Source organism: Glutamicibacter sp. (assembly GCF_032154645.1).
In the GTDB taxonomy this organism is placed as follows: domain Bacteria; phylum Actinomycetota; class Actinomycetes; order Actinomycetales; family Micrococcaceae; genus Glutamicibacter.
On record NZ_JALDXV010000023.1, the window covers coordinates 1 to 54,497 of the forward strand.

Consider the following 54,497-nt stretch of genomic DNA (forward strand, 5'->3'; position numbering starts at 1 on the left):
CCCTGACCTTCTGCATGCCATGCAGACGCGCTACCAACTGCGCCATACCCCCAAAAGGATTGCTACCTGATCAGGCAACTCATTAATCATAAATGAATCACTGATCAGGATGCAAATCCACAGCTGCTAGTCGTTCTTCTTGACTTCGGCCGCAAGTTCAATAACCGGGCAGTCGGACCAGAGGCGCTCCAGAGCGTAGAATACGCGGTCTTCCTGGTGCTGTACGTGAACTACGACATCACCGTAGTCCAGCAATACCCAACGGCCAAGGCCGAAGCCCTCACGACGTACTGGGCGCAGGTCAAATTCCTCCAAGACCTTAGCCTGGATCTCATCGACAATTGCGTTAACCTGCGGTTCGGAGCCGCCTGAAACGATCAAGAATGCATCGGTGATGCCGAGACGTTCGGCAACATCCAAAGCCACCATGTCTTCGGCCAGCTTTTCCGATGCTGCTAGGGCCGCGGTGTTTACCAAGGCAATAGAGTCTGCGTGTGCGCCCATGAAGTTGGGTGTCTCCTTTAGAGGTATAAATTGAGAACTTAATTGTCCTACGAAAACTAGTTGCTAAACAACATGATCAATCCCGCAATCAACGCAGCCCCGCCAATACCCAGGGCAACAATCATTGCGATCAGCATGTTGTTCGCGCGGCGCACGCCATGTGTCTGCACATCTAGAGGCTGCAGCCCTTGGGCATTCACTGCTTCAATGCGCGGCATGTCAATTGGATCGACGTCTTTTGCTTCCGAAGCTGTCTGAACTGGTACGACTGCCGGCTTGGGCGCCGGCTTTGACGGTGACTTGACTGCGGCAGGCTGGACCGCTGGCTTAGGAGCCGGCTTTTCTGTTGCCTTCGGCACTGGCTTGGCTGCAGGTTTAGCGCTAGCTGGCTTAGGCGATGGCTTCGCTGCCTTATTTTCAGGTGTCTTGAACGACAGCGCGACGCTCTCGGTTTTAGGTCCCGAGACGCCTGTCTTGGCAATCCGGTCTTCGACATCCCTGATGTTGCCCAAGGCTCCAGTAAACGGATCCGGTGCGGCGTCGTCTTTGCCCTGCTTGGCGTTCTCAACTCGCAGTCGCTCGCGTTCTGCCGCCCTGCGTGAAATGATCGCCGCTCGTGCGGCCATTTCACGCTGATGAGCCAAGACTTCGAGGTCGATCTCGGAGTCATCTTCTCCGATGAGATTGGGATCAACCGGTGCTGGCGGGGTGTGAGCCCGTCGAGCCGCGAGGGCGTCCTCGACGCTCATGACGGTAGTTTCCGGGTTCTGCTCTGAATCAACAGGCTTTTCAGTTTTGGCAGAAGGTTTCGTGCTCTGTGCCGACTTGGCTGGCGCTTCACCCTTGCCCTGATCCGCCAGGGCCTGCAGGCGCAACTGGCGGCGCGTCAGGGGTTTGGGATCATCTGCCGGTTCAACGGTAGGAATGTGGCTAGTCAGGGCACCAACTTCTTCTTCAAGTCGACGACGTTCACGCAGTGCTTCGCGATCTCGTGCTCGACGAAGAGAGGCACGTTCCCCACTGGCGTCGGCTGCCGCTGGCTTTTCGGCGGCGGGAGCTTCGGATTTTTGATCGGCAGGCTTAGCCGGTGTTGGTTTCACCTGAGTAGGCTTGGCCGCCTCGGGCTTGGCCGGCGCTGGCTTCTTAGCTGTTGCTGGAGCCGGTTTTGCGGGAGCTTTGGATTCCGGCTTCTTAGCAGCGGCCGGCTCCTTCGCCTTAGGAGGAACCGGAGCAGGTTGTTGCTTGGCCGCAGGTTTTGCGGGCGCCGATGACGCTGCGGGTTTTTCCGGCGCAGGCTTGGCCTGTTGACTTGGCGCAGGCTTCTTGTCAGCTGCTGGTTTTTCCTGCGCTGAAGCTTGCTCCTTCGCCGCCTGCTCGGCCTGGCTATTGGCCAGCAGCGCCTCCATTTCGGCGCGCCGCTTCTCGCGCAGAGCTCGCCTGCTGGAAACTGGCTGCGAGTTATCGCTCATCTGGTACTACTCCCCGACCGCATAGACAAATACCGTCACCATAACCGATTATGCCGTGCTTCACGGCCGAATGTGAGGTTACGACTCGGTATAGAGTCCATATTTTGCAATGTACTGCACCACACCGTCCGGTACCAGGTACCAAACAGGTTTGCCTTCCGCCACTCGATCACGGCAATCCGTTGACGAAATCGCCAGCGCTGGGATCTCCAATTGGGAGACATTCTCACGGCCAAGATCCGCAATGACATAGCCGGGGCGCGTGACGCCCACGAAATGCGCAAGGTCCCACACCTGGTCAATGTCCCGCCAACTCATAATCTGGCTCATCGCATCCGCACCGGTGATGAAGTACAGCTCCGCTTCGGGACGCAGTGCCCGCAAATCAAGCAGGGTGTCACGGGTATAGGTTGCGCCGCCGCGGTCGATGTCCACACGGCTCACGGTGAAGCGTGGATTAGATGCGGTGGCAACCACGGTCATTAGGTAGCGGTGTTCCGCGTCGGTGACGTGGCGGTCGGCTTTCTGCCACGGCTGACCGGTGGGTACGAAAACTACCTCGTCCAGATCGTATTCCGCGGCAACCTCACTGGCTGCTACCAGGTGGCCATTGTGGATGGGATCAAAAGTACCGCCCATCACACCGAGGCGTAATGGGCGGTTCTTAGGCTGTGAATCCACCAAGACTAGTGCTGCTCGTGGTGTTCTGGGTGGGTCTTGAACTGACGGTGGGTGTCAAGCTCTTCGGGCTTCACGGTGTGACGGTTGCCAACGTTGGTGTAGGACACGGTGATCAGCAGCAGCACCATGAAGGCTGCGAAGATCACACCACCGATAAGGAAGGACCAGCCTTCTGCAGTCAAAGCGGAATTGGTGGCTTCGGCAGCCAGAGTCAGCGCGTTCAAGGTTCTCTCCAGTTGTTATCCGCGAGACCGCCGGCAGTCCCAACACAGGTCGGAATGCCGCGGCTCGAAAACTAACGGTACGTTCTTCTACATCGTACCGAAATTGCTTCTCAGAAACTATTTACGAACGTGCCCGTCGCCCTCGACGATCCATTTGGTCGTCGTCAGCTCGGCCAGACCCATGGGGCCTCGGGCGTGCATCTTCTGCGTGGAGATGCCCACCTCGGCGCCGAGCCCCAACTGGCCGCCATCGGTAAAGCGGGTTGAGGCGTTGACGATCACCGCGGCGGATTCAATCTGGGCGATGAATTTCTGCGAATTCGCCAGATCGGAGGTGATGATCGCTTCGGTGTGACCGGTGGAGTAGGCGCGGATATGTTCCAGCGCCTCATCGATGTCGTCGACGAGCTTCACCGCGATATCCAGATTCAAATACTCGTTGGACCAGTCGGACTCCCCCGCGGCAACGGTTTCGATTTCTGGAACCAGGCTTGCGGCACGCTCGTCGGTATGCAGGGTGACCCCGGCTGCGTGCAGGGCCTGCAGCACCGTTGCACCGGCCGCGGCATCCTTGTGAATCAACAGCGTTTCAACCGTGTTGCAGACGCTGGGGCGCTGGGTTTTCGCGTTGAGCAGGATGTCGACCGCCATCTGTTCCTTGGCTGACTCATCCAGGAAGATGTGGACGTTGCCCTCGCCGGTTTCAATGACGGGAACCTTCGCGGTGGTGACCACACGCTGGATCAGTTCGCGGCCGCCGCGGGGAATGAGCACGTCGATTTTGCCGCGGGCTCCCATCATGGCGTCTGCGCCTTCACGTCCGTATTCATCCACCGAGATCACCAGATCGCGCGGAAGCGAGACGGATTCCAGTGCGTCGCGGATGAAACCAACCAGCGCCACGTTGGAGTTCAGGGCGGCCGATCCGCCGCGCAGCAGCACGGCATTGCCGCTCTTGAGCGACAGGCCAGCGATGTCAACGGTGACGTTGGGCCGAGCCTCATAGATGGTGCCGATCACGCCCATCGGAACGTTGACCTGACGCATGCGCAACCCGTTGGGCAGGGTTTCGCCGCGCACCACCCGGCCGATGGGATCTGGAAGCCCCGCCAGCTCCTGCAGTGCCGAAATCAGACCGTTGATGCGCGCATCGTCGAGCTTCAAACGGTCGAGCATGGCGGCGGAGGTGCCGTTGGCGCGTCCTGCTTCCAGGTCCTTGGCGTTGGCCTGCTTGATGGCTACACGGTTGGTGTCGATCGCGGTGGCGATGGCCTGCAGTGCACGGTCTTTCCAGTCGCGGTTGGCGCGGGCCAGCACGCGGGATGCGCGGCGGGCCCGATCGGCCAACTGGTTCACTGCTTCGACGGTCGCTGAATCGGTGAGGGTCATGCTCCCATTGTAGGATCCGGCCTAGATCAGCGCTAAGTCGTCGACATGTACGACCGGTTTTTCGTAACCTTCGCCCAGGTACTCATGCAGCGCCGTGGTGGAGCGTCCAAACATGGCGGGAAGTTCCAGGGCCGAGTAGTTCACCAGGCCGCGGGCCACCACGGTGCCCTGCGCGTCGCAGATCTCCACCGCGTCCCCGGCCTCGAAGTCTCCTGTGGCACCGGTGATGCCGGCGGCCAGCAGCGACTTTTCGCCGCTGCTGATGGCGCGGATGGCTCCCGGATCCAGCATCAGGCGCCCATGGGCCACCGCGAGGTGGGCCAGCCAGACGTCGCGGGCCGAGCGGCGGGTATTGCGCGCGGCGAACCAGGTGCCCACGTCTTCTCCTGCCAGCGCCTTGGCGGCGTTGGCGGTGGAGGTGACCAGGGCGGGGATGCCGGCCGAGGCGCTGAGCGTCGCCGCCTGCACCTTGGTGATCATTCCCCCGGTGCCGACATTGGATCCGGCGCTGCCTAGGTCGATGGCCTGGATTTCGTCAGGGTGTCCAACGTGGGCGATGCGCGAGCCGCCGGCTGCGGGGTGCGCGTCGTAGACGGAGTCCACGTCGGAGAACAGCAGCAGCGCGTCGGCCTTGACCAGGTGTGCCACCAGGGAGGCCAGGCGGTCGTTGTCTCCGAAGCGGATCTCATGGGTGGCCACCGTGTCGTTTTCGTTCACGATCGGCAGTACGCCCAGGTTCAGCAGGCGCACCAGTGCACGCAGCGCGTTGGTGTAGGTGGTGCGGCGCATCAGGTCATCTGCCGTGAGCAGCACCTGCGCCACGGTCAGCCCGTGGGCGGCGAATTCCTGAGTGTACTGCGCGAGCAGCAGACCCTGCCCCACCGAGGCTGCCGCCTGCTGGGTGGCAAGGTCTTTGGGTCGCTTGGCCAGCGCCAACGGGGCCAGGCCTGCGGCGATGGCGCCCGAGGAGACCAGCACCACCTCGGTGCCTGCGGCCACGGTGCGCGCCAGCGTGTCCACCAGGAACTTCAGGCGCTCGTGGGAAATTCCACCCTCAACGGTGGTCAGCGAGCTGGAGCCCACCTTGATGACCAGCCGCTTGGCGCGCGGAAGCTCGCTGCGGCTGGTGACCTCGGAGAGGGTCTTGGAGGGTGTTGCAGGGGTGTTGCTCACTGCTGATCTTCCTGAGCTTCCTGCGCACGCTGCTTGGCTGCGCGTTCTGCGGCCTTGGCGTGCACCGACTCGGTCCAGATGCCTGCCCGGCGCTCGGCTTCCAGCTCGTCGCGGGCCGCTGCCTTGGCTGCCTTGCGGTCGTCGTGCTCGGCGCGCTTTTCTTCGCGGGTCTTGCGGGTGCCGCGGTCTTCCAGGCGGATGTCTTCGCCGCGGCGGCTGCCCAGCAGCTCGGCGCCGGCGGCCATGGTCGGCTCCCAGTCGAAGACCACCGAGTTCTCTTCAGAGCCGATGACCACGGCGTCGCCCGGCTTGGCTCCGGCCTTGAACAGCTGGGTTTCAACGCCGAGCTTGGCCAGGCGGTCGGCCAGGTAGCCTACCGCTTCGTCATTGCGGAAGTCGGTCTGCATGATCCAGCGCTCGGGCTTCTCACCGATGACGCGCCACAGCGGCTCAAGATTCTGCTCTTCGCGGCGGATCACGAACTCCACCTGCTTCACCGAGCGTGGACGGATGATCGGAACCTCTACCACCGGCGCTTCGACCACGCGTTCGGCACGAGCCTGCTCGACAAGCTTAGCCATGGCGAAGGAGAGTTCGCGCAGGCCCTCGTGGGCCAGGGCGGAGATTTCAAAGACCTGGTAGCCGCGCTTTTCCAGTTCCGGGCGCACGAACTCGGCCATGTCAAGGCCGTCGGCCATGTCCACCTTGTTCAATGCCACGAGCTTCGGGCGCTCTACCAGTGGAACTATGGTGCCGTCGGTGCCGGCGAAGGTGGAGTCGGCCTCGTAGTTGGCAAGCTCTGCCTCGATGATTTCAAGGTCGCTGATCGGGTCGCGGTCGGACTCCAGGGTGCCGCAGTCAAGCACGTGCACGATGGCCGCGCAGCGCTCGACGTGGCGCAGGAACTCGTGTCCCAGGCCCTTGCCCTCGGAGGCGCCGGGAATCAGGCCCGGGACGTCGGCGACGGTAAAGCGCACTTCGCCTGCCTGCACGACGCCGAGGTTCGGCACCAGGGTGGTGAATGGGTAGTCGGCGATCTTCGGGCGCGCGGCGGACATGGCGGCGATCAATGAGGATTTTCCGGCCGATGGGTAGCCCACCAGGGCGATGTCGGCCACGGACTTCAGTTCCAGGACCACGTCCTGTTCCTGGCCCGGGATGCCCAGCAGTGCGAAGCCCGGCGCCTTGCGCTTGTCGGAGGAAATTGCCGCGTTGCCCAGGCCGCCCTGACCGCCGCCGGCCGCCAGGTATTCGTCGCCCACGTTGACCAGGTCCGCGAGGATGTCTCCGTCGCGAGTCTTGATGACGGTGCCCGCAGGTACGCCGAGGATCAGGTCCTCCCCCTGCTTACCCGGACGCAGTCCGCCCTTGCCCGGTTCGCCGTTGCCTGCCTTGCGGTGCGGCAGGTGGTGGAAGTCGAGCAGGGTGGTCACCTGCGGGTCGACGCGCAGGATGATGTCGCCACCGTCGCCGCCGTTGCCGCCGTCGGGGCCGCCCAGTGGCTTGAACTTTTCACGTTTGATGGACACACAACCGTGACCACCATTTCCTGCGGTGGCGTGAAGGGTTACGCGATCAACGAATGCAGCCACGGGGCCATCTTCTCCTAGAACGAAGGTGCGAGCTGATACTCGCTTAAAAGTCTATCTACGCACACAAGGGGCGGACCGAAACGGCCCACCCCTTGGGTACTAAAAATGTTGTCTGTTGCCTAAATTAGGCAGCAGCCACAATGTTCACCACGCGGCGACCACGACGGGTGCCGAACTCAACTGCACCGGCAGCCAGAGCGAACAGGGTGTCATCCTTGCCGCGGCCTACGCCTGCACCTGGGTGGAAGTGGGTGCCACGCTGGCGAACGATGATTTCGCCTGCCTTGACTTCCTGACCACCGAAGCGCTTTACGCCCAGGTACTGTGCGTTGGAATCGCGACCGTTGCGAGTGGAACTCGCACCTTTCTTATGTGCCATGCTTTTTAGCCTCTTTCGCTACAAAAATGGATATTACGAGCGCCCAAATTAGGCGATCGAGGTGACCTTGACCTTGGTCAGAGCGGAACGGAAGCCCTGGCGCTTCTTGTAACCGGTCTTGTTCTTGTACTTCTGGATAACGATCTTTTCGCCACGGAGGTTCTCAACGACCTCGGCGGTGACCTTGACCTTTGCCAGATCGGCAGCTGCGGAAGTTACCTTCTCGCCATCTACCAGCAGCAATGCAGGAAGCTCGATGGAGCTACCTGGGGCAGCCTGAAGACGGTCAACGGTGATGAGGTCTCCAACGGAAACCTTCTCCTGGTGGCCGCCTGCGCGGACAATTGCGTACACCACGTGGGTACTCACTTCTACTCGACGTTTATTGTCTTACTGGCGCAGATATCAACCCGAAAACCTTGAACAGGTCAACATGGGGATCTCATGCGCTTGTGCCTTGAACGCCGAGCGGACGAAAAGTCCGTGATCTTGGCGTTTAGCACCGATCAACTAGATTACGCTAATCCACGCCACTGGGGCAAATACAAACTGCCCCAGTGGGTGAACCGTGATCAAGTTCATCTATTTCAGTTCGCGAACTGGAACTCCTACACCGAACATGACCGGGGCGCCGGACTGCTCAGCTGGCTTTTCAGTTGTTGAACTGGCGGCATCCATCTGAACCACCGAACCGGTAGCAGCGGATACCTCGGCCACAACCACCTGCGCGGTCGCATCGCCTTGGACCGAAGTGGCCCGACGGCTGCGTCGCTTAGGTTTAGTGGAACTCTGTGGGGCCACCGCGGCAGCCGGTGCTGCTGCGGCAACTGGTGCCGGCTCGGAAGCTGGGGCTTGTGTGGCAGGCAGTGCCAGACCGGTGAGTACCGGCTGCTGGGTTTCCGGAGCACTGGCTGGGCGCGATGCCCGGCGTGAGCGGTTGCGTGCAGGCTTGGTGGCCTTGGCTTCGCCCTGCTCCGATTCCTGAGTCTTCGGCGCTTCGTCGGCGACCGGCTGTTCGGCGGCGCGTGATGCATCCGTGTTCTCACCCTGGCCGCGGTTGCGGCCGCGGGAACGTGAACGGCGGCGCGGTTTGCGGCCAGCCTCCTGGTCGGCACCTTCACCGGCAGGCAAGGCGGCTTCCAGGGACTCCAGGGTCACTTCGGCGCTGTTTGAATCAGCGGTCGCGGAGTGCGAGGCTGCAGCGGCTTCTTCGCCCTCGACTTTGACTGCCGGTTCGGCACCGTGGTCCAGGTGAGAAGCTGCGGCGATGTTTGCCAGCGCATGGCGGGTTGCCTCGGTCTTTTCCTCTACTACCTCGGTAGCAGCTGAATCGACGTTCTTTGCCTCGTCCTTCTCGCCGCGGCGGCGGTTGCGATTGCGCGCAGGCTTCTCGGTGAACTTCTTCGGGTGGCTTTCACCGTGCGAGTTGTACGACTTGCGCGACTCGACAGGCTCTTCATGGGTGATGACACCCGAACCTGCACAGTGCTCGCACTGCTCGCCGAAGACTTCCAGCAGGCCGGTGCCCATGCGCTTGCGGGTCATCTGCACCAGTCCAAGGCTGGTGACCTCAGCCACCTGATGCTTGGTGCGGTCGCGGCCCAGGCACTCTACCAGTCGGCGCAGCACCAAATCGCGGTTCGATTCAAGGACCATGTCGATGAAGTCGATGACGATGATGCCGCCAATGTCGCGCAGGCGCAGCTGGCGGACGACTTCCTCGGCTGCTTCCAGGTTGTTCTTGGTGACGGTCTCTTCCAGGTTGCCGCCCGAACCGGTGAATTTGCCGGTGTTGACGTCGATCACCGTCATTGCTTCGGTGCGATCGATCACCAGCGAACCGCCCGAAGGCAGGAAGACCTTGCGGTCAAGCGCCTTGGCGATCTGCTCGTCAACGCGGTACTTGGAGAAGATATCCTCTTCCTGTTCCCACTTTTCCAGGCGGCCCATCAGATCCGGGGCAACGTACATCACGTAGGCCTCGATGGTGTCCCAGGCCTGCTCGCCGGAGACGATCAGCTTGGTGAAGTCTTCATTGAAGACGTCGCGGACTACCTTGATGGTCAGGTCCGGCTCCGAGTACAACAGTTCCGGTGCCAAGGTCTTGGTAGAGGTCGACTGCTCCTCGATGCCTTCCCACTGCGCGCGCAGCCGGTTGATATCGTTGGTCAGCTCTTCCTCGGAAGCACCTTCGGCGGCGGTGCGGACAATTACGCCGGCATTCTCCGGCAGGTGGTCCTTCAAGATCTTCTTCAGGCGCTGGCGCTCAACATCTGGCAGCTTGCGGGAGATTCCGGTCATGGAACCGCCCGGTACGTAAACCAAATAGCGTCCTGGCAGCGAGACCTGACTGGTCAGGCGTGCACCCTTATGGCCCACAGGATCCTTGGTGACCTGAACAAGTACCGAGTCTCCGGCCTTCAGCGCATTTTCAATGCGGCGCGGCTGGCCCTCAAGGGCGGCCACATCCCAGTTGACTTCACCGGCGTAGAGCACTGCGTTGCGGCCGCGTCCAATGTCGACGAAGGCTGCTTCCATGGATGGCAGAACGTTCTGGACCTTGCCCAGGTAGACGTTGCCGATGAGCGAGTCCTGCTGGGTCTTGGAAACAAAGTGCTCTGCGAGCACACCATCTTCCAACACTCCGATCTGAATGCGGTCCTCACGCTGGCGCACGATCATCTTGCGTTCCACGGATTCGCGGCGGGCCAAGAACTCGGCCTCGGTGATCACCTGGCGGCGTCGGCCGGTCTCACGTGATTCGCGGCGGCGCTGTCGCTTGGCCTCAAGACGGGTAGAGCCGCGGACGGAGGCAACCTTGTTGTTGACGCTGGTGTGGCTCTCCACGCTGGCGCGCGGTGCACGAACCCGGGTCACGGTGTTCGGTGGATCATCCTGCGAGCCACCTTCAAGTTCCAGATCGACGTCCCCGCGACGGCGGCGACGGCGCCGGCGTGAGGTGACATCGTCAGCGTCCTCGCCCTCTGCGCGGTCGTCGGCCTTGGCTGCCGGGCGTGCGGTCTTCTTGGCGACTGCCTGCGCCAATACGGAGTGTGCCGATTCAGGAATCGCAAAAGGATTCATGATCATTGAACTGCCGTGCTCTGCCAGCAGAGCACCGGTCTGATCCTCAGGCTCCGCTACAGGTGCTTCAGCCGCTGCTTCGACGTTCTCCTGCACCTCGGGCTGCTCAGAAGCTTCAAGCTTCGCGGCCTCTTCGGTGATTGCCTCTTCGCTGGCGGCGTTGCGTGCAGCCTGTGCACGTCGTTCAGCCTGTCGGCTGGCGCGCTTTGCAGAATCTGGGGTGGATACCTGGGTGCGTCGGGTTGCACGCCAACGGTATGGGCTCTCTTCAACCCCGGCAGCAGCGTTAAGTTCTGCAAGGGTCATGGCACGTCGCAGTGGACGGGCTGGGGTAGTGGACACACTGGTGCGGCGGGCGCGTGTTGAACGATTGCCTCGCTTATTTCCCTGCGCGCCACCCTTTCGCTGATTCGATGCGCTCATTTAATTTCGCGTACTCCTACTTATGTCCCGCTTTGGCATCCTCCACAGACGGCGCCTTGGCTGAAACTACAATTCATCACGTGTCGCGCGGCCGACTTCTTGTGAGTCAACCGGCCACGAAAGCTCTATATTTTCCGCAGATCACTTCAATCATGGTTCGGCGCACCGAACCTGACGCAGTAACTGCGGTTCAACGCGTCCCCTTCAAACCAGCTGCTTTCCTTTGCAGCCCTTCGATCCGCGGTATTCCCTCGGGAGGCGCACATATTGGGCACTCAACCGAAGCGATGCATCGCCTGTCGATCTGTCGTTTCAAAAGTCTATCGTCGGGTTGAAAGCAGACTGTGGATCCGCGAGCAACCATCACCATTCTCTCACATATAGTTCACACCGCGTTCATTCGAACATATGCCGCGCACAGAAAAGATTTTTAGGATGTAAACGCACACAGCGGAATCGTCCGCTTTCCTATGAACATATGGAATAGTCAAAGCATGGTTTCATCAATTGAAAATCAACAGGCGCCGGGCGTGTTGCCCTGGTGGGCTAAGGATCGCGGATTCGGCCTGTTCACCGTCGTTGCAGGTTTCATCGCGTGGTTGGCGGCGGGGATTCTTGTACTAGAGCGCATTGAGCTCTACAAGAATCCCAACTACATCACCAGCTGCGACGTCAATCCGTGGATCTCCTGCGGCACCGTGATGAAGTCCGCACAGGCGGGTATCTTCGGATTCCCCAACCCGTTCTTTGGCATCGTTTGCTTCGCCGTGGTTGTCACTATCGGCGTGATGCTTCTTGCAGGAGCCGCGAATCTCAAGCGATGGTTCTGGCTCTGCTACCAGCTGGGAATCACCGCCGCGTTGGGTCTTGTGATTTGGTTCTGGTCGCAGGCGCTGTATGAAATCAACGCCCTGTGCCCCTACTGCATGGTTGTCTGGGCCATGGTAATTCCGCTCTTCGTCTTCACCACGGCACGCAACGTAGTCACTGGCGTGATTCCTGCCGGCGCCGGGGTCAAAAAATTCTTCACCGAGTGGAGCTGGATCATGACCGCGATTCTCTGGCTGCTGGTCGCCGCATCCGTGGTTCTTCGCTTCCCGAATGCGTTCTTCGGATAATCCGTGACCATTGTCTCCCGAAGACGATTCCTCATGGGGATCATCGCCCTGGCGATGATCCCCATTGGTTTAGCCGCGCGATATTTGGGACAGGGACTGGCGGCAGATCTTTCCGGCGGAGTGCTATACGCAGTGTTGTTTTACGCATTGTTCTCCCTCATCTTTGCTCGCGCCTCGGCCTCTGCAATTACCTTAACAACGTTGTTATGGTGTGTAGCCGTCGAGCTCTTTCAACTCACCGATGTTCCACATCGCCTCGCCACCTGCTTCCCTCCCGTACACCTAATCTTCGGCTCCAATTTCGCGTGGCTGGACCTTGCCGCATACGCGGTGGGCGTCCTCGCCGCTTGGTTTTGCGACCGGCTGCTGATTTCCCGTTGGCGCAGCTATGGGAATTAGCAACCGGCGTCGCACGGCGTGTCTTGGTTGAAGTCTCCTCCGGAAGAAAGACACTTGGCCCATGTCAAACCATTTTTTTACGAGCAATTCCACGTATTTGAAATCTGTGTGCGCTGCACCATAGCCGCACGAGCAAGGGGTAGGTTAAAGACATGGCCAGCAACATGTGGAACACCGAAAATGCCCAAGATTATGGAATCAGCCTGCTGATTTCCGAACATATCAGGCTGCGCGAATTGCAGGAAGAAGACCTGCCGATCCTGACACAGTGGTGGAACAGCCCCGAGTTCATGGCACTGCAAGGAAGCCTCGTACTGCCCCACCCCGGAGCCGAAGCAGCGGAGCTGTTCAAGGGCCGCAGCCTGAACCGCGGCACCACCGACGGCGTGGGTCTTTGCATCACGCTGCCCGACGACACCCTGATCGGCCACACTGCCTTGTACAACTATCACGCACCTGCACGTTCGGCAGAACTGATGATCATGATCGGCGGATCCAACGTGGGCCAGGGATACGGCACCATGGCCACGAAAATGATTGTCGATTTCGGTTTCCGAGAGATGGGACTGAATCGCATCGGCCTGAACATCTGGGCCTATAACGAACGAGCTCTACGTACGTTCAACCGTGCAGGCTTCCGCGAGGAAGGCCGAGAACGGCAGGCTGGGTTCCACGACGGAAAATTCCACGACCGAATCATCATGGGATTGCTGGCCAGCGAGTACTTCGGCGCAGCCTCCTAATTTGCTGTTGCTCCCTGTGAGGCTGGAAGTTCAGTGACCAAGGAAAAGTTGCGCGGACAGTGTTGTGCCCACAACTGTTCAATTCATTAGCCTATTCTTGGAGCTATCACACCCGGCCATGAGGAGCGAGTATGGGGTTGTTTCGAAGGGGTAAATCCTCGAGTAAAACGGGTTCAGGAGCGGCAGGCGCCAATACTTCTGCACTTTTAGGGCATAGCGAAGCGCCACCGGAATTCACTGTCAGTGGGCTTTGGACCGATCTTTTGGGCCGCATGGGCATGCGCAGTGCGCAAATTCTGATCGTTGGCGCACTGATAACGTTTGTCATCATCGGCATGCTGAAGCTGACAACCATCGTCATTCCAACTCTGTTGGCAGTCATCATCTCCTGCGCCTTATGGCCGCTGGTGCTGCAATTGCGCAAGGTCTTCAGCGCATTGATTTCGGCATGGATCGTCTTCCTCGGCTCTTTGCTGATCCTTGGTGGCATCGGCTACGGGCTGGTCATGTCCGTAGTCAAGGAATGGCCGACACTTGTCGACCAGGCAGTACAGGGTTTCAACCAGCTCAATGACATCGTTCAAGAGCTGATGGTGGACTTCCCCATCGCCATTGATCAACAACAGATCGACAAGGCGGTCAACGCCGTCACCGGGTTCTTGACCAGTTCGCAGTTCGGCAGCGGCGCATTGAACACCATCAGTGCCGCGGGCTCCCTGGTGACCGGTCTGGTATTGCTGCTGGTGATCCTGTTCTTCTTCTTGAAGGACGGCGACCGCATCTGGGCCTTCGCCATTTCCTGGACCCCGAAGCACTACCGTGACAAGTGGATCCTTTCGGGCGACCGCGCACTGCATACCTTCGGCGGGTACATCCGCGGAACCTCCATCGTTGCAATGGTCGACTCCATTGGCATTACCGCTACCCTGCTGATCCTGCAGGTTCCGCTGGCAATTCCGCTGGGCATCATCGTCTTCCTGGGGTCGTTCATTCCCATGGTCGGTGCCACGGTGGCCGGCATCTTGGCCACGTTGGTCGCCTTGGTGACAAATGGCCCCATCGTCGCCCTGATCGTTTTGGCCGCGGTCATCGTTGTCAACCAGCTTGAGGGCAACTTCCTTCAGCCGGTGGTGATGGCCAACGCGTTGAGCCTGCACGCACTGGTGGTGTTGATGGCGTTGACCGCAGGCACCGTCCTTGCAGGCATCATTGGCGCCGTCCTAGCCGTTCCTCTGACCGCTGCAGCCTGGGCGGTCATCAAGGTATGGACCAACCGCGAAAAGGTCGATCCTGCCTTGCAGGCGCAACAAGACATCGAAGCCGAGGTGGCCTTCGAAGAAGAGCAGAAGGCCATCGACTCCCTTGAGCACAAGGAGGCGGCGGCCAAGGAGGCCAAGGAACTGTCGGCCGAGCATGCTTCGTCCAAGAAGACCGAGCACGGACACGAATCCGACACTTCAAAAAACTAGCCGCAGGATTCACCCAAAGGCCCGATCAACCGATCGGGCCTTTGGTCTCTGCGAAACCTTTGCATAGGAAGCACCACCATGAACTACGTCAGTGAAACGCCCCTGCCCACAGGCCAGCGCCTGCGGCTCAGGAAATTCGCCATCAACGACTTTGCCGCGGTGCACGAATACGCCACGGATCCCCAGGTCTACCGCTATGCCGAGTGGGGACCCAACACCGAAGATGAAACACGTGCGTTCATCGACGATGCCATGCAGCGCAAGGAGGATTTCCTCAGTTACGCGGTGGTGTTGGATGACCAGCTCATTGGAGCCGCCGCGGTGTGGGTCACCGAGCCCGGTGTCCCCTCCGGTGAACTTGGTTATGGGCTCAACAGCCGGTTCTGGGGACACGGATATGCCACGATCATCGCAGGCATGCTGGTGGAGCTTGGATTCAAGCGCTTGGGGATCCATCGACTGACAGCCACCTGTGCACCACTCAACCTTGCCTCACGCAGGGTGTTGGAGAAAAACGGATTTGTCTTGGAGGGTCAACTGCGTGAGAACAAGATGGTCCGTGGCGAGTTTCGCGACTCGCTGTTGTTTTCTCGGCTCAGCACCGACGGCTGACGGCGGCTGCACCACTGCCGTTAAGCACGCGACTCCCCAAGGGCCTGCAGGCCCTTGGGGAGTCGCGGTGTTAATGCCTAGTTGGCGAACCAGATGGCGATTTCGCGCGCCGCCGACTCTTCCGAGTCGGAGCCGTGCACCAGGTTCTGCTGAACCTTCAGGCCCCAGTCGCGGCCCAGATCTCCGCGGATGGTGCCCGGAGCAGCGGTGGTCGGGTCGGTGGTGCCTGCCAGCGAACGGAAGCCGGTAATGACCGACTGGCCCTCGGCAACGAGTGCCACGACCGGACCGGAGAGCATGAACTCCACCAGCGGTTCGTAGAATGGCTTGCCCTCGTGTTCTGCGTAGTGGGCGGCAAGCATCTCGCGGGTGGCATTCAGCTGCTTGAGCTCAGCAATGGTGTAGCCCTTGGCTTCGATGCGGGCGATGATCTGGCCAGTCAGGCCGCGCTTGACGCCGTCCGGCTTGACCAGGATCAGGGTACGTTCAGTCATGTGACTACCTCTTCGTATCGATAATTAACTTTTTGTGGGTCAGACTCTGTCTTAGGCCTGCTCGGGATGGGCTTCATCCCACTTGGCCTGGGCGATGGCCCGCTGCTTATTTTCCTGATCGATGACTTCACCCTTGGAGACCGCATACCACCAGCACAGCGCGAAGGCCGAACCCAGGTAGAACATGTCCACCAGGACAAAGCCGCACAGGAAGAAGACCGCCTGCAGTGCCCAGCCGATGATGTAGCCGATCTTCTTGCCTAACAGTGCACAGTTCAAGATGCACAGCAGCGCAAGGATGCCGCCCATCGACAGCACCACTGCCGGGTCGGCCCGCTTGAGCCCGAAGGCCGCCAGGGTGATGAAGATGGCCAGCAGGGCCTCGCAGACCAGCACGGTGGAGGCGAACATCATCTTCACCGAGCGCTGCTTCTTCTTCATTCCCGGACGCCATTCACGCTGGGCACGGGTCAGCTTGGCCATCAGTGTCCTCCCTTGAGCAGCGCCGTCACTTCGCCCACCAGTGTAATTGAACCGGTAGCTAGCACGCCGCCGGCGAGGTCATCGCCGGACTCGGCGCGGCCCACGGACCACTCGATGGCGTCTTCCAGATCTTCGGTCACGTGGATGTCCTCTTCGGGCCAGCCGGCATCGATGGCCATATTCGCCAGTTCACCGGCCGGAATGGCTCGCGGTGAGGAGGACTGGGTGATGCACAGGTCTTCAACCAGGTCGCCGTACTCTTCACGCATGGTGTAGAGCATCGCTTCGGCGTCCTTCTCCTGCAGGATGCACACCATGAGCACCAGCTTGCTGAAACCGAAGGACTCCTTGATGGCCTCGGCGGCAACGCGGATGCCATCGGGGTTGTGTCCCGCGTCCACCAGGATGCTCGGTGCGGTGCGTACCAGCTCCAGGCGTCCCGGGCTGGAGGTTGCGGCAAAACCGTCGCGGACCAGGTCCGCATTCAGCTCGCGCTCGCCCCCGCCGAGGAAGGCCTCCACTGCGGCGAGGGCCACGGTGGCGTTCTGCGCCTGGTGAGCGCCGAACAGCGGTAGGAAGATCTCGTCATAGCGTCCGGCCTGGCCTTGGATGCTCAGCAGCTGGCCGCCGACCGCGACCTGGCGGTCAAGCAGCTTGAAGTCCAGGGACTCGAAGGCCACCGGGACCTCCAGCTCGCGGGCGCGGGCCAGCAGCACATCGGCGGCGTCCACCGGCTGCACCGAGGAGACCAGGTAGCCGCCGGGCTTGAGGATGCCGATCTTCTCCTGGGCGATCAGCTCCGTGGTATCCCCCAGCAGGTCGGTGTGGTCCAGCGAGATCGGGGTGATCACCGAGACGTCGCCGTCGGCTACGTTGGTGGCATCGGTGATGCCGCCCAATCCGACCTCAAGCACCACTACGTCCACCGGCACCTCGGCGAAGACCGCGAAGGCCAGGATGGTCACAGCTTCGAAGTAGGTCAGCTTGTTTTCGCCGCGCTCCACCAGTTCGGCGTCGACAATCTCAAGGAACGGGGTGATCTCATCCCAGACCCGCACAAAGGTTTCCTCGTCCACCGGTGCACCGTCGATGGCGATGCGTTCGGTGACAGAGACCAGGTGCGGCGAGGAATAGCGGCCGGTGCGCAGGTCGTGCGCCTGCAGCAGGGACTCGATCATGCGGGCGGTGGAGGTCTTGCCGTTGGTGCCGGTGATGTGCACCACCGGGCAGGCCTTCTGCGGTTCGCCCAAGATTTCCATGGCACGGAACATCGGATCCATGCGCGGTTCCATCTTGTTTTCCGGCGCCCGGGAAAGCAGCTGCGCGTAGACGCGCTCTACCTCGCTCACTTGGCTACTTCTTCCAGCTTGGCTACGACGATCTGCTCCGCGTCCAGTGAATCGTCGACCATCAGTTCCAGCTGCTCGGTCAGGGTTTCGCCTGCCACGAGCTCGCGGTTGGCTTCCAGCGCCGCGATCACTGCGGCGGGGGCGGTGATCACGGTGTGGATGCGGTCCGAGACCTGCAGGTCTGCGTCCTTGCGGGCGGACTGGATGTTGCGGATCATGTCGCGGGCGGTGCCTTCGGCTGCCAGCTGCTCGGTGACCTCGGTGTCCAGCACCAGGAAGCCGCCGTCGATGACCGCCGCGGCGACCTGCGCGGTTTCATCCACCACGGTGTCAAGGGTGTATTCGCCCTCGGCCAGTTCCAGACCGCCGGCGGTGACCACGCCGTTGGACACGGACCAGTCCCCGGACTTGGCGCCCTTGATGGCCTGCTGCACGTTCTTGCCCAGGCGTGGGCCTGCGGCGCGGGCATTGACGACCAGCTGCTGGCTGATGCCGTAGCTGGCGGCGTCCACGCCGGCGGCGTCGATCAGGGTGACCGACTTCAGGTTCAGCTCGTCCTTGATGATCGAGGCGTAGGTGCCCTCCAGGCGCGCCGCATTGGTGAGCACAACCTTCAGCTCCGCCAGCGGCAGGCGCACGCGCAGGTTCTTGGCCTTGCGCAGCGATGAGCCAACAGAGCAGATCCTGCGGGTGGTGTCCATGGTTTCCAGCGCGGCGGCGTCCACCGGGAACTGCTCGGCTTCAGGCCAGTCGGTCAGGTGCACGGAGCGCTGTCCGGTCAGCCCGCGGAAGATCTCTTCGCTGGCCAGCGGCAGCAGCGAGGCGGTGACCTTCACTAGGGTCAGCAGCGCGGTGTACAGGGTGTCGAAGGCCTGGGTGTCTTCGTCGAAGAAGCGCTGGCGGGAGCGGCGCACGTACCAGTTGGTCAGCGTGTCCATGTACTGGCGCACCGCCTCGGTGGCATCGGAGACCTCGTAGCTGTCCAGCGCCTCGGTGACCTCGCGGACCAGCTGGCCGGTGGCGGCCAGCATGTACTGATCCAGCGGATCGGTGGAACTGGTGGAGAACTTCGCCTCGTAGCCGGCGCCGTTGTTCGCGGCGTTGGTGTACAGGTTGAAGAAGTGCCACACGTTCCACAGCGGCAGCAGCACCTGGCGCACGCCGTCACGGATGCCCTGTTCGGTGACGATTAGGTTGCCGCCGCGCAGGATCGGAGAAGACATCAGGAACCAGCGCATGGCGTCGGATCCGTCGCGGTCAAGCACCTCGGTGACGTCCGGGTAGTTGCGCAGCGACTTGGACATCTTCTGTCCGTCCGAGCCGAGCACGATGCCGTGGGAGATCACGTTGGTGAACGCCGGGCGGTCGAAGATCGCGGTGGACAGGATGTGCAGCATGTAGAACCAGCCGCGGGTCTGGCCGATGTATTCCACAATGAAGTCGGCAGGGTTGTGGCCGTTCTCAAACCATTCGCGGTTTTCAAACGGGTAGTGCACCTGGGCGAAAGGCATCGAACCGGAGTCGAACCAGACATCCAGCACGTCCTCGACGCGGCGCAGGGTGCCGCCGGCCTCGCAGCCCTCGTGGGCGCGGGTCAGCTCGTCGATGAACGGGCGGTGCAGATCCGGCTGGCCTTCATGGTTGACCGGGATGCGGCCGAAGAAGTTCTTCAGTTCTTCCAGCGAGCCGAAGACCTCGCGGTGGGTGCACTCCACTCCGTCGCATTCCCAGACGGGGATCGGCGAGCCCCAGAAGCGGTTGCGGGAGATGGACCAGTCGCGGGCGTTTTCCAGCCACTTGCCGAACTGGCCGTGCTTGACGTTGCCCGGGATCCAGTTGATCTCTTCGTTCAGTTCAAGCATGCGGTCCTTGAACTGAGTCACCTCCACGTACCAGGAGGAGATGGCGCGGTAGATCAGCGGGGTGCGGCAGCGCCAGCAGTGCGGGTAGGAGTGCTCGTAGGAGGCCTGCTTGACCAGGCGGCCGTCAGCCTTGAGCACATTGGTGATGGTCTTGTTCGCTTCGAAGACCTGCACGCCGACGATGTCGTTGAGCGGGCCGTTCGCGAAGACCGGCAGGAACTTGGCGGACTCGTCCACCGAGAGGATCACCGGGATGCCGTGCTCTTCGCAGACCTTCTGGTCGTCCTCGCCGTAGGCCGGAGCCTGGTGGACGATGCCGGTGCCGTCGCCGGTGGTGACGTAGTCGGCGGTGACGATCTGCCAGGCGTTGTCGGTGCCGTACTTCTCGGTGTCCGTGTAGGTGTCCCACAGCGGCCGGTAGCGTACGCCTGCCAGCTGCGCGCCGGTGTAGCTGGCGCTGATCGCAGCGGCGGCTTCCTTGGCGTCCTTGTAGCCGAGGTCCTTGGCGTAGGAGCCGAGCAGGTCCTTGGCCAGCAGGAATGGACCTGCGGCCTCGGAGGCCTTCACGCCGTTCTCGCCTGCGGGCACAACGACGTACTCGACCTCCGGGTGCACCGCCAGTGCCTCGTTGGTCGGCAGGGTCCACGGGGTGGTGGTCCAGGCCAGCGCCTGAACGCCAGCGAGCTCAACCGATACGGGGTTCTCACCGGCAACGATGGTAAAGCCGACGGTGACTGTCTGATCCTGACGGTCCTTGTAGACGTCGTCGTCCATGCGCAGCTCGTGGTTGGACAGCGGGGTCTCGTCCTTCCAGCAATATGGGAGCACGCGGAAGCCCTGGTAGGTCAGGCCCTTGTCGCTCAGCTGCTTGAAGGCCCAGATGACCGATTCCATGTATTCGACATTCAGGGTCTTGTAGTCGTTCTCGAAGTCGACCCAGCGCGCCTGGCGGTTGACGTACTGCTTCCACTCATCGGCGTACTTCATCACCGAGGTGCGGCAGGCATCGTTGAACTTGTCGATGCCCATGTCGATGATCTGCTTCTTGTCGGTCATGCCCAGCTGCTTCATGGCTTCCAGCTCGGCGGGCAGGCCGTGGGTGTCCCAGCCGAAGCGGCGTTCTACACGCTTGCCGCGCTGGGTCTGGTAGCGGGCCACGAGGTCCTTGACGTAGCCGGTGAGCAGGTGGCCGTAGTGCGGCAGGCCGTTGGCGAAGGGAGGGCCGTCGTAGAAGACGAATTCTTCGCCCTCTCGCTGGTCGATGGAGGCCTGGAAGGTGTCGTCGTTCTTCCAGTATTCGAGGACGCGCTTCTCAATTTCTGGGAAACGCGGTGAAGCCGGGGTCGAACCGGTTGGGTCTGTAGTGACCTTCGGGTAGAAGCTCATCGAAATGGCCGTCCTTCAAGCGTAGGGTCGATAAATCCTTGCCTACGAGGACGACTTTCGCCGCGGTACCACCCCGCTTGTCCCCCACTATTGCTGGTTCGCAATGGCGGGCAACCGCTTCTCTTCAGCTGTGACGGGCTGGTCCCGCTCGGTTCTACTGGGCAACTTTTCCATTGTGGAGGCGTGCTGTTCTTCCGAGGACTCCCCGGTGATGGCCGGATCAATGTCGGATAACAAATATTCTACCGTGTTCATCGCGTGCTGGAAATTCCATCCAACCAGTGTGCGGGAGCGCACATATCCCATCCCCACACCTGCGGATGCAGCCCTGAAGGAAATCGTGAGAGTCAAGAGAAATCGGAAGAGCGCGCCCTTCCGCATTTTCAGGATACCCCGGCGGTGGGGGCTTGCCGCAAGGCCCCGGGTGGGGCGCATAATCGTTACTTGCTTCCGCCCCACCCTTCACCTCAGGAGTCCTCCATAGTGCCCTTGACCAATGCTCATACCAACTATTTCTCCTCCACACCGGCTACCGACGCATCGATGGAACGCGACAACCAACAGCTGTCGGACATCGACGCAAGGGTTGAGCAGCTGCGCGCGGAAGCGGCCGGACGTCTTGCGCGGCGTGGACACGATGCGGCGGGTTCGCTGCAGCAGTCGTTGGAACGCGACGTCCAAATGCAGGAACTTGCCCAACGACTGCATCAGCTGGACCGCATCGGGGCCTCGGCCTGCCTGGGCTTCATGACGACCGTTGAGGGCCGGCGGATCTACGTCGGGCGCATGGGGCTCAGCGATGCCGAGGGCAACCAGCTGATGGTCGACTGGAGGGCCCCGGCAGCGCAGCCGTTCTTCTCCGCCTCGCATGGACAGCCCGAAGGCCTGGCCCTGCGCCGGCGTTATCGCTGGCGGGCAGGACGCATCGCCCACCATTGGGACGAGGTCTTCGACTTGGCGCATCTTGAACAGAGTGCCTGCCTGGATGACCATTCGGCCTTTATCGCATCCTTGGGCTCCGAACGCACAGGCCGTATGCAGGACGTCCTGTCAACAATTCAGGCGGATCAAGATGAAATCATTCGCAGCTCTTCGGCCGGGGCGCTGGTAGTCGACGGCGGGCCGGGAACTGGCAAAACCGTGGTGGCACTGCACCGCGCCGCATACCTGTTGTACTCGGATGCGCGGCTCCACAGCCAACGCGGCCGAGTGCTGGTGGTCAGCCCCCACGACGCCTACACCTCCTACGTTGCAGATGTGCTTCCCAACCTCGGAGAGGACGATGTGGTGGTGTCCACGTTGCCCCAGATGGTGAAGTCCCCTGAAAACATCCGCGAAGAGGACGACCGTCTTGCCGAGCTGAAGGGTGTCGGCGCGATGGTTCAGGCGGTACAGCGTGCGGTGACGGTCTTTGAACAGGCTCCGGACTCACCGGTGAGCATTGATACCGGATGGGGACAGGTCCACTTAGATCCCGAAGATTGGGCGGATGCGCTGTCGCTGATCGATCTGCAGGTACCGCACAATGAGAACCGTATCCAGCTCAAACAGGCGCTGATCGAACTGTTGGTCCCGCGGATCAGTCCTTCCGAGGATGAGGCACCACTGATTCGTCGTTCGCTGGACAGCAGCGGCGAGCTGTCCGACTGTCTTGATGAGTACTGGCCGATCATCGAACCTGAAAACCTCCTGCGAGCGATGTACCGGACGCCGGCACTCCTGCAGTACTGCGCACCGACATTGGATGCCTGGGAACAAAAGGACCTCCTGGACTTTGCAGCTGGTCCCGGATGGACGCTGGCTGATCTTCCCCTGCTGGATGCGGCGCGGTTCTATCTGGGCGATCAGCAGGCGGAGCGTCATCATGAGAAGGATCGACAGCGTTTGGAGGCTGCCGAGCAGAATGTTCGAGCGGTGATCGATGATCTCGTTGCGTCGGCTGATGACCTGGAAGACCTGTCCTCCCAGCTGCTCAGCGACGACCTGCGCAGCCAGTTGGTCGCCCAGTACGCCTCACGACCTGACATTGCTGAATTGTCCGCCGGGCCCTTCACCCATGTCATTGTGGACGAAGCCCAAGACCTGAGCGATGCACAGTGGGCGATGGTGCTGCGCCGCTGCCCTTCGGGCAGTTTGACGATCGTCGGCGACAGGGCCCAGTGCGTGGCTGGGTTCCGTGAATCGTGGGTTCAGCGTCTGGATCGTGCGGGAATTCGGAAGGTTCGGGTCAGCGAACTGCGTATCAATTACCGGACGACCGAACAGATCATGACCGCTGCGGCCGAGGTGATCCGCCATGAGCTGCCGGATGCGAATATTCCCACCTCCCTGCGCAGCAACGGCGCGGCCGTTCGCTTTCAGTCCCCACAGCTGCTGCAGCAGGTACTAGATCAGTGGTTGGCTGAACACAGTCAGGGCGTGGCTGCGGTGATCGGCCAGCCGCATCGGCCAACCTCGTCTCGAGTGGTTGCCCTGTCACCGGAGAATGCCAAGGGACTGGAATTTGATCTAGTGGTTGTCTACCGCCCGGAAAGCTTCGGGCAGGGTTTGAGCGGTGCCGTACGAAGATATGTGGCGATGACGCGTTCCACCGCTGAATTGGTAGTTCTCTCGGATCTGGGGGCCGCCGGGATTTAGTAGGCTGTGCGCTATGGATTCTTCTGTGCGGTCTTGGGCGATGGGCGCCAATCAACACCATCTGCTGGCCTCCCCCACGGTGCTGCGTTCTGGACAGCATCTGGTGACTGCAATTTTGCTGTTGATCGCGCTGCTGCGGGAACTGACGACGGTTGAAAATTTGTGGCCAGTTGTTAGTGTCGCGGCGGCGTTTACCGGTTGGTATGTGGCCGGCTTTATAGGCATGGCCAAGACGCATGCGCAGCGGCTGCCCCTGTGGTGGTTGGCCGGGCTGCTGGGCATTTGGGCTGTCATGTTGTGGATCAGCCCCGAATTCATGTGGTTGGCATTCAGTCTCTGGCTGCTGTTGGGGCATCAGTTGCCGCTGCTTCCATCAATACTCTGGTCCGTGGTGGTTTACGCCATGACCATTGTTTCTCCCTATCTTCATCAGGGACAGACAAATGTCGCGGCGGTGGTCGGACCCATGGTCGGTGGGATCTTCGCTTGGGGCATTTCCCGCGGCTACTTGATGCTCGAACGTGATGCGCGGGTAAGGCAGAACCTCGTCGATTCGTTGATCAGGACGCAGGATGAAATGGCGGCGGTGCAGGAAGAGCTGGCCCGCTCCCAGCATGATGCGGGGGTCGCGGCCGAACGCACACGCTTGGCCAGGGAAATCCATGACACCATTGCGCAGCAGCTCTCCTCGATCGGGCTTCATGCCAAGGCCGCTTTGACGGCGCAGGAAGAGGAGAAGTCCGAGCAGTCGCTGCGGCGCATCGAAGAGTTATCGGGTCAGGCCCTAGGCGACTTGCGCAGAATCATTGCCGCATTGGCGCCTGCGGAGCTTGATGCCCAGGCGCTGACCGGTGCGCTGGAACGCATCCTGAGCAAATTCGAGCAGGACTCGGGCATCACCGCCCAGCTCACGGTGGATGAAGGACTTCCGGTGCTCGAACCGGCGCTGCAGATTGCCTTGCTGCGCACAGCCCAGTCAGCGCTGTCCAATGTGCAGCGGCATTCCCGTGCTTCGAAGGTGGTGCTGAATTTAGGTTCCGCGGCCAATGAGGTACGTATGGATATTGTTGATGACGGTATCGGGTTCAAACCATCTGTCATCGCCTCCGAACAGCCAAACCAGGACGGCGGTTTCGGACTCAAGGCGATGTCTGCCCGGCTGATCCAGCTGGGCGGCGGTCTTGACGTTGAGAGTTCACCGGGTGATGGAGTCGCCCTGTGCGCCCATCTACCCTTGTTGCGAATGAAAGAGAGCTCATGATCAGGATTCTGTTGGTTGACGATCATCCCATCGTGCGTACCGGGCTGCGTTCGCTTTTTGATAATTACGAAGACCTTAATGTGGTTGGTGAGTGCTCCAGCGGCGAAGAAGCGTTGGAGTTCATTCAGGGGACGCAGGTGGATGTTGTGCTGTGCGACCTCAGATTGGGTGCGGGGATGAACGGGGCTGAGACGACCGCCGCCATCGGCAAACTACCTGGCGCCCCGCGGGTACTGATTCTGACGACCTTTGACAAGGATGCTGAGATCCTTGCGTGCATCGAGTCCGGCGCCAGCGGATATCTGCTCAAGGATGTCAGTGCGCCCACCATTGTCGACTCCATTCGTTCCGCCGCCAAGGGCCAGATGGTGCTCGCTCCGGAAATGACGCAACGCGTCTTGGCTGGGATGCGCCAACCAAAGGTGGAACTCACGGCCCGCGAAGTGGATGTATTGAAGCAGTTGTCCACGGGCATCGGAAATAAGCAGATTGCCAAGGCGCTGTTTGTTTCCGAGGCAACGGTGAAGACCCATCTCGTACACATTTTTGACAAGCTCCAGGCCGCCTCGCGCACCGATGCGATCAACAAGGCTCGACAGCTGGGATTGCTCTAGCCGTACGACACACCCGACGGTGTCTCAACCTTTTGGTTGATATTTGTTTCGTTCCTCTTCACGACGGCAGGAAGGGGGAAAACTTGTTGACTGGATAGTATGAATCATCCAGTCTTAACCAGGCTCAGCCGGTCGCTCACCAGTAAACGTGGTGCACGCGTTTGGGCCCTAGGCATCACCGTCGTGGTGGTCTTGCTTTTTGGAGCGCTCAGCAGCGTTCAGGCACCACAGCGATCAGGTAGTTCGTTGGTCAGCGGCTCCGAATCTGCCGAGGTCGCGCAGGTCATCCAGGCGAATTCAAGCGACAATTCGACCACTGCACTGCTGGTGGCTACCGGAGCCAACGGGCAGAAAATCAGCCCGGACCAAACGCAACAGCTGACCGGGCAAGTGAGGAGCATGGCCGATCAGCTGAACCTCACGGTGGGCCGTCCGCTGGCAAGCGATGATGCGCAGGCTCTGATGGTACCGGTCTCGTGGACTACGGTTTCGGATGATGCCGATCGGCAGACCTTGATAGACATCAGAAGTTGGATTTCTGAGCATCCGGTAGACGCAGTGGATCAGCAGGTCACCGGCTCAACGGCCTTCGCCGTGGATATCACCCAGGCCTTTGCCGGGGCAGACTTCACCCTCTTGGCTGTGACCATATTGATCGTCGCGGTCCTTTTGATCGTCACCTACCGATCCCCCGTGTTGTGGCTGCTTCCGCTTGCCGTAGTTGGGTTGGCCGACGGCACCGCCTCCAAAGTGGCAAATCTCCTGGGCAATTGGTTGGGCCTGCACTTTGATTCCGGAGTCTTGAGCGTTCTCGTCTTTGGTGCAGGAACGAACTACGCGCTGCTGCTGATCTCCCGCTACCGCGAGGAACTGAGGAAACATGCGGATCATCGTTCGGCGCTCAGCCGTGCCTGGGTGTCAAGCTTTGAAGCGATCCTGACCTCAAACCTCACCGTGGTCTTCGCCTTACTGACCTTGGGTTTGGCAATGATGGAAGATACCCGCGGTTTGGGCATCGTCTGCGCCGTCGGCCTGCTCATTGCCGCGGTCTTCGTCCTTTTCCTGCTGCCTCCAGTACTTGCCATGGCAGGGCGAAAGGCATTCTGGCCTTTGATCCCCCGCCCGGGACAGGTCGAAACCAAGGCGAACATCTTTGCCCGCATGGCCAACGCGGCCATGCGCAAACCCGCCATCAATCTGGCCACGCTCATGCTGTTGCTCGTGGTGCTCGCTTCTTCCCTGGCCGGGGTACGGCTTGGTTTGGATCAAACACAGCAGTTCAGGACCGCCACCGAATCGGCGAGCGCCATGGAGCAGCTGGTCGAGCATTTCCCCGCTGGTGAAGCTCAGCCCATCATTGTCCTGAGCGACTCCGATGACACCAGCGACCTGCGAAATCAGATCAGCGCGCTTCCCGACGTTGCACGCGTGAGTTCACCGAGCGCCTTGGAAGGTACCAGGTGGCAGCAGTTCTCGGTCATCACCTCCGCAGACCCGGGTTCCCAGCAGGCTCAGGACTTGGTGAAGAACATCCGCGAAGTTGCAGCACAGGAGGGTGATGGGACGGTGCTGGTCGGCGGGCAAATTGCCGAACGGTACGACACCGAACAAGGCCACCTGCGTGACCTGTTGGTCATTGCGCCGCTCATCATGCTGATCTGCTTTATTGCGCTGGGCTGGCTGACGCGTTCCTTCAGGACGGCGCTGGCCCTTGGATTGGTCAACCTGCTCAGCGCCGCGGCCGCCATTGGCATTGGCTCGCTTGTGTCCTCCTTGGTATTCAGCGCCGATGCCTTGGATGTTCAGGTTCCGCTGCTGGCATTTGTCTTCCTGGTGGCCTTGGGCGTGGACTACACGATCTTCTTTACCCAGCGTGTGCAGCAGAACCTTGCCTCGATGCCTCTGAAGCCGGCAATCGCACAGGCCGCTGGCCATACCGGCTCGGTCATCACCAGTGCAGGCTTGGTATTGGCCGGCGTCTTCGCAGCGCTGGCTGCGCTGCCGCTGATGGTGCTCGGACAGCTGGGGGTCATCGTCGGCTTGGGTGTGCTCCTCGATACCTTCGTCGTACGCACGCTGCTGCTGCCAGCACTCTTCGCAACTCTGGGCCGCAACGGCCGCCCGATCTTCGGCTCGCACACTGCGGGCACCGAAATTACCACCCATCACAAAGATCAGAAGGACACCATCGTCAATGCGTAAACTCGTCAATCTCGCCTTCATCTACATGCTGGTAGGCGTAGCATCCGGATTGTTCTACCGTGAGTTCAGCAAGATCAACGAATTCCCTGAAGGCGGCTACACCCAGCTGTCCATCGTTCACACCCATTTGCTGGTGCTGGGATTCTTGGTGTTCCTGCTGGTGCTGCTCCTCGAAAGGGCATTCACCCTCAGCCAGCACCGCAAGCTCTACGCATGGTTCCTGGGCACCTACAACGCCGGGCTCATCCTCACCGCTTCGATGATGACCGCCCACGGCATGCTCACCATCATTGGTGTCGAGTCAAACAAAATGATCTCGGGCATCGCGGGTCTGGGACATATGTTCCTCACCGCGGGAATGATCCTGTTGTTCATCATGCTGCGCCGCAGCGTTGGTGCCCGGCGCAGCGATTCTTCGCAGAAGCTGGACGCCGCTTCCAACTAGTTGAATGCCCTCAATGAATGCCCGTCGACGTGGTCGGCGGGCATTGGCGCATCCGGCCTAAGGTCGGTTCTGCTACGGTCGCACCAACAACAGTTGCTCATACAGGGCGGCGGGCGCCCCTGTCAGGCTGACAATGAGGGATGCCTGCCCGGAGTGTGAGGAGGAAGCCTGTGAACGCCGGCCGCGACGCCATACATCAAAAAGTAGTGGTCCCCCCGGATCCGGCCTACCGCTTTATTGCGCTGGTGCCCGGATCATTGTGTCTGACTGCGTATGTACTGATCTTCGGCTCCGCACGGCCGTCGGGATCTGGGCAAGCTGGCCCTACTTCATCCCTGATTATCGCTGTCCTAATCATCACCGTGGTCGCAGCACTGACAGTCTGGGGCGCAACCCAGGCGAGAATCTCGGTGACCAGGAGCGCTGATGCCCACATCCTGCTGAGCGCACCCATGTACCACCGACGCATTGAAATTGCCCGGGTGTCAGATATACGCGTTTCCGAGCTCAGCGTCATGAATACGGGCTGGCTCAACTGGCCGGTGTCGGGACGGGCGGCCAGTGATCGAGGCCTTCGATTGAACGTCGGAGGATGCGCCCAGGTCGCCTTCACGGTTGATGGAAAGTTCCGTATGACGATCGTCGCCCGGGACGCGCTTCAGGCGAAGAACATCGCCAAATTGTTGCAGACTTGAACCGGAGCCGACATTGCCGTTCTCAAAGGGTGATCTCACCAACGCGTTATTCGACAACGCGCCGTCATATACCTGCAGATTCCTCTGACAGGCAGCTTAGCTATACACCCGTGCTAACGTCGGGAACATTGGATTCATGAACGGTGCCGCCTAGGGCAAGGCACCGTGCCACCACCTCAGATGGGAGCCGACATTGGGCTATCACGAACATACCGACTCGAAGTATTCACGCAACATCCGCCATGGAGCTCCCGAAGCGCACAAGGCATTTCTGGAATTCGACAAGGCGGCCTTGCGCGGTGAAGACAAGGTCATCCCCCGTAAGGAAACCGAATTAATTGCTGTGGCGGTAGCGCTGACGACCCAGTGCCCCTACTGCATTGAGGCGCATACCAAGGCAGCGCGCAAGGAAGGTGCCACCGAACAGGAGCTGGCGGAAACCATCATGATCGCCACCGCGCTTCGGGCCGGTGCTGGGTTGACCCATGGTTTCATGGCGATGAAGTTCTTCGACGGCGAAGAAGGACACCAGCACTAGCGGACCTCGCGCCAGGACCCCGTGCGGGTCAAGCTGCCTCGAACCTGTGAGAGTTTCGAGGCAGCTTGTTCTATTACTTCAGGGTGAAGCGCCGGGGTACGGAGGACCATCCGCGCAGCACATTGTTGTGGTGATATTTGACCTCGCCTACCAGTTCGATGGTGTCTACGCGCTCGATGAGCTGTTCCAGGAGGCAGGCCGCCTGGAGACGGGCCGCGTGCTGTCCTACGCACTGATGCACCCCCATGCCGAACGCCAGGTGGCCAGATGGGTCGCGGGTAACATCGAAATTGTCCGGATTCTCCCAACGCCGGGGGTCGCGGTTGGCGGCCGGATAACACATCAGCACCTTCTGTCCGGCTGGAATGACGACGCCTCCAATCTGCAGGTCCACCGAGCTCTTCCGTAACATTGCCTGCACCGGCGAACTCCAGCGCAGGGCTTCGTCAAAAGCGACTCGAGCCAGGCTCGGATTCTTCTTGACCAGCTCCCACTGTTCCGGATTCGTCGCCAAGGCGTAGAGCATTCCGGCAATCCCGTAGATCGTCGTATCAACGCCTGCCGCGATCAACGAGCTTGCAAGCAATGCCGCGTTTTCGTGGAGGATGTCGCCCCGATCTGCGGCGGCCCAGATGTCAGCGCCGAATCCGTCGGGCCGCAACGCATCACGCTGGCACTTCTGCGCCATCCAGCTGGCAAGCTCCGGCGCCTTGCACTCGCCCGCCTTCACGAGGTCGTTGTAGGGGCCCGCGGTGTTGAAATTGTGGTCGGCGAAGTCGACGAACTTGTCCCTGGCCGATTCGTCGATGCCCGAAGCGTCGGGGAAGAAATCTACGGGAAGCACGTGGGCAATCTGCGTCAGACCGTCGATTTCGACCGTTGCGCCCTTGGGAGCGTCGGACAGATGCTCGTGGAGCAGGTCTGTCACGCGGGTCATGCACGTTTCCTTCATGGCACGCAGTGCTCGGGCTGAAAGGATTTCCTGCAGTACCTCTCGCGGCGCGTCATGTAGCGGAGGGTCGGTCTGCAGAAGCCCCTTGGGCGCGTCCAGGTCTCGAATTCCGACGCCAGCGCCGGAGATCAGTCCCTGCCAGTTGGATAATGCTTCGGAGAGTTCGGCAAAACGGCCGATGGCGTAGACTCCGTACTTCGACAGGTACGCGACCGGCCCGGCATCGCGAAGCTGCTGTTGGAAGGGCAATGGATCTTCCAGGCATTCGGCGGCGAAAGGATCTGCGTCCAGCACCGGGATCCCCTGGCTGACCGGGCACTGTGAAGTAACTGTCATTGTTGTATCCTTCCGTAGGTACGGTTAGCTGATTTCAGCGTTGTAGTAGTTGATGTGGCTTCGTTGTTCGAGCTAGATCGATTGCGATGCGCAACGCACCGACTGGTTCGCCTCAGGCCCTGGCAAAATCCGGAACCAAGGTTTCGTAGTTGATGCTTCCCTGCTTGATGCTGCCGAAGCGTTGTCCGACTTGGGCCATGCGCTCCACCATGTCCTGCGGTACCTTGAAGTTCGGCTGCAGCGAGGGTGCCACCTGATCCGCATAGTGCTGCATATAGGCCTCGGCGATCGCCAGTCCCTTGCCGCCCCGGCCGGTATCGTTGAGGATCTTGGCCGCCTTCGCCGGTTCATCGAGCATGAATTGATGCGCATCCTGCTGGGCCGCAAGCCACCGTTGCACCACCTCGGGATGGTTCTTTGCCATATCTTCACGCACCGCGATGGCGACCACCGCCTGATCACGCACGATGGCAGGGGTGTCTTTGGCCGAGAAATCTACGAGAACCCTGCCACCGGATTCTTGGGCGACATACCGGGTCGAGGTCCATTGAACGCCCACATAGGCGTCGATGCGGTCCGCCTTCAGATTGGGGATTGCCTGAACTGCAAGTCCCACGGCCAACACCGTGACGTCCAAATACTTCATGCCGGCTTCTTCCAGGGCGAGCTTCAGCTGCAGGTCGCCTCCTGCGCCGATGGCTGTCACGCCGACGCGCTTGCCCTTCAGCGACTGCATCTTCTCCTTAAAGCCCGCCTGATCCGAGGGCCAGGCGCCCTTCGCGGATCCGACAATGCCATAGGTAGTTTCCATGACGCGCAGGCCCACCATCACCGGACGCTGCCCTTCTTGGCCGTTGACGTGGGTGGCCATGAGATTCAAGGTATCTGCGCCCATGCCGTCGATGGCGTTGGAAACGAGCAGCTGAAACCCCTGGACCCCGCTGGAGGGGTTGATGTGTTTGGGGACGTTAAGCTGATGCTTTGCATAATCGGAGTTGGCCACGTTGATGGCGTCGAGGATAAATGAGTCGCCAGGCACCGATGCCACGGTAAATTTCACTGCACTTGCGGCGTTTTGTGCCCCGCTGGCTGCACCGCAGGCCGAAAGCACCGTGCTGGAACCTAAAACTGCGGCGCCCAGACCCGCAAAACGCAGCAGCGAGCGGCGCGATACCTGATGGCCCATTGCGCGCAGTTGTGCTTCTGCGCGGCGCGATTGTCCTGACCGATTCATGTCCCCATGCCTTTTCGTCGATGAATTGAAGCAATGTTTGATGGAGGGTGCTTTCTCCACTCGACGAGATGCTCGGTTGACTTTCACACGAAAGCTGAAAGGAACTGGATCGTCGGTTGGGCGAAAGAGGCAACCGGGTCATAGGGCAATCATCGGTCTAGCAGTGACGTCAGATCAACGTCCCTGCCTGTGGGCGACGAACGAGCTTGAGAGTGAATCCTTGATTACTCATCCGTAGCGTTACTCATCAGTATTGTTATTGAAATCACAGTTTGGTAGACGGGGTTCGCTGCAGGGGTGATATGCGGTATTTATCGCCCGGGCTATCGAAAGCATCGGCAGGAATCTGCACCGACTTCAGCAAACGCATCTTTCAGGAGTCGTCCGCGAACACTGGTATCGACAACAAAGCCCTAGGCCGCCATCATCTGGCGGCCTAGGGCTTTGTTTTGAGCCTGGGGTGAAGCTTACAGACTCTCAGCTAATTTTTTTGCACGGGAGAATTCCAGCATGGCATCGCGCTCCACAACCTTGATGCGATCGCGGGTGATGTCCCCGAAGCGGGTCTCGATGGTGCCTGCGGCGGCTCCCAGCTCCTTCTCGTGGACGTCCAGGCTCATCCAGCCCTCCCAGTCGGAGAATTGGACGCCGCGCTCTTCTAGCAGCGCCGCAATTGGCTCGTCGTTGGTTGGCTGAGCCAGGTTGCCCAGGTCTTCGAGCAGGTGGGTGGTGGTCTCCAGTGCATCACCCTTGGTGTGGCCGATCAAGCCGATTGGACCGCGCTTGATCCAACCGGTGGCGTACAGGCCGGTGACGTGGGTTCCGGAGGCATCCAGGACGCGTCCTTCAACGTTCGGCAGCACACCCTTGGCGCCGTCGTACTCGATGCCGTCAACAGCCGAGCCGAAGTAGCCTACGGCGCGGTACACAGCCTGCAGCGGGTATTCGATGAATTCGCCGGTGCCGCGGGCTCCGCCGTTTCCATCAAGTTCATTGCGTTCGAGCTTCAGGCCGCTGACCTTGCCGTCTTCGCCCAATACCTCAACCGGAGACTGCAAGAAGTGCAGGTGCAGGCGTCGCGATGCGCTCGGCGCCTCTTCACGTTCTTCCTGCTCGATCAGCCAGTTGGTCAGAGTCGAGACCATGGTCTTCACCTGGTTGTTGGTCTTCATCAGCTCATCGGAAGCCTTGTCGAACTCGAAGTCCTCCGGGTACAGGACGATGTCTACGTCCTTGGAGTGCGAAAGCTCGCGCAGTTCCAGCGGGGTGAACTTCACCTGGGCTGGGCCGCGTCGGCCGAAGACGTGCACGTCGGTGACTGCCGAGTCGTTGAGCAGATCGTAAATGTGGGCGGGAATCTCGGTCTCCAGCAGCTGGTCTGCATGCTTGGACAGGATGCGGGCAACATCCAATGCCACGTTGCCGTTGCCAATGACAGCAACTTCCTTGGCGCTCAGGTCCCAGTGCTTATCGACATCTGGGTGGGCGTCGTACCAGGAAACGAAGTCTGCGCCGCCGAAGGAGCCTTCAAGATCGATGCCTGGAATGTTCAGGTCGGCGTCCTTCTGGGCGCCGGTGGAGATAATGACCGCATCGTAGCGGGCGCGCAGGTCCTCGAGGGTGATGTCGCGTCCCAGTCCTACGTTGCCGTAGAAGTCGATCCAGTCGTTGTTCAACACCTTGTGCAGGGCCGTGATGATGCCCTTAATGCGTGGGTGGTCCGGGGAAACGCCGTAGCGAATCAGGCCGAAGGGGGTTGGCAGTTCGTCGAAGAGGTCTACCTTCAGCGACAGTGCGCCGCTGGACACCGGCTGGCTCTTGTTCAGCAGGTCGGCTGCGTAGATACCCGCTGGGCCCGCGCCAACAATTGCCACACGCAGTGAACGGGTGGTCAGGTGCTCTGGGATGATAATTTCACTCATCAAACAACATCTCTTTCTTAGTCAACGATCGTGGCCGGCACGGTGGCCTCGGCGTTCTCTAGCGGCAGGAGGTCTACCAGTTGGTCGGAGGCTTCCGGGGCTAGCCGAACGACATCACCGATGACGATGACGGCCGGATTCGCCACTGCGGCCTTGCGGGCGCGTACTACAATCTCTTCTAGCGTACCGATAGTTGTGCGCTGCGTCTGTGAGTAACCTCGCTCAACTATCGCAATCGGCGTACTTGACGGTAAACCTCGGGTAAGCAAAGTCTCAACAATCTTTGGCAAATTGGAAACGCCCATGAGGATCGCCAGGGTGTGGTCCGAACGGATCGGCACATCCGCCAGGTCGGTATGACCGCTGACTACGGTGAAGCCTGTAGCCACACCGCGGTGGGTGACGGGGATGCCTGCGGCGGCCGGCACCGAGATCGAACTGGTGATGCCCGGGATGACCCGGGTGGCAATGCCGAACTTCGCGGCGTAGTGCATTTCCTCGCCGCCGCGGCCCAAAACGAACGGGTCTCCGCCCTTCAGGCGCACCACGTGTTTGCCATCTAAAGCGTACTTGACCAGTAGTTCGTTGATCTCATCCTGGGTTTTGACATGGCAGTTGGGGGCCTTTCCCACGTCGATGACAGTTACGTCGTCCGACAGGTCTGCCAGCAGTGCGGTGGGCCCAAGGCGGTCGGCCAGTACGACGTCCGCCGCGAGCAGTGCCTTATAACCGGCAACGGTGATCAGTTCCGGATCGCCCGGTCCCCCGCCGATGAGGGTGATGTGACCGATAGTCATTATTTTTCTCCAGTTCGGCTCATTCCGCGGTCACGCAGCAGTTTGCGTTCCAGCGGAGCGAAGCATAGAAGTTCGATGAGGGCTCCCACGAGCAGGATCACGAGTATGACCAGCATCACCAGCGGGAGGTCGGCCAGGTCGCGGCCGCGCTGCAGCAGCGAACCGACGCCCAGGGCCAGCGAACCGCCGACCGCGATCAGTTCAGCGGCCATCAAGGAACGCCAGGCGAAGGCCCAGCCCTGACGCAGGCCGCCGACGTAACCAGGCAGCGCGGCAGGCAGCTCTACGTGCAGGATGTGTTCGCGCTTGCTGGCTCCGAGCACCTTTGACAGCGCGGTGTACTGGCGTGGAATCATGTCGATGCCTGAAAGCAGGCCGTTGATGATCGACGGGATCGCGCCGAGCAGCAGCACCGTGTAGATGGTGGCGTCGCTCAGCCCGAAGAGGATGATTGCCGCCGGTACCCAGGCGATGGATGGCAGCACCTGCATGGCGGAGATCAGCGGGCCCACGCCCTTGCGCAGCAGTGGCTGGTGGGCCAGCAGCAGCGCGATCGGGGTGGCGACCAGCACGGCGATGACGAAACCGCTGATGGCCCTGAACAATGAGGTGCTCACCGCGGCGAGAAGCGAACCGTCCGCAATGACTTCCGGCAGGCTCGCCAGAACCTCGCCGGGACCCGGAAACAGGTCTGAACGCAGCGGGCTGATCCACGCGGCGATCTGCCACAGGCTCAGCAGCACGACCACCGCGATGATCGGAGCTACCACGGCGTCAACCTCGCGCCGCTTTTTCGCTGCCGGCGCCGCCGCGGGGGCGCTGGGTGCTTTAAGCTCGGTCAGAGTGCTCATGTTTACGCTGCTCCTTTCGCAGGATCGTGGTCAGTTCGTTGGCCAGCTCGGCGGAGGACGCCGGGTTGTTGCGCAGTTCGTCGGTGATCCTTCGGGTCTCAAGAATTCGACCAGGGTGGGATGAAAGCACCAGGATGCGACCGGACAGGCGGATTGCCTCGCGCACATTATGGGTGACGAAGATGATGGTCTTGCCGGTTTGGGCCCATAGGTTGCGCAGCTCTTCGTGGAGCATGTCGCGGGTGATGGCATCCAGGGCGGCGAAGGGCTCGTCCATCAACAGCACCTGGCGGTCCTGGGCCAGCGCCCTGGCCAGCGCCACGCGCTGGCGCATGCCCCCGGAAAGCTCGTGCGGCTTCTTGTCCACGGCGTGGCTGAGCTGGACCAGGTCAAAAAGTTCCTTGACCCGCTCGCCGCGCAGTTCCTTCGGGTAGTCGGCAAGTTTCAGCGCTAGGTCCACGTTGGCTCCGGCGGTGAGCCAGGGCAAGAGGTTTGAATCCTGGAACATGAAGGCCGCGCCGTCTTCGGGCACCTCCAGCCAGCCGGCGCTGGGTGCAAGCAGCCCGGAGATGAGGTTGAGCAGGGAAGATTTTCCGCAGCCGGAGGCTCCGAGGACCGCGACAAACTCGCCGTCTTCAATTTCCGCGCTCATCCGATCGATCACCAGTCCGGTGCCCGGGTAGCTGAGCGACACTTCGTGCAGCAGTACTCCCATTACTTTCCTCCTTCCGAGCGGATAAATGATTCATCGACCAGACCGGCGGTATCCCCCGGTTCTCCGATGCCGACCGACACCGCGTTCTGCACCAGTTTTTCGAAGGTCTTGTTCAGCGGCTGCTGGTCGAAGTTCACTTCCTTGAGCGCCGAGGCGATCACCTTGTCATCCAGTGAGCTGCCGCTGGCCTGCTTGAGCGCCTCCTGCACCGCCTTCAGCTTCGACTTGTCGTCTGCCTGATTGAGCCAGTCGATTGCCTGGGCGTTCGCCTGAACCAGTTCCTTGACGGTCTGTGGGTGCTGGGCGATGAACTTTTGCGAAACCACAAGTACGGTGGTCGGGAACTTTCCCTCATCCCATAGGGTGGATTCATCGACTAGGCGATGTGCCCCGTACTTCTGCACCAACAGGGATGCATGCGGTTCGGGAAGCCAGGCCCCGTCGATCGCCCCGCGGCCGAAGAGCTGTGGGACGGTGCCGTTGGAGCTTGGGGTCACCGTGGCCTTGCCTTCCAACCCGTTGGCCTTCAGGAAGGCGCGCAGCGCCACATCCTGGGTGCCGCCGAATTGCGGGGTGGCCAGGTTCGTACCTTCCAGCTGCGCAACCTTGGTGATGTCCTTGGTGGTCACCAGGCTGGCACCGCCGGAGGCAACGCCGGCCACGATCTTCAGCGAGGTGCCCTTGCTGGACAGGTAGCTGTTCAGCGCAGGGCTGGGGCCCAGGTAGGCGGCATCCAGGGCGCCGGAGTTCAGCGCCTCGATGGCGGCCGGGCCGGCGTTGAAGATCTGCGTTTCCAGTCCGGTGCCGTCGGCCTTCAGCTCCTTGTCCAGGAACCCGCCGGACTGCGCCACCAGGGCCGGAGCGTGGGTGACATTCGCGAAGTAGCCGAGGCGCAGCGTGTCAGCCGGACCCTGGTCTGCGCTGGCGGTGGCAGCCTTGTTCGGCGCCGGGACGAAGGCGGTGAGCACCGCGGTGGAGGCCAGCAGCCCGACCAGCACCAAGCCGATGACCCGGCCCTTGCGGTTGCTGCTGGGCACCGTTGCGCTCAATCGGATGCGTCCGGTCCCCGGCGCGCCGCCCTGATCGGCCGTCGGCGCCGGGTCGCCCTGCTTCTTAGGCCGCTTCATCATCGGCCTGGATGATGCCTGCGGCCAGGGTGCGGCCGGTGGCGGGATCGATCAGCAGGAATGAGCCGCCGGTGCGCGAGTCGCGGTAGTCGCTGACCGAGACGGCGGCCGAGCTGCGTACGGTAATGCGTCCCAGGTCGTTCAGCGCCAGCGCCTCTGCAGGTTCGCGGCTGTAGTCGGCCACGTTCAGCACGTGGTCGATCTGCGCCACCTTGGCAGCCGCCACCTTGGCGCCGTGTTTGATCAAGACCCGCTGTCCTTCGGCAAGCTTGACCGGTGCGAGCACGCAGATGTTCGCATCGAATTCGCGGACCGCCTGGGGCAGGGTGCCTGCCACCACGGTGTCGCCGCGGGCGATGTCCACCTCGTCGGCCAGTTCAAGCACAATGGCCTCCCCGGCGTGGGCGGTGTTCACCAGGCCCGAAGGGGTGCCGATGGCCTTGACGGTGCTCAGCGCCGGGTAGCCGTTGGACAGGATCTGCACCGGATCGCCCACCGACAGGCTGCCGTCGACCAGAGTGCCGGCGTAGCCGCGGTAGTCGCGGTAGTAGTCGGCGTCCAGGCCCGGGGCCAACCCGCCCTGCGGGCGGATGACGTACTGCACGTCAAGGCGTGCGGTCCCTGCAGGCTGTGCCAGGGTGAGATCTTCGAGCAGTCCGAGCAGCGTCGGTCCGGCATACCAGTCGGCGTTCGCCGAAGGCTCCACCACGTTGTCCCCGTCGAGGGCCGAGACCGGGATGACGGTGGTGGCCTGCAGGCCCAGCTGGTCCGCCAGTGCGTGGATCTCGGATTCGATTTGGGTGAAGCGCGCCTCGTCCCACTGGACCAGGTCCATCTTGTTCACCGCGACAATCAGCTGCGGGACGCGCAGCAGTGCCAGCACGCCCAGGTGGCGGCGGGTCTGCTCCAGCACGCCGTTGCGGGCGTCGACCAGCACGATGGCAGCATCCGCGGTGGAGGCGCCGGTGACGGTGTTGCGGGTGTACTGTACGTGGCCCGGGCAGTCGGCAAGGATGAACGAGCGCATTTCGGTGGAGAAGTAGCGGTAGGCCACGTCGATGGTGATGCCCTGTTCGCGTTCGGCGCGCAGGCCGTCGGTGACCAGTGCCAGGTCCAGTGCCCCGGTTTCGCCGCCGAAGCCGCGTTCGGCGCTGGTGCGGGCCAGGTCGTCCAGGGAGTCGGCGAGGATCGCCTTCGCGTCGTGCAGCAGCCGGCCGACGAGGGTGGACTTACCGTCGTCCACGGAGCCGGCGGTAGCGATGCGCAGCAGTGTGGTGGTCATGTTTAGAAGTACCCTTCGGATTTGCGGTCTTCCATCGCCGCAGCGGAAATTCGGTCGTCGGCGCGGGTGGCACCGCGTTCGGTGAGCGTGGACACCGCCAGTTCGTCAAGCACCTTCTCTACGGTGTCTGCCGCGGAGAGCACCGCGCCGGTGCAGCTGGCGTCGCCCACGGTGCGGTAGCGCACCTGCTTGATGGTGATGGCCTCGTCCGGCTCGGGCTGGCTGACGTCGGTGACCGCGCGCCACATGCCGTCCCGCTCGAAGACCTGGCGCTTGTGGGCGAAGTAGATCGACGGGAGCTGGATGTTCTCGCGCTGGATGTAGGACCAGATGTCCCGTTCGGTCCAGTTGGAGATCGGGAAGGCGCGCACATGCCAGTCAGGCTGGTGGCGTCCGTTGTACAGGTTCCAGATTTCGGGCCGCTGGTTGCGCGGATCCCAGACGCCGAACTCGTCGCGCAGGGACAGGATGCGCTCCTTGGCGCGGGCCTTGTCCTCATCGCGGCGGGCTCCGCCGAAAACCACGTCGAAGCCGCCGGCCTCGATGGTATCCAGCAGGACGCGGGTCTGCAGGCGGTTGCGGGTGCCGTCGGGCAGTTCCTTCAGTTCGCCGCGGTCGATGTACTCCTGAACGGAGCCGACCACCAGGTTCAGCCCGTACTTTTCAACGACCGCGTCGCGGAAGTTGATGACCTCGCCGAAGTTGTGGCCGGTGTCGATGTGGACCACCGGGATCGGCACGCGGGCCGGGTAGACGGCCTTGGCCAGCAGGTGCAGGACCACTACCGAGTCCTTGCCGCCGGAGAAGAGCAGTCCCGGCTTGTCGAATTCGGCGAGTACCTCGCGGATGATGTGGATTGATTCGGCTTCCAGGGCGTCCAAAACGCTGCGCTGGGTTCCGGCTGGAGCGGGTGCAGTTACAGTCATTGAAATGTCCTTGGTTTTAGATGTGGATGCCGCATTCGGTCTTCGACAGGCCCGCCCAGCGTCCGGCACGGGGGTCTTCGCCCTCGGCCACCGGTCGGGTGCACGGCTGGCAGCCGATGGACGGGTAGCCGTGGGCCAGCAGCATGTTCACCGGCACCTGGTGCTCGGTGGCGTAGCCGATCAGCTCGTCGAAGCTCCACGGTGCCACCGGGTTGAACTTCACCAGGCCGTGGGTCTCGTCGAAGGTGACCAGCGGGGTGTTGGTGCGGGTGGGGGCCTCGTCGCGGCGCACCCCGGTGAACCAAGCGCCGTAGCCTGCCAGTGCCTTCTTCAGCGGGTCCATCTTGCGCAACTGGCAGCAGGCGGCGGCGTCGCGGGCAAAGAGGTCCTTGCCGAACTTCGCGTCCTGTTCTGCAACGCTCAGCTCCGGCAGGACATCAACCACGGTGACGTCCAGATTCCTGGCCACCTCGTCGCGGGTGATGTGGGTTTCGGTGAAGTGGTAGCCGGTCTCCAGGAAGAGCACGTCGACTCCCGGCAGCTGGCCTGCGACCAGGTGCGGGAGCACCGCGTCCGCCATGGAGCAGGCGACGGCGACGTCCTTGATGTCGAAGTGCTTCGCGGCGAAGGCGATCACCTGTTCTGCGGTGGCGTCCCAGCCGAGCTCTTCGGCTCCGGCGGCGGCGATGGCGCGCAGCTGTTCTTCGGTGTGTGTGGTGTAGGTGCTCACTTCAGTTCGTCCTCTTCGGCACGGTGCGCCCAGGCGGCGAAGGATTCGCCCTCGTTGGCGCTGTTCGAGTAGTTCTTGAGAACTCGTTCCACATAGTCCGGGACCTTGTCCGCCTCGACCTTCAGGCCGCGCACGGTGCGTCCCAGGCTTGCCTGGCCGTTTTCGAAGCCGGCGAGGGTGCCGCCGAGGTGTACCTGGAATCCGGACACCTGTTCGCCCGCCTCGTTGGTGATCAGCTGGCCCTTCAGGCCGACGTCTGCGGTCTGGACGCGGGCGCAGGAGTTCGGGCAGCCGTTCACGTGCAGCGACAGCGACTTGGGCAGTTTGCCCTCGTGGTCTGCCAGGCGCTTCTCGATTTCCTTGACCGCGTCGATGGTGGTGTTCTTGGTGTCGACGATGGCCAGCTTGCAGAACTCGATGCCGGTGCAGGCGATGGCCGAGCGCTTGAGCAGCCCCGGGAAGGCTTCCAGGCCCAGGGCGCGGGCGCCGCCGACGAAGTGGTCAACCTGGTCCTTGTCCAGATCCAGGGCGATGACCTTCTGGTGCGGGGTGGTGCGCAGGCGGAAGGAGCCGTGGGCCTCGAGCAGGTCGGCCAGGGCGGTGAGCTTGGTGCCCGAGACGCGGCCCACCTCCGGGCTCAGTCCCACGTAGAACTTCCCGTCCTTCTGCTCGTGCACGCCGGAGTGGTCCCCCGGTTCGGTGGGCTGCGGGCCCGGTTCGATGTCCGGCAGCGCATGGCCCAGGTATTCGTCCTGCAGCACCTGGCGGAACTTCTCGGTGCCCCAGTCGGCCAGCAGGAACTTCAGGCGGGCGCGGTTGCGCAGGCGGCGGTAGCCGTAGTCGCGGAAGATGGAAGTGACGCCCTCCCATACATCCGCAGCCTGCTCTTCGGTGACGAAGACGCCGAGGCGTTCGCCCAGGCGTGGATTGGAGGACAGTCCGCCGCCGACCCACAGGTCGTAGCCCGGGCCCAGCTCTGGGTGGATGATGCCAATCAGTGCGAAGTCGTTGATCTCATGGACCACGTCCTGGCTCGGGTGTCCGGAGATGGCGGTCTTGTATTTGCGCGGCAGGTTGGCGAATTCTGGGTTGCCGATGTAGCGGCGGGAGATCTCGGCGATCACCGGGGTCGGATCGATGATCTCTTCCTTGGCGATGCCGGCGACCGGAGATCCAAGGATGACGCGGGGCACGTCGCCGCAGGCCTCGGTGGTGTGCAGCCCCACGGATTCAAGGCGGCGCCAGATTTCCGGGACGTCCACGATGTCCACCCAGTGCAGCTGCACGTTTTGGCGGTCGGTGAAATCGGCGGTGTCGCGGGCGAATTCGGTGGAGATGCCGCCGATGACGCGCAGCTGCTCGGTGGTCAGTGCGCCGCCGTCGATGCGCACGCGCAGCATGAAGTAGCTGTCTTCGAGCTCGTGCGGTTCAAGGGTTGCGGTCTTGCCTCCGGGGATGCCCTGGGCGCGCTGGGTGTACAGGCCCCACCAACGGAAGCGGCCGTGCAGGTCGTCTGGGTCGATCGAGTCGAATCCCTGCTTGGAGTAGATCTCTTCGATGCGGGCGCGGACGTTCAGGCCGTTGTCCGCCGCCTTCATTTCTTCGTTGGCGTTCAGCGGGGTGGGCCCGTCGATCTTCCATTGGCCGTTGGGCTTGGCGGCCCGCTTGGGTCGTGCTGGTGTGGTTGTCTGCGTCATGGCACCCAGCGTATGGACTGACCCCTGGGTGCCTGCAACAAGGTTGTGTCACATGACTGCCCGTTGCTTTAACAGCTCATTCTTCGTCATCCAAGGACATAAAACCCGCCTCATGCAACGCATTCTCGAGTCGCACGAGGAAACATTGAGCAATAGTTACGTCAGGTAGCAAGGGGCTTGTCAGTCCGGCAGCGCCCGTGCTAGCAAGCTTGTCCTGGAAGTAGCCGTCTGCCAGCAGGGCACTGATCAGCAGCACCGGCGACGAGGCCGAGGCGACGACCTCTTCCGCCCGGGGGTTTGCACCGGCGCAGTAGGCGACCGAGACCTCGCGCCGCAGCTGCTCGGCAACGAGCCCCGCCAGCTTCCTGATCTGCTGCTGGCCGATCTCAAGGCGTGTGCCCGCGGCGGCCAGAACTACCTGCTGGTCTTCGGCTAGGTGCGCTTCGGCGCGTTCGGCGAGCACCTGTGCCAGCTGCGGCAGGGCACCCAAGGGGCTCGCGGCGGAGGCGTTGGGGCGAGCGGCCACCGCACTGGCGATGTCCTTGGTGGTGTGGACGCCGTCGGCCACCAACAGGGGAAGGACGATGGCCGGTTCACCGGCGGGCAGCTGCTCCAAGACCTGGGGCAATGCGGGTTCTTGGACATCCACGTAGGCTTCATGCCATTCAAGCTGAACAGCCCAAGCGCCGCTCTGCTCTTCCAGTTGCGCGCGCAGCTGATGGATCAGCTGCTGTCCGCGCGGATTGTCGGTGCCGTGCGAGGCGGCGAGGATGTGGATTCTGTGTGGTGCTGCAGGGCTCATGTGATGGGTCCTTCGGGTGGATTACTGCTCGTCACGGACGAGCTTGTGGTTTGCGGCCTGGGCCTGCGGGCGCAGCACGATCTGGTCGAAGTTCACGTGCCGCGGCGAACTGACCGCGTAGCGGATCACCTCGGCCACGTCTTCGGCCAGCAGCGGCTCCTTGACCCCGTCGTACACCTTGTCCGCTGCGTCTTGGCTGCCCAGGCGGCGCAGCGCGAATTCTTCGGTCTGCACCAAGCCCGGCAGCAGTTCCATGACGCGCACCCCGTTGGCGACTTCTTCCAACCGCAGCGCCGAGGTCATGGCGCTCTGCGCCGCCTTCGCCGCGTTGTATCCGCTGCCGCCCTCGTAGCTGGCCAGCGCAGCGGTGGAGGTGACGTTCAGGATCGTTCCCTGCACCTGGCGCAGGTGCGGGAGCAGGGCACGGGTCAGGCGCATGGTGCCCATGACATTTGCCTGCCACATGAACTCCCAGTTCTCATCCACCGCGTCGGCCCAGTATTCGGTGCCGCGGGCTCCTCCGGCAACGTTGACGAGCGTATCGACGCCGCCGTGTTCGGCAACGGTGCGTGCCAGTGCGTCGACGTCGCCTTGCACGCTCACATCCGCCGCCACCGCGATGGCACCGGTTTCCCCGCTCAGCGCCTGCAGCCTGTCGGCGCGGCGGGCGACGGCGAATACCTTCCAGCCTTCCTGGCGAAGGGCGCGTACTGTTGCCTGGCCGATGCCGCTGGAGGCTCCGGTGACTAGGGCAGAACGAGTTGTCGAGGCGTTTTCATTCAGAGTCATACCCTAACTCTATGACCTGTCGGCTTTACAGGCGTAGCTGGGCCGAGGGTTTTACAGCCATCGCGGCACCCGGGAGAGATACCGTTGATACTCTTGGCCGTATTTTTCGGTTAACACGTGTTCTTCCGCGGCGATTTGGAGCTTGTCCAACCACCACCATGCACCAGCTGCCGGAAGCATGGTTGCCGCTCCTCCGCGCCACAGGCCGTGTGCAACGATTCCACCGAGCATTCCCACATACATGGGATTGCGCGTAAAACCATTGGCCCCGGTGGTCACCAATGAACTGCTCGCCTCTGGCCGCAGGGGGTTGACGCTGGTGTGCGCCCTGTAGAAGGAGACATCGGCCCACACTGCGATCCCCATGCTGGCACTACCCACCACCACCGCAGCAACCTTTTCTCCACGGGTACTGCTGTGCCGCCGGGACAAAAGCATTTGACAGCCCACTGCGGCGGCGACGATCGCGGGGGGAGGAATCGGCGGAGCAGTACGAGTTTTCATGCACCGATGCTACGCCTCGCCGCGGCGTTGCGGCAGTGGTCCGCGCAATAATCACGGATGCAATTCTTGCCTGGAAAACGTGAAAGAATAGGTGCATGGCAGAAGAAAACTTGGGCACAGACACGCCCGCAACGGTTTCCGTTCCTGACAAGCCGGCTTTGGAAGGCTTGGAGGAACGTCTCTCGTCCCGGTGGCGCACCGAGGGCACCTATCACTTCAACGAGGACACGACCCGCGAGGCCGTCTACTCCATCGACACTCCCCCGCCGACCGCATCCGGTTCGCTGCACGTAGGACACATGTTCTCCTACACCCAGACCGACGTGTTGGCCCGCTACCAGCGAATGAACGGCAAGAACGTCTTCTACCCCTTGGGTTGGGATGACAACGGCCTGCCGACCGAGCGCCGCGTGCAGAACTACTTCGGCGTGCGCTGCGATCCAACCAAGCCGTACATCGAGGGCTACCGCCCGCCGGAGAAGCCTGCAAAGAACCAGCGAGACTGGGACGTCATCAGCCGCAAGAACTTCATCGAGGTCTGCGAAGAATTGGCAGTGGAAGACGAGAAGGTCTTCGAACAGCTCTTCACCACCCTGGGCCTGTCGGTTGACTGGCGCATGACCTACCGCACCATCGATGACAACTCGCGTGCCACCTCTCAGCGTGCCTTCCTGGACAACCTGGCCAAGGGCGATGCCTACATGGCCGAGGCGCCCACCCTGTGGGATGTCACCTTCCGCACCGCTGTGGCCCAGGCCGAGCTGGAAGACCGCGAAATGCCTGGCGCCTACTACCGCTACGCCTTCACCGCGCAGGACGGCGAGCAGGTCTTCATCGAGACCACCCGCCCGGAACTGCTGGCAGCCTGTGCCGCCCTGGTGGCGCACCCAGAGGACGAGCGTTACAAGCACCTGTTCGGCAAGACCGTCACCTCGCCGCTGTTCAGCGTTCCGGTCACCGTCCACCCACACCCGCTGGCCCAGGCCGACAAAGGCTCGGGCATCGCGATGGTCTGCACCTTCGGCGATCTGACCGACGTAACCTGGTGGCGCGAACTGCAGCTGCCAACCCGTCCGATCATCGGCCGCGACGGCCGCATCCTGGCAGATACCCCGGAATGGATCACCTCGGAAGCAGGCAAGGAGAACTACGCCCAGATTTCAGGCAAGACCGTCTTCTCCGCCAAGGAGACCATGGTCGAGCTGCTCGGCGAGGCAGGCCTGCTCGACGGCGAGCCAAAGAAGATCTCCCGTCCGGTGAACTTCTTCGAAAAGGGCGACAAGCCGCTGGAAATCGTCACCTCCCGCCAGTGGTACATCCGCAACGGCGGACGCGATGAGCAGCGCCGCGAACAAATGATCGCCCGCGGTCAGCAGATCGACTTCCACCCGTCCTTCATGCGCTCGCGCTACGAAAACTGGGTATCGGGTCTGAACGGCGACTGGCTGGTTTCCCGCCAGCGCTTCTTCGGCGTGCCGGTGCCGGTCTGGTACCAGGTCGATGAGCACGGCGAGCCGAACTATGATGCACCGATCCTGCCCGAGATCGCCCAGCTGCCGGTCGACCCTGCAGCCGACGCGCCAGCCGGATTCACCGAGGATCAGCGCGGCGCCGCCGGCGGCTTCATCGGCGACGCCGATGTCCTGGATACCTGGGCCACGAGCTCGCTCACCCCGCAGATCGTTGGCCGTTGGGGCCGCGACGACGAGTTCTTCTCCAAGGTCTACCCATTTGACCTGCGCCCACAGGGGCACGACATCATCCGCACTTGGCTGTTCTCCACCGCCGTTCGCGCAGATTCCCTGCACGACAACGCACCATGGAAGCACGCAGCCATCTCGGGCTGGATCCTGGATCCGGACCGTAAGAAGATGTCCAAGTCCAAGGGCAACGTTGTGGTCCCGAACGACGTGCTGGATCAGTTCGGCGCCGACGCGGTGCGCTACTGGGCAGCCAGCGCCAAGCTGGGCGCCGACACCGCTTATGAGGTCAACCAGATGAAGATCGGCCGCCGTTTGGCCATCAAGATTCTGAATGCTTCAAAGTTCGTGCTGAATCTGGGCGCAACCGAGGCCAATGTCCTGACCGACGATGCCGCGGTAGTCACCAACGGGTTGGACCATTCGCTGCTGACCCGCCTGTCGACCGTGATCGATGATGCGCAACGCGCCTTCGAGAACTATGACTACGCGCGCGCACTGGACATCACCGAGTCGTTCTTCTGGTCCTTCACCGACGACTACGTGGAGTTGGTCAAGGACCGCGCCTACGGCGGCCACGGCGAAGCGGAACAGGCAAGCGTCCTGGCAACCTTGGCAACTACCTTGGATTCGGTGCTGCGCCTCTTCGCTCCATTCCTGCCATTTGCTACGGAAGAAGTTTGGGGCTGGTGGCGTACCGGTTCGGTGCACCTGGCCCAATGGCCAAGCACCGCTCACCTGACCGCTGCCGTTCAGGGTGCCGATGCTGACGTGCTGCCAACTGTTGGCCAGGCGCTCTCAGGCATCCGCAAGGCAAAGTCCGATGCAAAGGTTAAGCAGCGCACCGAGGTTCTCTCCGGCGAGATCCATGCACCTGCAGAGGTCATCGAGAGGTTGAAGGCAGGCTTCGAAGATTTGAAGTCGGCCGCCAATGCCCGTGAGCTACGGCTCGTTGTTGCCGACGGTGAACTTACCGTCACCAACGTCGAGTTGGCTCCAGCAGAGGAAGCCTAAGGCTTAATGCAGATCGGCTGCGAATCTCAACTTGAGATTCGCAGCCGATCTTTTGTTTGTTCAGGATGATTCGGGGAAGCTTTCGGGACTGTCGATTTTCTGTCCTTCACGGTTGACCGTCAATTTTCTCGGTTTCGAGTCCCGCTGCCGTTCAGCTGTGAAATAGTCGAGCTGCTCGGAGGCGCTCTGTACCATCCGATGTACCGTTACAGGCTGCTCTTCGCTGTCCGATGGTTTCTGGCCCATCATCCCGCCTTGCTTTAGTTCTGTGCTTCCTGGTAGGACTGCTCGATGACGCTGCCCCAGTACGGACCAAACATCGTGTTGCGAACCCCGCTGTATCCAAAGCTGTTGACCGAGTTCTGGTAACCGCCCGAGCCGCTGCCCAGGAACCATGGGCCGCCCGACGAACCGCCGGTCATGTCGCAACTAATACCCTGTGACATGCTCTGTCCGTAGGGATCATCGATTGCCGAACCGCTGCAGGATTCCAAAGTTTGTCCATTGAAAGGTGATGCTGCAGGGTAGCCGAATGCAGTGTAGAACTCTCCTCGGGGCTGATTGAAAGCTACACCGGAAGCACCCACTTGATCGGTCAGGCTCACGCCGCTCTGGTCAGACACGACGGCGAAGGCGGTGTCGTAGGTGATGTCGCCTCCGGAAGTCCATTCGGTCGGAGCAACAAGTTCGGTGGCCGCAAAGGTGCCATATGGAGCATTTCCATTATCGTAGGCAGGGACGAATACCCACTTGGTGGCAAAGGTGCCAGGGCCTTCGTTCACGCAGTGACCTGCGGTTGAGACTGTTGATTCATTCGCGGAAACCACCGCGTTCCCTGAGCAGACGTAGTCCGCTCCCCCAAGGGTGAAGAAAACTTTGCCGATGTGCGAAACCGTTGGCTCAGAAGCTGGTTTCGTTGGCTTCCCCTTGAGGTTTTGCTGTCCCTTGGACAGAGAAGGTGATGCTGGCTCTCCCTTGATTTTTGCTGGCTTGCCGGTGGCGACGTCTGATGCCGAACCAGTCTTTCCTGCAACGAGGGAATCTGCGTTCTTTGCACCTTCCATCCGCTCGGGGGTCCAGTAGTCAATTGCTGCCTGCCCGCGAGCTTCTGATATTTTCTTCGAGTTGATATCTTGATGATCAACACCTGGAGCCGCCATGGCCATTGGTGCAGCACAAAGCGTCAAAGCGCTCGCTGCCACCGCGACCCCGGCCAGTTTCCTGCGGAGCTTGCCTGTGGACTTAATTCCAATAAAGGAACGGTCTTGCACGATTTTTCTCCTTGTCCAGTGGCTTCATTGCCACTAATGGTCAAGTGCCCTCAGCACTCGTGAGAGATAGTCAAACACACACTTCAAGCTTTCGCTAGAGAAAATTTTTGGTCACCGACGCGATCCTTCAGGTCTAATTACCCAAAAATTATGAAGTAAATAATGGACTCAATTGATGAGAATTCCAGACAATCAGAAACACCGCAAAGCTGGATTCAAACGAGTAGGTACGCTGCGATGCTCAGAGATCACGACAGTTTCTAAGAAATATCACAGTTTGATAACACCATCGATTGGTCAACCATTTGCGCGTAGAAAAAACGGAACTCTGAAAGACACGTAGAGCAATTTAAGCACCGCAGGGACTTTGGTGCACGAGAATCAATGCGAAAAAATTTCGAAATGCTTAGCCGCGCTTTCGCTACACACCTCATAACGATGTAACTGCGAGAATGTTTCCATCAATAGAGACGGCAAGAACGCCAGCTTCCACTACGTGGAATGCTGGCGTTCTTTGTTCTCTCCTTGCTTTCAGCCCCCTGAAACGAATTCTCGATTCCGAGCCTCACGCTTCCTCACCAAGCTCGACAACGGCCAAGATGCAGCGCCCAGTATCAACGACACCACAGACGTTGTCATCAGAACCCCAAATAGGCTGCCCATCACCTGGTGATACACGGATTCAGCTACCGCTGGACGCAAGGAGCCAAACAAAGCGACTCGAACATAGTCAAAAAGGAACGTGTTCATCGCTAGCGCACTTAATCCAAGCACAATACCCAGCGCCACAAGGGCCCTCGTCAAATACCTCGACTGCAGAAGTATCCCTGCCACAATGAACGTTGCAGCGACGTAAATCAACCATGGCCCGTAGCCTGTAATCATCCGGTAGACCTTTTGCACTGCAGGTAGCGCATCGCTCTGAATAACTCGCAGTTCCCACTGGGGATCAATATTCAGCATCTCGCTCATCCCGGGAATACCCAACTGCGACAACGGAGTAGAGATGTCGTTGAGAATAGTACTCAGTTGGAAAGTCAGTACACCGGCATCGTCAAGTGACATACTTTCGCTGTTACCACTGAGGACCGCTACGGTTTTCGCGTGGCTAGCTCGTACCGCGTCCTCCCACAAGGAGGCGAACTGCTCCGAGCGAATCACATTTGATACGCCACGGTTGATCAGTTCGTCGGATTTTGCCGCCAAACGCTCCGGAGAGAGCGCATTGGGCAACCAGGAGCTACCGGGAATTGCTTCAACTTTTGCTTCAATCTGTAATTGCTCTGAAATCGAAGCAGTGATCATTCCGGCTACATCGTCCTGCAGTCCTTGATTTCTTGCCAAGGGTGCCATGAGCGCGGTGAATCCGTCCGTATCGGTTAAGTTCTTCGTCGCCCAAAGACCTGTAATGGACAACGGAGCCAGAACGATTCCTAGAATGAGGCAAACTACTGCCACGATCGACCGATAACTTTGACCTGATGAGTTCAACGAATTTCCTTCCATCCCGCCACACAGGAAAAGCTTTATGGATCGACCCTAGCAAAGGAACAGGGGGCATCCATTGCCTAACGCCTCAGGAAGATTCGTGACATTTCTCGTTAAAAATCGATGGGGACGTTTCCAATGCTGGAAACGTCCCCCTCACGATTGCTACTACTGGAAAGTCGGAGCCTCTGTACGTGAACGCTTTAATTCGAAGAAATATGGGAATGCAGCCAAGGTCGCGGCGGCATCGAACATCTGGCCGGCCTCTTCTCCACGCGGAATGCGGGTAATCACCGGGCCGAAGAAGGCAACTCCATCCACTGCGATAATTGGAGTGCCAACGTCTTGGCCAACCTTGGTGATGCCTACTTCGTGGCTTGCTCGCAGTGCTTCATCATTGGCATCGGTATCGGCTGCTTCTGCCAAGCTCGCAGGAAGGCCAACCTTTTCGAGCGCCGTGGCAATGACTGCACCTCGGTCATCGATCTTTTCGTAGTGGAAAAGCTCCCCCATGGCCGTATACAACGAGTCGATGACTTCGACGCCATGCTCCTGAGCTGCCTTGATGATGACGCGAACGGGGCCCCAGGATGAGTCCATCTTCTTGCGGTAGTCGTTTGGAAGATCACGGCCTTCATTGAGTACTGACAGGCTCATTACGTGCCACTCTACGTCAATGTCGCGGACATTCTGGACTTCTTTGATCCAGCGGCTCGTTGCCCAAGCAAAGGGGCAGATCGGATCAAACCAGAAATCAACATGCCGGCGCTCGGCCATGTACTACCAACTTTCTTAAGTAATCTCGCTGGCGTACGTCGTCAGCGACAGAATATGACTCTTAGGCGGACTTCCTGTTGCGCTTCGCTGCCACTGCATGCGAAAGCAAGGTTGGGTCTTCGCCATCGATGACAGTCTCCCGAGTCACTACAACTTCAGCAATGTCTTCCCGGCTTGGCAGGTCGAACATAATGCCACCCAGTGTTTCTTCCAAGATTGCCCGTAAACCTCGGGCCCCAGTTTCACGTTCGATGGCCAATTCTGCAATTGCTTCCAATGCAGCCGGCTCGAAGCTCAGTTGCACCCCGTCCATCTGGAACATTTTTTGGTACTGCTTAACCAGAGCGTTCTTCGGTTCAGTTAAGACGCGGATCAGTGCATCGCTATCGAGGTGTTCAACCGTGGTGATTACCGGCAGACGGCCAATGAATTCAGGAATTAAACCAAACTTAAGTAGGTCCTCAGGCCTCACGTCTGAATAAGAAGCTGTCTCAGACTTCAGCGCTGTCAATGGAGCACCAAATCCAATGCCTTTGCGTCCTGCCCGTGAAGAAATGATCTCTTCTAGGCCGGCGAAGGCGCCCGCGACAATGAAAAGAATATTCGTGGTGTCCAGCTGGAGGAAGTCTTGGTGTGGATGCTTTCGTCCGCCCTGTGGCGGTACCGCGGCGACAGTTCCTTCGAGGATCTTCAATAGCGCCTGCTGTACGCCTTCACCAGACACATCGCGGGTGATTGAAGGGTTTTCGCTCTTGCGGGAAATCTTGTCGATCTCATCAATGTAGATGATGCCGGTTTCGGCTTTCTTCACATCGTAATCAGCCGCTTGGATCAGCTTGAGCAAAATATTCTCAACGTCTTCGCCTACGTAGCCTGCCTCGGTAAGGCTCGTTGCATCAGCTACAGCAAATGGAACATTAAGTTTCTTTGCCAGCGACTGCGCCAGATAGGTCTTGCCGCAGCCCGTCGGGCCAATGAGCATGATGTTGGACTTGGAGACTTCAACTTCGCCCAACGGATCTTCATTAGTGAGTGCGGCCACCGGTGCATGGTCTTGGTTTCCACGGATCCGCTTGTAGTGGTTGTAAACAGCCACTGACAGCGCACGCTTGGCGTTCTCCTGACCGATCACATATTCCTGAAGCGAATCAAAGATTTCGCGTGGTTTGGGCAGGGTGAAGTCCTCGCTGACCTGCTCTTCAGCGAATTCCTCAGCGATGATCTCATTGCAGAGTTCAATGCACTCGGTGCAGATGTAGACGCCGTGGCCTGCAATCAGCTTCTTTACCTGCTTTTGGCTCTTTCCGCAGAAAGAACACTTCAGCAGATCCGAGCCTTCGCTCATACGTCCCATCGCACCAATCTCCCATTTACTTCAGTAGCTGTGGACTACTTCAATTCTAGGCCAGGTAGTCCCCAAAATAGCCAAACATGGCGGTTTACCTGCGGGTCAGCGTTATCGAGTCAACGCCTCCAACTATGTAAACCGCCATGCTTTAGTACTTATTCCCGGTCGGACTAGTGTCCCAACTGCGCACGATTGAGCTTTCGAGGAGTCAATACCTCGTCAACAATGCCGTAAACCTTTGCTTCCTCCGCCGTCATGAACAAGTCACGTTCAACATCATCGCGGACCTTTTCCACCGTCTGGCCCGAGTGCGACGACAGGGTCTGCTCTAGCCAGCCACGCATGCGCATAACTTCTTCGGCCTGGATCTGCAGGTCGGTAGCAGTACCACGTTCGCCGCCGCCCATGGCAGGCTGATGGATCAGGACACGGGCGTTTGGTAGAGCCAGTCGCTTGCCAGGGGTACCCGCTGCCAGAAGTACGGCCGCTGCTGATGCCGCCTGGCCGAGGCAGACGGTCTGTACTTCTGGGCGGATGAACTGGATGGTGTCGTAAATTGCGGTCATTGCCGTGAATGAACCGCCAGGCGAGTTGATGTACAGGGTGACATCGCGCTCTGGGTCCATTGATTCAAGGACGAGCAGCTGCGCCATAACATCGTCTGCGGACGCGTCGTCAACCTGAGCACCGAGGAAAATGATGCGGTCTTCGAACAGCTTGGCGTATGGGTCCTGACGCTTGAAGCCGTACGGGGTACGCTCTTCGAACTGTGGCAGGATGTAGCGAGCCGAAGGCATCTGGCCGCTGGTTGCTTCAGTATTGAAGTACATGGTTTTCTCCTAGGACAAATCTGTGAAGTTCAAGCCGGTAAGTGGGCGACCGATTAGTTTTCGACTCCGCCGCCGCCGGTGACTGCACCGGCGTGCTTTGCGATCTGGTCGAAGAAGCCGTACTTCAGGCCTTCTTCTGCGGTGAACCACTTATCGCGCTGGTTGTCGACGAGGATCTGCTCTACACTCTGTCCGGTCTGCTCGGCAGTGAGCTCGCTCATGACCTTCTTCATGTGCATGATCAGCTCTGCCTGAATCTTGATGTCCGATGCGGTGCCGCCGATGCCGCCCGAGGGCTGGTGCATCAAGATGCGGGCATTCGGGGTGGCGAAGCGCTTGCCCGGGGTGCCGGAGGACAACAGGAACTGACCCATTGAAGCGGCCAGACCGGTCGCTACGGTCACCACATCGTTAGGGATGAAGTTCATGGTGTCGTAGATGGCCATGCCAGCGGTGATGGAGCCGCCCGGCGAGTTGATGTACAGGTAGATGTCCTTCTCAGGATCTTCTGCCGAGAGCAGCAGCAGCTGGGAGCAGATCGCATTAGCGTTGTCATCGCGGACTTCAGAGCCCAGCCAGATGATGCGCTCCTTGAGCAGGCGGTTGTAGATGTAATCCTCACGGCTTGCCGCATCAACGGTGGCCATGGTGGGAGTGCGCGAATCATTTGACATGTTCTCTACCTCTTCCAAACGTGTAGATCAGATTCTGGGATACATAGGTTGAACCCCAAAGCTGCAACTGGTTACTTGCAGATTACTTACTTCAAGTCCTTCATGGGGCGTTTCATGCCCCTGTTTCGCTCACGGCGCATGTAGCACGCCCGGAGCGAACAAAAATGGTCGTCGGCTAGCTTGTTTACACAAGCTGGCCGACGACCACTCAAGTACTTAGCGAAGACTACTTGGCTTCGGTTGCCTCTTCGGTCTCAACCTCTGCAGCTTCTTCTTCACCGGCTGGCTTCACGAAGGAGCTCAGGTCCACGGCTGCACCGTTGGAATCGGTGACGGTCGCGTACTCAAGAACCTTTGCCAATGCCTTACGGCGGCGAACTTCGCCCAACAGCATTGGAACCTGACCGGCACCGTCCAGCATCTGTGCGAACTGGTTTGGCTCCATGCCGTACTGGCCGGCGGTCTGAACGATGTAGTCGATCAGCTCGGACTGCTCAACGCCAACCTCTTCAGCGTTGGCAACAGCATCGAGGATGATCTCGTTCTTGAAGGCACGTTCGGTGTTCTCGCGAACCTCTGCACGGTGCTCTTCGGTGTCGTGACCCTCTTCGGAGTTTGGAGCGTTGAAGTGCTGATCGATCTGCTCGTCGATGACCGATGCTGGAACAGGAACCTCAACCAGTTCAAGCAGCTTGTCGAGAACGAGCTCGCGAGCCTCTACGCCCTGCTCAACGATCTTGCCTTCGGCAGCGGACTTGCCCAGGTCTTCACGCAGTTCAGCGATGGTGTCGAATTCGGAAGCCAGCTGAGCGAAGTCATCGTTGGCCTCTGGCAGTTCGCGCTGCTTGACGGCGGTGACTACTACCTTGACGGTGGCAGGCTTGCCGGCGTGCTCGCCGCCAGCCAGTTCGGTCTCGAAGGTTGCGTCTTCGCCAGCGGACAAGCCGGTGATTGCTTCGTCCATGCCCTCAAGCATGTTGCCGGAACCGATCTGGTAGGAAAGGCCCTGTGCGGAGTCAACCTCTTCGCCCTCGACGGAAGCGGTCAGGTCAATGGTTACGAAGGAGTCTGCAGCTGCTGGAGCTTCAACTTCCTTCAAGGTGCCGAAGCGGCCGCGCAGGTCGTCGAGAGCCTTCTCGATATCCTCGTCAGCAACTTCCTTGGCCTCTACCGAAACCTCGATGCCCTTGTAGTCGGGCAGTTCAACGGTCGGGCGGATGTCAACTTCCAGGGTGAAAGCCAGCTGGCCCTCGCCTTCCTTCTCGATAGAAGGAAGCTCGGTGATGTCTACCTCTGGGCGGGACAGTGGGGTGAGCTCGTTCTCAACCATTGCCTGCTGGTAGAAGTCGTTCAAGCCTTCGTTAACTGCGGTCTCGATAACGTAGCCGCGGCCAACACGCTGATCGATCAGACGTGCAGGAACCTTGCCCTTACGGAAGCCTGGGATCTGGATCTGCTGAGCGATGGTCTTGTACGCCTCATCGACGCGGGGCTTCAGTTCCTCGT

General features: G+C 60.6%; 50 protein-coding genes. 13 read left to right on the forward strand and 37 right to left on the reverse strand.

Annotated features, from left to right (window positions below):
* Positions 1–126: 126 nt before the first annotated feature.
* From rsfS to RUH64_RS14890, 10 genes are all read right to left on the reverse strand, one after another.
* Positions 127–504, reverse strand: coding sequence for a ribosome silencing factor (rsfS, locus tag RUH64_RS14845; RefSeq protein WP_313814422.1), 378 nt, complete (start codon positions 502–504; stop codon positions 127–129).
* A 56-nt stretch (positions 505–560) separates the two neighbouring features.
* A complete protein-coding gene (locus RUH64_RS14850; protein WP_313814423.1) occupies positions 561–1,973 on the reverse strand; it encodes a hypothetical protein in 1,413 nt (470 codons plus the stop codon).
* Positions 1,974–2,051: 78 nt separating this feature from the next.
* Positions 2,052–2,654, reverse strand: a complete 603-nt coding sequence (gene nadD / locus RUH64_RS14855; RefSeq protein WP_396276065.1) for a nicotinate-nucleotide adenylyltransferase — start codon at positions 2,652–2,654, stop codon at positions 2,052–2,054.
* Positions 2,655–2,659: 5 nt separating this feature from the next.
* The gene (locus RUH64_RS14860; protein WP_313814425.1) at positions 2,660–2,878 is read right to left on the reverse strand and encodes a hypothetical protein; all 219 of its coding nucleotides are present in this window, start codon (positions 2,876–2,878) and stop codon (positions 2,660–2,662) included.
* A 117-nt stretch (positions 2,879–2,995) separates the two neighbouring features.
* Positions 2,996–4,267 (reverse strand): glutamate-5-semialdehyde dehydrogenase, encoded by a 1,272-nt coding sequence (locus tag RUH64_RS14865; RefSeq protein WP_313814426.1) that lies wholly within the window; start codon positions 4,265–4,267, stop codon positions 2,996–2,998.
* Between the two features lie 21 nt (positions 4,268–4,288).
* Positions 4,289–5,440: a glutamate 5-kinase gene (gene proB / locus RUH64_RS14870; protein ID WP_313814427.1), complete on the reverse strand. Its 1,152-nt coding sequence runs from the start codon at positions 5,438–5,440 to the stop codon at positions 4,289–4,291.
* Positions 5,437–7,032, reverse strand: coding sequence for a GTPase ObgE (gene obgE, locus RUH64_RS14875; RefSeq protein WP_313814428.1), 1,596 nt, complete (start codon positions 7,030–7,032; stop codon positions 5,437–5,439). The genes proB and obgE overlap by 4 nt, the downstream gene beginning before the upstream one ends.
* Before the next feature lie 124 nt (positions 7,033–7,156).
* Positions 7,157–7,411 carry a 50S ribosomal protein L27 gene (gene rpmA, locus RUH64_RS14880; RefSeq protein ID WP_022875303.1) on the reverse strand — a complete coding sequence of 85 codons (255 nt, stop codon included), beginning with the start codon at positions 7,409–7,411 and terminating at the stop codon, positions 7,157–7,159.
* 48 nt (positions 7,412–7,459) lie between these two features.
* Positions 7,460–7,768: a 50S ribosomal protein L21 gene (gene rplU / locus RUH64_RS14885; RefSeq protein WP_313814435.1), complete on the reverse strand. Its 309-nt coding sequence runs from the start codon at positions 7,766–7,768 to the stop codon at positions 7,460–7,462.
* A 225-nt stretch (positions 7,769–7,993) separates the two neighbouring features.
* Positions 7,994–10,918, reverse strand: a complete 2,925-nt coding sequence (locus RUH64_RS14890) for an Rne/Rng family ribonuclease (protein ID WP_396276066.1) — start codon at positions 10,916–10,918, stop codon at positions 7,994–7,996.
* Positions 10,919–11,412: 494 nt separating this feature from the next.
* Here RUH64_RS14890 and RUH64_RS14895 point away from each other — a divergent pair, with 494 nt between their 5' ends.
* From RUH64_RS14895 to RUH64_RS14915, 5 genes are all read left to right on the forward strand, one after another.
* Entirely contained in the window at positions 11,413–12,036 is a 624-nt protein-coding gene (locus tag RUH64_RS14895; RefSeq protein ID WP_313814436.1) for a vitamin K epoxide reductase family protein, read from the forward strand.
* Between the two features lie 33 nt (positions 12,037–12,069).
* Positions 12,070–12,435 (forward strand): DUF2809 domain-containing protein, encoded by a 366-nt coding sequence (locus tag RUH64_RS14900; protein ID WP_313814437.1) that lies wholly within the window; start codon positions 12,070–12,072, stop codon positions 12,433–12,435.
* A 152-nt stretch (positions 12,436–12,587) separates the two neighbouring features.
* On the forward strand, positions 12,588–13,178 hold the full coding sequence (locus RUH64_RS14905; protein ID WP_313814438.1) for a GNAT family protein: 591 nt from the start codon (positions 12,588–12,590) through the stop codon (positions 13,176–13,178).
* Between the two features lie 272 nt (positions 13,179–13,450).
* Positions 13,451–14,647, forward strand: coding sequence for an AI-2E family transporter (locus RUH64_RS14910; RefSeq protein WP_313814439.1), 1,197 nt, complete (start codon positions 13,451–13,453; stop codon positions 14,645–14,647).
* Positions 14,648–14,725: 78 nt separating this feature from the next.
* On the forward strand, positions 14,726–15,259 hold the full coding sequence (locus RUH64_RS14915) for a GNAT family N-acetyltransferase (RefSeq protein ID WP_313814440.1): 534 nt from the start codon (positions 14,726–14,728) through the stop codon (positions 15,257–15,259).
* Between the two features lie 77 nt (positions 15,260–15,336).
* Here the strand turns inward: RUH64_RS14915 and ndk are convergent, their stop codons facing one another.
* The 5 genes from ndk to RUH64_RS14940 form a co-directional block, all read right to left on the reverse strand.
* On the reverse strand, positions 15,337–15,753 hold the full coding sequence (gene ndk / locus RUH64_RS14920; protein WP_313814441.1) for a nucleoside-diphosphate kinase: 417 nt from the start codon (positions 15,751–15,753) through the stop codon (positions 15,337–15,339).
* Between the two features lie 51 nt (positions 15,754–15,804).
* Complete coding sequence (locus RUH64_RS14925) at positions 15,805–16,236, reverse strand: DUF4233 domain-containing protein (RefSeq protein WP_313814442.1); 432 nt, start codon at positions 16,234–16,236, stop codon at positions 15,805–15,807.
* The gene (locus RUH64_RS14930) at positions 16,236–17,528 is read right to left on the reverse strand and encodes a folylpolyglutamate synthase/dihydrofolate synthase family protein (protein ID WP_313814484.1); all 1,293 of its coding nucleotides are present in this window, start codon (positions 17,526–17,528) and stop codon (positions 16,236–16,238) included. The genes RUH64_RS14925 and RUH64_RS14930 overlap by 1 nt, the downstream gene beginning before the upstream one ends.
* A gap of 53 nt (positions 17,529–17,581) precedes the next feature.
* Entirely contained in the window at positions 17,582–20,833 is a 3,252-nt protein-coding gene (ileS, locus tag RUH64_RS14935) for an isoleucine--tRNA ligase (RefSeq protein WP_313814444.1), read from the reverse strand.
* Between the two features lie 87 nt (positions 20,834–20,920).
* Entirely contained in the window at positions 20,921–21,139 is a 219-nt protein-coding gene (locus RUH64_RS14940; RefSeq protein WP_313814446.1) for a hypothetical protein, read from the reverse strand.
* Between the two features lie 177 nt (positions 21,140–21,316).
* On the opposite strand from RUH64_RS14940, the gene helR reads away from it, so the two are divergent.
* The 7 genes from helR (at position 21,317) to RUH64_RS14975 (ending at position 29,225) form a co-directional block, all read left to right on the forward strand.
* Complete coding sequence (gene helR, locus RUH64_RS14945; protein WP_313814447.1) at positions 21,317–23,470, forward strand: RNA polymerase recycling motor ATPase HelR; 2,154 nt, start codon at positions 21,317–21,319, stop codon at positions 23,468–23,470.
* A gap of 13 nt (positions 23,471–23,483) precedes the next feature.
* The gene (locus tag RUH64_RS14950) at positions 23,484–24,731 is read left to right on the forward strand and encodes a sensor histidine kinase (RefSeq protein WP_313814448.1); all 1,248 of its coding nucleotides are present in this window, start codon (positions 23,484–23,486) and stop codon (positions 24,729–24,731) included.
* Positions 24,728–25,345, forward strand: a complete 618-nt coding sequence (locus RUH64_RS14955) for a response regulator transcription factor (protein ID WP_313814450.1) — start codon at positions 24,728–24,730, stop codon at positions 25,343–25,345. The genes RUH64_RS14950 and RUH64_RS14955 overlap by 4 nt, the downstream gene beginning before the upstream one ends.
* Positions 25,346–25,444: 99 nt before the next feature.
* Complete coding sequence (locus RUH64_RS14960) at positions 25,445–27,547, forward strand: MMPL family transporter (RefSeq protein WP_313814452.1); 2,103 nt, start codon at positions 25,445–25,447, stop codon at positions 27,545–27,547.
* Positions 27,540–27,992, forward strand: a complete 453-nt coding sequence (locus tag RUH64_RS14965) for a DUF2871 domain-containing protein (RefSeq protein WP_313814453.1) — start codon at positions 27,540–27,542, stop codon at positions 27,990–27,992. The genes RUH64_RS14960 and RUH64_RS14965 overlap by 8 nt, the downstream gene beginning before the upstream one ends.
* Before the next feature lie 170 nt (positions 27,993–28,162).
* On the forward strand, positions 28,163–28,687 hold the full coding sequence (locus RUH64_RS14970; RefSeq protein ID WP_313814455.1) for a hypothetical protein: 525 nt from the start codon (positions 28,163–28,165) through the stop codon (positions 28,685–28,687).
* A 193-nt stretch (positions 28,688–28,880) separates the two neighbouring features.
* Entirely contained in the window at positions 28,881–29,225 is a 345-nt protein-coding gene (locus RUH64_RS14975; protein WP_313814457.1) for a carboxymuconolactone decarboxylase family protein, read from the forward strand.
* A gap of 73 nt (positions 29,226–29,298) precedes the next feature.
* Here RUH64_RS14975 and RUH64_RS14980 read toward each other — a convergent pair whose 3' ends face one another.
* From RUH64_RS14980 to RUH64_RS15045, 14 genes are all read right to left on the reverse strand, one after another.
* Complete coding sequence (locus RUH64_RS14980) at positions 29,299–30,513, reverse strand: cytochrome P450 (RefSeq protein WP_313814458.1); 1,215 nt, start codon at positions 30,511–30,513, stop codon at positions 29,299–29,301.
* Between the two features lie 112 nt (positions 30,514–30,625).
* Positions 30,626–31,747: an ABC transporter substrate-binding protein gene (locus RUH64_RS14985; RefSeq protein WP_313814459.1), complete on the reverse strand. Its 1,122-nt coding sequence runs from the start codon at positions 31,745–31,747 to the stop codon at positions 30,626–30,628.
* Positions 31,748–32,214: 467 nt separating this feature from the next.
* A complete protein-coding gene (locus tag RUH64_RS14990; protein WP_313814460.1) occupies positions 32,215–33,669 on the reverse strand; it encodes an FAD-dependent oxidoreductase in 1,455 nt (484 codons plus the stop codon).
* A 17-nt stretch (positions 33,670–33,686) separates the two neighbouring features.
* A complete protein-coding gene (gene cobA / locus RUH64_RS14995; RefSeq protein ID WP_313814461.1) occupies positions 33,687–34,466 on the reverse strand; it encodes a uroporphyrinogen-III C-methyltransferase in 780 nt (259 codons plus the stop codon).
* Complete coding sequence (locus RUH64_RS15000; protein ID WP_313814462.1) at positions 34,466–35,317, reverse strand: ABC transporter permease; 852 nt, start codon at positions 35,315–35,317, stop codon at positions 34,466–34,468. Before RUH64_RS15000 ends, cobA begins: the two co-directional genes overlap by 1 nt.
* Complete coding sequence (locus RUH64_RS15005) at positions 35,295–36,032, reverse strand: ABC transporter ATP-binding protein (RefSeq protein WP_313814463.1); 738 nt, start codon at positions 36,030–36,032, stop codon at positions 35,295–35,297. Before RUH64_RS15005 ends, RUH64_RS15000 begins: the two co-directional genes overlap by 23 nt.
* Complete coding sequence (locus RUH64_RS15010; RefSeq protein ID WP_313814466.1) at positions 36,032–37,162, reverse strand: ABC transporter substrate-binding protein; 1,131 nt, start codon at positions 37,160–37,162, stop codon at positions 36,032–36,034. The genes RUH64_RS15005 and RUH64_RS15010 overlap by 1 nt, the downstream gene beginning before the upstream one ends.
* Positions 37,146–38,441 carry a GTP-binding protein gene (locus tag RUH64_RS15015; RefSeq protein WP_313814467.1) on the reverse strand — a complete coding sequence of 432 codons (1,296 nt, stop codon included), beginning with the start codon at positions 38,439–38,441 and terminating at the stop codon, positions 37,146–37,148. The genes RUH64_RS15010 and RUH64_RS15015 overlap by 17 nt, the downstream gene beginning before the upstream one ends.
* Positions 38,442–38,443: 2 nt before the next feature.
* Positions 38,444–39,367 (reverse strand): sulfate adenylyltransferase subunit CysD, encoded by a 924-nt coding sequence (gene cysD, locus RUH64_RS15020; RefSeq protein WP_313814468.1) that lies wholly within the window; start codon positions 39,365–39,367, stop codon positions 38,444–38,446.
* 16 nt (positions 39,368–39,383) lie between these two features.
* Positions 39,384–40,097 carry a phosphoadenylyl-sulfate reductase gene (locus RUH64_RS15025; protein ID WP_313814469.1) on the reverse strand — a complete coding sequence of 238 codons (714 nt, stop codon included), beginning with the start codon at positions 40,095–40,097 and terminating at the stop codon, positions 39,384–39,386.
* A complete protein-coding gene (locus tag RUH64_RS15030; protein ID WP_313814470.1) occupies positions 40,094–41,794 on the reverse strand; it encodes a nitrite/sulfite reductase in 1,701 nt (566 codons plus the stop codon). The genes RUH64_RS15025 and RUH64_RS15030 overlap by 4 nt, the downstream gene beginning before the upstream one ends.
* 76 nt (positions 41,795–41,870) lie before the next feature.
* Positions 41,871–42,596 (reverse strand): CbiX/SirB N-terminal domain-containing protein, encoded by a 726-nt coding sequence (locus tag RUH64_RS15035; RefSeq protein ID WP_313814471.1) that lies wholly within the window; start codon positions 42,594–42,596, stop codon positions 41,871–41,873.
* Between the two features lie 21 nt (positions 42,597–42,617).
* A complete protein-coding gene (locus RUH64_RS15040) occupies positions 42,618–43,385 on the reverse strand; it encodes an SDR family oxidoreductase (RefSeq protein WP_313814472.1) in 768 nt (255 codons plus the stop codon).
* A 51-nt stretch (positions 43,386–43,436) separates the two neighbouring features.
* Entirely contained in the window at positions 43,437–43,889 is a 453-nt protein-coding gene (locus RUH64_RS15045) for an isoprenylcysteine carboxylmethyltransferase family protein (RefSeq protein WP_313814473.1), read from the reverse strand.
* 95 nt (positions 43,890–43,984) lie between these two features.
* Here RUH64_RS15045 and valS point away from each other — a divergent pair, with 95 nt between their 5' ends.
* Positions 43,985–46,603, forward strand: coding sequence for a valine--tRNA ligase (valS, locus tag RUH64_RS15050; protein WP_313814474.1), 2,619 nt, complete (start codon positions 43,985–43,987; stop codon positions 46,601–46,603).
* 60 nt (positions 46,604–46,663) lie between these two features.
* Here the strand turns inward: valS and RUH64_RS15055 are convergent, their stop codons facing one another.
* The 8 genes from RUH64_RS15055 to tig all read right to left on the reverse strand — a co-directional run.
* Positions 46,664–46,849, reverse strand: coding sequence for a hypothetical protein (locus tag RUH64_RS15055; protein ID WP_313814475.1), 186 nt, complete (start codon positions 46,847–46,849; stop codon positions 46,664–46,666).
* Positions 46,850–46,863: 14 nt separating this feature from the next.
* Entirely contained in the window at positions 46,864–47,874 is a 1,011-nt protein-coding gene (locus RUH64_RS15060; protein ID WP_313814476.1) for a trypsin-like serine protease, read from the reverse strand.
* A 531-nt stretch (positions 47,875–48,405) separates the two neighbouring features.
* Complete coding sequence (locus RUH64_RS15065) at positions 48,406–49,365, reverse strand: hypothetical protein (RefSeq protein WP_313814478.1); 960 nt, start codon at positions 49,363–49,365, stop codon at positions 48,406–48,408.
* Between the two features lie 165 nt (positions 49,366–49,530).
* Complete coding sequence (locus RUH64_RS15070; RefSeq protein WP_313814479.1) at positions 49,531–50,139, reverse strand: DsbA family protein; 609 nt, start codon at positions 50,137–50,139, stop codon at positions 49,531–49,533.
* Positions 50,140–50,200: 61 nt separating this feature from the next.
* The gene (clpX, locus tag RUH64_RS15075) at positions 50,201–51,493 is read right to left on the reverse strand and encodes an ATP-dependent Clp protease ATP-binding subunit ClpX (protein WP_313814480.1); all 1,293 of its coding nucleotides are present in this window, start codon (positions 51,491–51,493) and stop codon (positions 50,201–50,203) included.
* A gap of 164 nt (positions 51,494–51,657) precedes the next feature.
* Entirely contained in the window at positions 51,658–52,317 is a 660-nt protein-coding gene (locus tag RUH64_RS15080) for an ATP-dependent Clp protease proteolytic subunit (protein ID WP_313814481.1), read from the reverse strand.
* Between the two features lie 53 nt (positions 52,318–52,370).
* Entirely contained in the window at positions 52,371–52,964 is a 594-nt protein-coding gene (locus RUH64_RS15085; RefSeq protein WP_313814485.1) for an ATP-dependent Clp protease proteolytic subunit, read from the reverse strand.
* A gap of 253 nt (positions 52,965–53,217) precedes the next feature.
* Positions 53,218–54,497, reverse strand: a 1,280-nt coding sequence (tig, locus tag RUH64_RS15090; protein ID WP_313814482.1) for a trigger factor, incomplete at its 5' end; no start/stop codon positions are given.

Bases quoted from the DNA above. Each gene is read 5' to 3' on its own strand.
- RUH64_RS15000 (WP_313814462.1), bottom strand. From the start codon at position 35,317: ATGAGCACTCTGACCGAGCTTAAAGCACCCAGCGCCCCCGCGGCGGCG.
- RUH64_RS14905 (WP_313814438.1), top strand. From the start codon at position 12,588: ATGGCCAGCAACATGTGGAACACCGAAAATGCCCAAGATTATGGAATC.
- RUH64_RS14925 (WP_313814442.1), bottom strand. From the start codon at position 16,236: ATGGCCAAGCTGACCCGTGCCCAGCGTGAATGGCGTCCGGGAATGAAG.
- rpmA (WP_022875303.1), bottom strand. From the start codon at position 7,411: ATGGCACATAAGAAAGGTGCGAGTTCCACTCGCAACGGTCGCGATTCC.
- RUH64_RS14940 (WP_313814446.1), bottom strand. From the start codon at position 21,139: ATGGGATATGTGCGCTCCCGCACACTGGTTGGATGGAATTTCCAGCAC.
- RUH64_RS14985 (WP_313814459.1), bottom strand. From the start codon at position 31,747: ATGAATCGGTCAGGACAATCGCGCCGCGCAGAAGCACAACTGCGCGCA.
- RUH64_RS15040 (WP_313814472.1), bottom strand. From the start codon at position 43,385: ATGACTCTGAATGAAAACGCCTCGACAACTCGTTCTGCCCTAGTCACC.
- RUH64_RS14960 (WP_313814452.1), top strand. From the start codon at position 25,445: ATGAATCATCCAGTCTTAACCAGGCTCAGCCGGTCGCTCACCAGTAAA.
- RUH64_RS14910 (WP_313814439.1), top strand. From the start codon at position 13,451: ATGGGCATGCGCAGTGCGCAAATTCTGATCGTTGGCGCACTGATAACG.
- RUH64_RS14980 (WP_313814458.1), bottom strand. From the start codon at position 30,513: ATGACAGTTACTTCACAGTGCCCGGTCAGCCAGGGGATCCCGGTGCTG.
- RUH64_RS14865 (WP_313814426.1), bottom strand. From the start codon at position 4,267: ATGACCCTCACCGATTCAGCGACCGTCGAAGCAGTGAACCAGTTGGCC.
- RUH64_RS15015 (WP_313814467.1), bottom strand. From the start codon at position 38,441: ATGACCACCACACTGCTGCGCATCGCTACCGCCGGCTCCGTGGACGAC.
- RUH64_RS14900 (WP_313814437.1), top strand. From the start codon at position 12,070: ATGGGGATCATCGCCCTGGCGATGATCCCCATTGGTTTAGCCGCGCGA.
- RUH64_RS15080 (WP_313814481.1), bottom strand. From the start codon at position 52,317: ATGTACTTCAATACTGAAGCAACCAGCGGCCAGATGCCTTCGGCTCGC.
- RUH64_RS14990 (WP_313814460.1), bottom strand. From the start codon at position 33,669: ATGAGTGAAATTATCATCCCAGAGCACCTGACCACCCGTTCACTGCGT.
- RUH64_RS14850 (WP_313814423.1), bottom strand. From the start codon at position 1,973: ATGAGCGATAACTCGCAGCCAGTTTCCAGCAGGCGAGCTCTGCGCGAG.
- ileS (WP_313814444.1), bottom strand. From the start codon at position 20,833: ATGAGCTTCTACCCGAAGGTCACTACAGACCCAACCGGTTCGACCCCG.
- ndk (WP_313814441.1), bottom strand. From the start codon at position 15,753: ATGACTGAACGTACCCTGATCCTGGTCAAGCCGGACGGCGTCAAGCGC.
- RUH64_RS15005 (WP_313814463.1), bottom strand. From the start codon at position 36,032: ATGGGAGTACTGCTGCACGAAGTGTCGCTCAGCTACCCGGGCACCGGA.
- RUH64_RS15045 (WP_313814473.1), bottom strand. From the start codon at position 43,889: ATGAAAACTCGTACTGCTCCGCCGATTCCTCCCCCCGCGATCGTCGCC.
- RUH64_RS15070 (WP_313814479.1), bottom strand. From the start codon at position 50,139: ATGGCCGAGCGCCGGCATGTTGATTTCTGGTTTGATCCGATCTGCCCC.
- RUH64_RS14890 (WP_396276066.1), bottom strand. From the start codon at position 10,918: ATGAGCGCATCGAATCAGCGAAAGGGTGGCGCGCAGGGAAATAAGCGA.
- rsfS (WP_313814422.1), bottom strand. From the start codon at position 504: ATGGGCGCACACGCAGACTCTATTGCCTTGGTAAACACCGCGGCCCTA.
- RUH64_RS15010 (WP_313814466.1), bottom strand. From the start codon at position 37,162: ATGATGAAGCGGCCTAAGAAGCAGGGCGACCCGGCGCCGACGGCCGAT.
- RUH64_RS14950 (WP_313814448.1), top strand. From the start codon at position 23,484: ATGGATTCTTCTGTGCGGTCTTGGGCGATGGGCGCCAATCAACACCAT.
- RUH64_RS14915 (WP_313814440.1), top strand. From the start codon at position 14,726: ATGAACTACGTCAGTGAAACGCCCCTGCCCACAGGCCAGCGCCTGCGG.
- cobA (WP_313814461.1), bottom strand. From the start codon at position 34,466: ATGACTATCGGTCACATCACCCTCATCGGCGGGGGACCGGGCGATCCG.
- clpX (WP_313814480.1), bottom strand. From the start codon at position 51,493: ATGGGACGTATGAGCGAAGGCTCGGATCTGCTGAAGTGTTCTTTCTGC.
- RUH64_RS15035 (WP_313814471.1), bottom strand. From the start codon at position 42,596: ATGAGCCCTGCAGCACCACACAGAATCCACATCCTCGCCGCCTCGCAC.
- RUH64_RS14930 (WP_313814484.1), bottom strand. From the start codon at position 17,528: ATGGAACCGCGCATGGATCCGATGTTCCGTGCCATGGAAATCTTGGGC.
- valS (WP_313814474.1), top strand. From the start codon at position 43,985: ATGGCAGAAGAAAACTTGGGCACAGACACGCCCGCAACGGTTTCCGTT.
- RUH64_RS14955 (WP_313814450.1), top strand. From the start codon at position 24,728: ATGATCAGGATTCTGTTGGTTGACGATCATCCCATCGTGCGTACCGGG.
- RUH64_RS14965 (WP_313814453.1), top strand. From the start codon at position 27,540: ATGCGTAAACTCGTCAATCTCGCCTTCATCTACATGCTGGTAGGCGTA.
- RUH64_RS15085 (WP_313814485.1), bottom strand. From the start codon at position 52,964: ATGGCCACCGTTGATGCGGCAAGCCGTGAGGATTACATCTACAACCGC.
- RUH64_RS14895 (WP_313814436.1), top strand. From the start codon at position 11,413: ATGGTTTCATCAATTGAAAATCAACAGGCGCCGGGCGTGTTGCCCTGG.
- RUH64_RS15055 (WP_313814475.1), bottom strand. From the start codon at position 46,849: ATGGGCCAGAAACCATCGGACAGCGAAGAGCAGCCTGTAACGGTACAT.
- cysD (WP_313814468.1), bottom strand. From the start codon at position 39,367: ATGACTGTAACTGCACCCGCTCCAGCCGGAACCCAGCGCAGCGTTTTG.
- RUH64_RS15030 (WP_313814470.1), bottom strand. From the start codon at position 41,794: ATGACGCAGACAACCACACCAGCACGACCCAAGCGGGCCGCCAAGCCC.